Consider the following 56,709-nt stretch of genomic DNA (forward strand, 5'->3'; position numbering starts at 1 on the left):
CGAAGGAGCGTAAAAGCCATGGCAAAGTTCGAACCCATCAAGGGTGGCTACGTCTACCTCACCGTCGAAGACATCGAATACCGGGTCTACTACGAAGAAGCCGGTCAGGGCATCCCGCTGATCGTCGGACACACCGCAGGCTCCGACGGACGCCAGTACCGTCACCTTCTCAACGACGACGAGGTCACCTCACGCTACCGCGTCATCGCCTTCGACCTTCCGTTCCACGGCAAGTCCCTGCCTCCGCACGGTGAGAAGTGGTGGACGAAGGAATACACCATGACAAAGTCCCGGATGATGGCCTTTCCCAACGCCCTCTCAGAAGCACTGGAACTGGACCGTCCCGTGTACTTGGGCAGCTCCATGGGCGGGCACCTGGCCATCGATCTGGCCTCGAACTTCAACGACCGCTACCGTGCCACCATCTCCGTCGAAGGCGCCCTTCGCTCCGCCGCCGAGTACGTCGAGGTCGGCATGGACGGGATCCGCCGTGAGTTCGACAACCCCAACGTCTCACGCACCTCAACGGGCGCGGCGATGCTCCTGAACATCTCCCCCTACTCCCCGGAGGAGAACGTCCGTGAGATCCAGTGGGAGTACCAGTGCGGCGGACCCGGTGTCTTCGCCGGTGACCTCTACTACTACTACTACGACCACAACGTCAGCCCAGAAGAAGCAGCAGCGATCGACACCAGCAAGTGCATGCTCTACTTCCTGACCGGCGAATACGACCCCAACACCTCCCCGGCCGACACCAAGGAAGCAGCAAACCTGGTCAAGGGCTCCAAGTTCTGGGAAATGCCCAAGCTCGGGCACTTCCCGGTCACCGAAAACTACGACGAGTTCCGCAAGTTCCTCCTGCCCATCCTCGAAGAAATCGAAGGTAAGTCCGCCTAGGAACCACCTCACGGCGGGCCGGCACTATCCGGCCCGCCGGACTCCAAACATCCTCACCGAAGCATCAAGAGGCTTACTACGCCGCCAAGTCCTTAGGCCGCCATGCCCAAAGATGCACCCCGTTCCCCACACCATTGAGGCAAACATGTCAACAACAGAGAACACTGCCTGGCGGCCGGCGCACGTTACTACCCGCCAAATCACCTTCGCATCCATCATCGCTTTCCTGGCATGGACATTCGCCGTCTACGATTTCATCCTCTTCGGCACCCTCCTGCCGGAGATCGGCAAAGACCTTGGCCTGAACGAAGCCGAACAGGCATCACTGGTGACCTGGATGTCGGCCGGCGGCGTCGTCGTCGGGCTTCTCGCAGGACCGGTAGTCGATAAGTTCGGGCGCAAAACCGGCATGGCTTTCGCCACAGCAGGTGCAGGCGTCGCGTCCGCCCTGACCGCACTGGCCGCGTTCGTCCCGGCTCCTATCCTCATCGCCATCCGGTCCCTCAGCGGCCTCGGACTCACCGAACAGGGCATCAACGGCGCCTACCTCAGCGAGCTCTACGGCGCTTCGGATGACCCCCGCATCAAAAAGCGTCAGGGCTTCATCTACTCGATCGTCCAGGGCGGTTGGCCCGTCGGGGCACTTCTTGCCGCAGCATTGACGGCCGTCCTGCTGCCTACCCTTGGCTGGGCCGGTTGCTTCATCTTCGCGGCCGTTCCCTCCTTTGTCGTTGCGATCCTGGCCCGCAAACTCCGGGAATCACCACAGTTCGAAACAGTCGCCAAACTCCGCCAGCTCAACGCCGACGGCCACCACGCTGACGCCCTGGAACTGGGATCAATCCTGGGCATGAATGACGAGCGCGAGAAGCCCAGCACCATCGCGGACATCTTCAAGGGCCGTAACCTGCGAACCACGCTCGCGCTGTCCTTTGGCCACGTCCTGAACTACTTCCCCGTTCTCGTCTTCAACATCCTCGGCACTACGGTGCTCACGACGGTTCACAACTTCGCCTTCGCGGACGCCCTCACGCTGCTGCTGATGTCCAACTTCGTCGCTTACCTCGGTTACCTCTTCCACGGCCTCATGGGAGACCGATTCGGCCGCCGCAACATCATCGCCTTCGGCTGGATGGCCAGTGGTGTCGTATTCACCGCCATGATCTTCGGACCCAGCGACTACTGGACCGTGGTCGCCCTCTACAGCCTCGGCCAGTTCTTCCTCAACGGCCCCTACGCAGCGGTACTCTTCTTCGTCGGAGAAAGCTACGACACAAGTATCCGCGGACGAGGCTCTGCCTTTGTCGCAGCAGTCGGCCCCATCGGCGCCATCCTCGCCAGCGCCGCCGCCGCCGTCCTGCTAAGCAACGGCTTCGACTGGACCATGACCGCCTTCCTGTTCGGCTCCATCCCGCTGGTCCTGTCCGGGTTCTCCGTGCTGTTCGCCCGCAAGCACCAGCACGTCATTGATCCCGTCCACGTCCCCTCACCAACTGACGTAGAGGACCCAACCCCGAGGTAATCAGCCCACAGATCCGGACCCGTAAAACCGCTGACTCGCGCCCAAGCCCCCCGGTGCACAGGCCGTGCACCGGGGGAGCGACCCCCTCATCGTGGGGACCTCACTGAACCACACACACTGGAGCAAGATCATGGAGCAAGAACCAACTGCTCAGCTTTCCGCGGACCTGAACTACGGTGCGTCGGCACGCACCATAGAGCCCTACGGCATCGAGCACATCCCCGAAACCGACCGCCACGGAAAGCCCTACACACAATTCACCACCTGGCTGTCCGCGAACCTGACCCTCAGCCTGCTCATCACAGGCTTCTTCCCGGCTTTGCTTGGCCTGTCTGTATGGCAGTCCCTCAGCGCAGTGGTCGTCGGCTCATTGCTTGGCGCCCTCCTGATGGGAGTCCTTTCCACCATGGGGGTCAGGTTGGGCGTGCCCGTCCAGATCCAGGCCCGCGGGCCCCTCGGATTCCTCGGCAACCTCCTGCCCGTTTCCTTCGTCAATGTTTTTGCCTCTGTGGGCTGGGCTGTCGTCAACACCGTTTTCGCAGCCTTGGCACTTCAGCAGATCATCAACATCCCCTTCTGGCTGGGCGCAGGACTGATCTTCGCGGTCGTCGCGATTTTCTCCGTCTGGGGCTACAACCTGCTCCACCTGATCAACAAGATCGGCAGCGTAATCCTCGGGGTCCTTTTCCTCATCATCACCATCCTTGCCCTGCGCCAGGCTGACTGGTCCTTCGGCGTCAATACCGAAGCCCCTGCTTACATCGGCGAAGGCGGCGGATGGATCACCGCCGTCGGATTCTTCCTTGCCTGGTCCCTCGCCTGGGCACCATTTGCCTCGGACTTTGCCCGCTACCTGCCAATCAAGACCTCGGCAACACGAGTTGCGTCCTTCACCGCACTGGGAAATCTTGTGCCCTCGCTCTGGCTCGGCTGCACCGGCGTTCTGGTTTCGAATTTCGCCGGGGGACTGGCCCCGGTCGAAGCAATCGCCGAGCTCACCGGTGACTGGGCACCACTGGCGATGGCAGCCCTGGTTCTGGGTTGCCTTCCAACCAACGGGCTGGTTGTTTACGGCGGCGCCCTTTCGGTACTCACCCTTGGCATCAAGGTGTCCCGGCAAGTCGGTGCCATGCTGATCGTTGTCGTTGCCTACGTCATCGCACTGCTGATCGTTGTCGTTGCCTACGTCATCGCACTGCTGCTGCAGGAAAACATCTACACAACGTTCTACGACTTCCTGCTCCTTTCCGGATACTTCATCGCCCCCTACATGGTTGTTGTGCTCCTCGATTACTTCGTAGGAGGCCGGCGCAGGCTGGACAGGCTCGGCGAACTGTTCGACAAACGCAGAGCCGTTGAATGGGGCTTCTTCGCCTGGCTGATTGGTTGCGCGGCTTCGGCACCCTTCTGGGTCTGGACCCGGTGGACCGGACCGATAGCGGCTGCCAACCCGGAATTGGGGGACCTATCCCATTACGTCGGAGCCCTGGTGGCCGCCGTGGCCTACCTCGCCTTCCTCCGCTTCCGTCCCCTGAGCAGGACGACCCCGGCGTTGAACCGGCCCGAATCCAAGACAGCAGCACCGTCCCCCAGCTACGAGAAGCAGGGCTAAAGCCGCCCATCTACCCAGTAGCCGGGCGTCCTTGGGCGCCCGGCTACAGGCATTCACCCCGGCTACCCACGGCCGGATGATGCCGCCAGACTAGGTCACAGAGGCCACCAGAGAGGATAAGAAAGTGCAAAAAGAAGGTTCAAAGACACTTCGGTTGATGATGCCGCAATGGCAGGGGGGCAACAACGAGCTGTACCCGATCGGGTCCGAGTTGCTTGCTTGGCTGGCACCCGCCAGTGACGCACCAGTGGCGAGGGTACCGGTGGAGCCCTTCCACAGCGATGACACCCCCGAAAACGGCATCTCCCATCGCACCGCGTTGTTGAAGCAACTTAAGGAAGCCCGCGTCCTGATAGATGCTGAACAGCCGGATAAGATCGCCGTCTTTGGCGGTGACTGCCTGGTGGAGCAGGCGCCGTTTTCCTACCTGAACGAAAAGTACAACGGCGAGCTGGGTGTTCTTTGGATCGACTCCCATCCCGACGTCAAGACAACCAAGGACTTCACCAACGCCCACACTATGGTCCTGGGAAATCTGCTCGGTGAAGGTGACCCGGAGTTCGCCGCCGAAGTACGCGTTCCTCTATTGCCACAGAAGGTGATGTACGCCGGGTTGCGCGAAACCGGCCTCACGGAGCAGGAATCCGAGGTCATAAGCCGTCTCGGGTTGAAGGTCGCAAGCCCGGAAGTCCTCCAGCATGACAGCACCCCAGTCCTGGAATGGATCGCAGAAAACAACATCACGCATCTGGCCATCCATCTCGATCTTGACGTGCTTGACCCCGCCACTTTCCGCTCCGTCCTATTCGCCGAGCCAGAACCCGAAATTGATTGGCTCAAGATGTACCCAGCAGGGAAAATGACCTTCACCCAAGTGACACGGCTCATCTGTGACGTAGCAGAACGCACGGATGTCGTCGGCATGGGCATCGCCGAACACCTCCCCTGGGACGCGGCGCACCTGAAGAACGCACTCTCAAAATTCCCTGTCCTCAGCTAAGGTGCCCGGCCTCAGGCCGCTCCGCCAGCTGAACCAGTAACAAGGCCCCGCAACACCGGTGGCACGGACAGAAAGAGGAAAGACCTTGTCGGAATCAATGCGTGGCTACGCAATGCTCAAGATCGGCGAGACCGGATGGATTGAAAAGCCCCTTCCCGTCTGCGGGCCGATGGATGCCATTCTGAAGCCAACCATCCTTGCTCCATGTACCACTGACGTGAAGACAGTCTGGAAAGGCGCCCTTGGCGAACGTCATCACATGATCCTGGGCCACGAGTCCTGCGCCGAAGTTGTTGAGGTCGGTTCTCTGGTCAAGGACTTCAAACCCGGCGACCAAGTCGTGGTTCCGGCCGTCACACCCAACTGGAGTTCCCTCGAAGCCCAGGGCGGAGCCTCCTCACATTCGGGCGGTATGCTCAACGCCTGGAAATACTCCAACACGGAAGACGGCATGTTTTCCGAGTACTTCGCCTGCACCGACGCCGACGGCAACCTCGCACTCATTCCCGAAGGAGTCGCTCCCGAAGAAGCCGTCATGCTCAGCGACATGGTCCCGCCGGGGTTCCAAAGCGTCGAGCTCGCGGACGTCCAGTTCGGGGATACCGTGCTCGTCATCGGAATAGGACCAGTGGGGCTCATGGCAGTCGCAGCCAGTCTGCTTCGTGGAGCCGCCAGGGTCATCGTCGTCGGCTCCCGCCCGGCATCTATCGCAGCAGCAAAAGCTTACGGCGCGACCGAATTCATCAAGTATAAGGACGGAGCCATCGAAGACCAGGTGCTGAAACTCACCGGAGGCAAAGGCGTGGACCGTGTGTGCGTCTGCGGCGGTGACGGTGAAACCTTCACGGCCGCAGTCCGATCAGTAAAGCCCGGAGGCAAAATCGGCAGCGTCATCTCCATGGACCTGCACGACACCGTGCAAGTACCCAGCCCCGAATGGGGATTCGGCATGGGCGACAAACAGATCATCGGAGGCGCCATGATCGGCGGACGCCTCCGTCTGGAGAAGCTCGGGGCGCTTCTATCAGCAGGCCGGCTAGACGTTAAACCCCTCATCACGCACCGTTTTCACGGCTGGGAAGGCCTCGAAGAATCAATCTTTTTGGCACGAAACAAGCCCGCGGACCTGATCAAATCCGTGGTCACGCTCTAGGATTCGGCAGCCAGATTGGTAGGCCGGCCCGGCAATTGTTTACAAGGGTCGGCTATGGCACCTGAGCCTGAGCTTTGAGCAAGCCGTTTAGACCACAAACTTTTGGTCGCACACTACACGCCGTTGTGAACCGCAAAGGTCTAAGAAACCGCGCACAGAATCGAAGGAAGAGGAACGACCATGTCCGCAGAGACGTCGCCTATCGTTGTCAAAGTCGAGGACGCCGCTTCGGTAAACCGCGAACTAGAGCACGCAAGCGCAGTACTGCGCGAGAAGGCCACGAGCTCGGGCCTTCTCGTGACCAGGGTGGACTTCACAACGTACACGGTCGCCCTCAGCCCCGACATCCCGTTCGGCTTCACCCGGGAACTCGATCTGCTCTGAAGGAGGCGACACCTATGCATCCGGCACTGAACACGACCCCATCCCTTTTCCAGGGCTCCCGGCACCAGAGCAGTGTATTAGTCCTTGGCGTCTTGTACCCAAGCGTCCAACCCGCAACGGTGTCTGCGCACTTCGAGGAATTTCGCGTCTCTCCCGCGCAAGGTCTATCCATTGCGCGACAACGGGCAGATGTAATCTTTTTCGACCCAATATCCAGTAATGGAAACAGTTCCGTAGCGCCAAGCACTGGCAGCAGGCGTGCAAGTCGGAACGACGCCATTAAAGCCGTCACCCGTGATCTGGCAGTGCTTTGCCGCGGCCGCTCCCCCCACCAGTAGCCCAACGCCGATAATTATGATTCCGTCAAGCTACGTCGCGTCGGCTATGGCACGGCAGGGCAGCGGCTCACCCCAGCTTGGCGTGGCGCAAGTACTGGTAGACGGTCTCCCTGCTGATCCCATGATCGCGGGCAAGGTCGGCTTTGGGAACCCCGGCGCCGGCACGGTGGACCAACTCGGTGGCCCGTTCGGGGGTGAGGGTCTTTTTCCGCCCTTTGTAAGCGCCGCGCTGCTTGGCCAGAGCAATGCCTTCTCGCTGGCGTTCCCTGATGACGGAGCGTTCGAACTCTGCGAAGGGCACCCATGACGGAGAGCATGAGGTTGGCCATGGGGGATTCCTCTCCAGTGAAGACCAGGCTCTCTTTGACGAACTCCACCCGCACGCCTTTGCGAGTAAGGGCCTGGACCAGCCCCGCAGGTCATCGAGGTTTCGGGCGATCCTGTCCATGCTGTGCATAACCACGGTGTGCGGACATCCAGAGCCTCTCCTTGGCCCGGCTCAAGACTGTCCCGCAGCTCCGCCATAACGATGCTGCCGGCCTCTCCGTTTTGCGGCGCCCTGCCTGCGAGTACATTTTTCGTGCTGTCCATGACCGACCCGGCAGTGGGTTGCAGACTTCGTGCACAGCGCCGGCTTGATCGTGAGAATTGCCCAGTCAGGGGAGCTATTCCTGCTTTTGCGCAGGGTCACCAGAGCGTTAACAAACTGGTAACACATCAATATATCGATATCTATTGACCTATTGAATTGCTGTTCCTAAGGTTGAGGAATCCAAGCCAGCAAGGAGCACGAATCTCATGGATGGTATCCACGATCTTGGGGGGCGAGCAGGGCTGGGCCCGATCGCGCCAGAGGCTGATGAGCCTGTTTTTCATTCGGATTGGGAACGGTCAGTTCTAGTGATGTTTCCCGCCATGGCATTGGCCGGAGCGTTCAACCTTGACCAGTTCCGCGGAGGAATGGAGCAGATTCCGCCGCACGACTATCTGACAGCGCAGTACTACGAGCACTGGATAGATTCGATGCTCCACTATGGGATCGGGGCAGGAATTTTCGATCCGGAGGAGGTCCAACGTCTCACAGAGTTCTATAAGCAACATCCGGATGAGGCCCCGCCGTCCCGCCGCGACCCGGACCTGGTGCAGACGCTCCAAAAGATGATCGCGGCCGGAGACGATTATCGGCGCCAGAGCGAGAAGGAAGCCGCGTTTGCTCTCGGTGACAAGGTCGTCGTTAGGCCTGAGGTCTCAACTACCCATACGCGGCGTGCGGCGTACATCCGCGGACGTACCGGTGAGATCGTAGCGGCCCACGGAGCTTACGTCTTTCCCGATACCAACGCCGTGGGCGCCGGTGAATGTCCGGAGCATCTATACACCGTGAAGTTCAGTGCAGACGAATTGTGGTCCGACAGCGCAGACCCAAAAGCAGTGAATTACTTCGACGTATGGGAACCCTACCTGAAACGCGCTGACCCGACCGGTAATCGCGGCTAGACCAACCTCCGCCTCCCCTTCTGACAGAATCGAGCCTGACCAGTGGCCACACTTAGTCCGCAGCCCAGCACCTTTCCGCGATCCAATGAAGAGATCGCCGCGCGAGTAAAAGCGATGGAAGCCATCCTTGTTGAAAAGGAACTCATTTCCACCGACGCTATTGACTACATGTCCTCTGTCTACGAAAAAGAGGTCGGCCCCCAACTCGGCGCGAAAATCGTTGCGCGAGCTTGGGTCGATCCCGAGTTCAAAAACCGCCTCCTCGCTGACGCCACGAGCGCGTGCCAGGAAATGGGTGTCGGCGGTATGCAGGGCGAGGAGATGATCGCTCTGGAGAACACGGACTCGGTAAACAATCTCGTTGTCTGTACGTTGTGCTCGTGCTATCCCTGGCCCGTCCTGGGTCTACCGCCGAACTGGTACAAGTACCCCGCATACCGAGCCAAAGCTGTGCGTAATCCGCGGGAGGTCATGGCGGAGTTCGGCTACTTCCCCGACCCCAGCATCGAGATTCGGGTATGGGACTCAAGCGCCGAACTCCGCTACTGGGTTTTGCCGCAACGGCCCGAAGGAACCGAGGGCTTCACTGAGGAACAGCTCACTGAACTCGTCACTCGCGACTCCCTGATTGGCGTCTCCGTACCACCCGCAGCCATTGAGGCCTGACATGAACAAGATCAACGTAGAAACGGATACCAAGGAAAGCCTCGATAGCTTGGTGGAAGCCCTGCCATTCAGCGAGCAGATTCCGCGCCGCTCGGGAGAAGTTGCCTTCGACCAGGCCTGGGAGATCCGCGCCTTCAGCATCACGACGGCCTTGCACGCGCAGGGCCGGTTCGAGTGGAAGGACTTCCAGGCCCGTCTCATCAAATTGATCAAGGAGTGGGAGGCCTCGAACACCAGTTCCAGCGATTGGAGCTACTACGAACGATGGATGATGGCGCTTGAAGAACTGATGCAGGAAAAAGGGATGGTTGCGGGCAGCGAGCTCGAGAGCAGGACGCAGGAGGTCTTGGCGGTTCCGCCGAACAATAACCACCACCATGCCGTGCGGGAACCCATTGCCGTCTCCGCTCCCGTCGCTTCTTCCGAACGGGGAGAAGCTCACCGTCGCGACCAGTAGGAAAAGGTCCCGCCTCGGTTGCCTATGCCAATCGCGGGAAAGCGAGCCCTACCGGCCCGACGATCGGATGTAGAGGAACTACCCAATCGCTGACTCCACCAGGAGCCCTTACAGCCACCGCCGACGCCTGCACCCGCCTCAGAGACCACAGCGGGCTGAGAAATGGGCATACCGAGACGCTGCCGGCTTAATCGGTGTCCTCAACCCCGCCCCGGGATCCGACCTGGTCGGACACCTACCAAAGGAACCAGATTGACGACCGCCATCGCCAGACCCCACTTTGACCGCACATGGTCTCGCGCCGAACGTCGACGCCTTGCATTGATCCTCGCCGCCGTTCTCCTGCTGCATGTCTTGGGTGTCGCTCTGCACCTTTTTTTCAGTGGCGACCCGGCAGGGGCAGGTGGACTGGCGGGATCAGCCATGCTTGCCTACATGCTGGGCGTCCGACATGCATTTGATGCCGACCATATCGCCGCTATCGACGACACCACCCGCTTGATGCTCGTCCGAGGCCGCCGTTCCGTAGGCGTGGGCTTCTTCTTTGCCATGGGGCACTCAACGGTCGTGCTCGTCCTGGCGCTCTTTATTGCATTCGGCGCCAGCTCTTTGAAGTCGACGGACCTTGCTGGCGTCCAGGAGGCCGGGGGACTGGTCGCGGCAATCGTGGCCACAGTTTTTCTCCTGCTCGTGGCCGGACTCAATTCATTAGTTCTGCGCAACCTCGTCACGCTCGTGCGCCGGCTTCGCGCGGGTGAAGACGTCTCTGGAGATCTCGAACACAGCATGGCAGAACGCGGTCTATTCAACCGACTACTCGGCGGCCGATTCCGGAGTCTGATTCGTTCCTCCTGGCACATGTACCCCGTTGGTCTGCTCATGGGCCTGGGACTGGAGACCGCCTCCGAAATCGCTTTACTGACCCTCACGGCCTCGGCTGCTACAGGTGGCGCAATGTCACTGCTGGCAGTTCTCAGCTTGCCGTTGCTATTTGCTGCGGGGATGAGCGCCTTTGATACAGCGGACTCGCTCTTCATGGCACGTGCCTATTCCTGGTCCTACCACGATCCTCAACGGCGGTTGTACTTCAACACCGCCACCACAGGAGTGACAGTCGTGATTGGCTTTTTCGTCGCCGCTATTTATTTGTGCGGGCTGTTAACCGAACTTCCGATGTTTGGCTGGCTCGCTCCGGTCGCTGATGTTTCCCAGAACTTCGAACTTTTCGGATTCGCCGTGGTGGGTATGTTCATCGTCGCCTACGTGGCAGCGTGGTTTTTCGCCCGCTCAGGAAACGCGGGCCCTGAAGCCACGGAGAGCCCGTCCATCTTTAATTCAAGGAAATGAGCAGAATTGCGTTCCGGCATAAAGTCCGGGGCGGCCGGCGCTCCAGGCCCGATCAGAGGATCAAAGGCTCGACGCTTCCGGCAATGACCCGCTTGGGAACAGGGCTGCAGCGATGATCAACGAAACAACCGTCAGCTCACCGCTGTGGTCGATTAGTGCACGAATGAGGGGCAAATCGGAAAAGGATGGGCATGACCGGGCAGCTACACGCACTCTTCGGCCCCGTACAGCAGGGGTCCAGCCTGGGGCGGGTCGTCGTGCGGCAGGACGTCGGCTCACCAAGAACGTGAAGAACGCAGTTGCGCCCGTTGGCAACAGTGCGCACTGCAGTCGGCAGTTCCTGCCTCATTGCACGCTATCCGCTCAGGCGGAAGCGCGGAAGCACGGAGGCCGGGACAAATAGAGAGATGTCGTACGTGGAAAAACTCATGAACGCAACCGGCCCCAGTGTGTATTCAACGACAGGACGTTGCTTCGCCTGTACTTTCAGGAACTACCATCCGCGACCGGAGTCCCGGGTTTCGCAGCGGCGATAGCTGGTCAATGGAGCTTCAGGGCGAGCCCAAAGACAGCGCTCAACTTTGGGTCCTGGCCATCAGCAAGATGCATTCTTCTTGTCTTCCCCTGTCTTTAGCCGGCGGGGGACGACGCCGGTTTACCGCGGGTAGGCCGCCTACGAGTGTTAGGTGTTGTGCTGTGGGGCGTCGACCGGCGGAAATAGGATCCCGTATGATTTGCACCAGTGCCTGGCCGCGGATGACCCGCCCGATATGAGCAAAGTGAGGGTGACGCCGGATGGACCTGGAGCGAGTTCAGCGCGCAGGAGTTTCCCTTTTTGCCACAAAGGGGTTTGCGGCAACGGGTATCCGTGAGTTGGGGACTGCTGCCGGCATTAACTCGGCGACGCTGTACCACTATGTGGGCAGCAAAGAGGACCTTCTCGTCAGCATCATGCGGGCGTGCCTGCAGGGTTTTATTGAGGCGGGTGTGGCGGCTTTGCGAGCCAGTTCCGAGCCAGTGGTTCAGCTTGCCGGGCTGGTGTCGTCCCATGTCGGATTCAGCGCGGTCAACCAGCTCACAGCCAGGGTGGCGGAGTATGAGATGCGCGCCCTGTCGGACGCCGCCCGTCCCGAGCTTCAGAACATGAGGGACGAATATGAGTCGCTGTTCGCTCAGGTATTGGAGCGAGGTCAACGCATCGGCGTGTTTACGACGCATGATTTGTCGATGGCCCGACTCGCCATCGTGGAAATGGGTACTGGCGTAGCTCATTGGTATCGGCCGGAGGGTCGATTGGACCTCCCGGACGTCCAAAGATTTTTCGTGGACATGGCTTGTAAAGTGCTTGCCGTAGACCCGGCAGCCCTGGAGGGCATCGACTACGTGCATGCCCCCAAACTACTTCCGAGCGAGCCGCTCCGTGCCGGCGCGGGGGACCAGCGCCGTTGGGGGTAGCCGGCCGTTAGGGCCGGCTACCCCGCGCCGCTCACACATCTGAAATTGCCAGGCTCCGTAGTTCCTTACGCATAATTTTTCCGGTAGCCGTCATTGGCAGCTCATTCAGGTACGAAACTGAGCGGGGGTATTGATAGAACGCAAGCTTGAGTTTTACGTGGTTCTGCAACTGGGCAGTCAGTTCCTCCGACGGGACGACGTCTTGGGCGAGGACTATGAAGGCCTTCACGGCCTCGCCCCGCAACTCATCAGGAACGCCTATAACGGCGGCCATCGAAACTGCGGGATGGGACATCAGGCATTCTTCAATTTCACCGGGGCCAACACGATACCCTGCCGTTGAGATGACGTCATCGGCGCGGCCTTGGTACCAAAGGTCGCCGTTTGCGTCGGCTTTTGCCAGGTCTCCAGTGTGGATCCAGCCGGCGTGTATTTTCTCGGCCGTCTTCTCTGGATCATTCCAGTATCCGATCATTTGGCCGGGGTTACCGGCACCGATGCAGATCTCACCCGTCTGCCCCTCGGGTACAGGAGCACCCGAGGGATCGAGGAGTTCGACCCGGAAGCCGGGAAAGGCCCTTCCCATGCAGCCTGGACCGCTCACTCGCTGCGCCCGCGAAGTGCCGACGGTGAGGTTCATTTCGGTCTGCCCGTAGAACTCGTTGATTGGTGCCTGGAATGTCTCCTCGACCCATCGTTCGAGAACTTCGCCCAGCGCCTCACCGCCGGTTGCCAGAGTAAGGATAGCGGTGCCGGCGGCAGAACTGGCGTCGATACCGGAACTCCTCATCTGCTTCAAGGCGGTTGGCGGAATAAAGGCGCAGGTAATCCGGTGCGACTTCATCAGCTCTAGTGCGCGCGTGGGCTCGAACTTGTCTGGTGTGGCTACGACCGGGCATCCGAGGGAGAGGGCCGTGAACAGGACATCGAACAGGCCACCAATCCAGGCCCAGTCGGCAGGCGTCCAAAAGACATCGTTGGGTTGCGGCGCGTTTCCAAATGCTGTCCGCACCCCGGGCATGTGGGCCAGAAGTATTTGGTGGCCGTGTAGTGCCCCTTTGGGATTGCCGGTGGTCCCCGAGGTGTAGATGATGATCGCCGGTGACTCTGGACCTGTAGCGGCCTGGTCGTACGATTCCGCTTGGGTTTCAAGCTCTGTCGCGTAATCATGGATGGTTGCAGGTCCATTGACTGACGTGAAGTCCTTGCCGACGACAACTACGTGTTGGAGCCCGGCCACGGTGGGAAGCGCTCCCTTGACCCGCTCATAGCATTCCGCGTCGATGATCAGGATTCTGGCTCCGGAATGACGCAGTCGGTAAGCAACCGCTTCAGGTCCGAATTTAACGGACAGCGGAACCGTAACGAATCCACCTCGGAAACTCCCGAGGTGTGCCGTGAGTACCTCGACGCCCTGGGGAATCATGACGCCCACTCGGTCTCCCCGGTTCAGGCCCCAGCGCTGCAGCAGTCCCAAGAACTTCCTGCTCAATGTCCCGAGCTGGCCGAAGGAATATGTTTCGGCAGAGGTGCCGGAATCGACGATGAGCGCGGGATCAGCTGCTGTTTGGAGGTCAGTGCAGGCTTCGGCGACATTGAAACTGCCCGGGATGGCCCACTGAAAATTCGTGGCGTCCAGGTCCTGCCACCAGTCGTGTACGGTACTGAGGCTCACTGTACTGCCTGCGATTCGGTGCTGGGTGCGACCAAAGCCGCTGCGCGCCCAGCTACGAGCAGGGAGAAGTCTCCACTCAAGACGACTACACCGTCTTGGTTGATCAGTCTGGCTGAGCTCGTGACGACGGCGGTCTTGCCGTCCTTGCGGGGGGCAACTGCTGATATTTCGCTGAGTGCGTGTACTGAATCGCCAAAATAGGTCGGGGCTTTGAACCTGACGTTGTCCAGGCTGTAAAAGCACAGGAGGTAACTGGGATGGAGCTCCACAAGTCCAAGGAGGGTCGAGATCATCAGGGCTCCGTGAGCAATCTGCTTACCGAACCGTGTCCCTTCCGCGTATTGCGGGTTCAAATGAAGTGGGTGGCGGTCCCAGGTAAGTTCTGCGAACGAGCGGACATACTCCTCAGTCACTGTCCGGGAACCAGTTGTGGCGAGATCGCCGACTTCGATGTCCTCATATGGCTTTGAGATCATGGTGCTATTCCTTAGAGAGGGGTTGAGGTGAAATTAGGCCGAGGGGTTGGCCTCGTCGAGAGGCCTGTAGACGCCTTGGTCGTCGATGTACATGTCCCGGCTTCCCTTTTCCAGGTCCGATTCGCGGATGAAGTAGACACTGATGAATGAGACAAGTGCAAGGAAGGCTACATAGACGCCCACCGCTTGAGAGCCGCCGGTGGAGGCGACAAGGACCGAAGCGATCATTGGCGCAACAGCCCCGCCCAGGAGCACTCCCATCTGAAAGCTTATGGATGCTGCGCTGAAGCGGACCCTGGCCTCAAACAGCTCGGCGATAAACGTTGCCTGCGGACCGTAAGAGATGCTGAAGATGAAGGCACCTAAAACCAAGGCTGCGGTGGTCAACCAGAAGTTCTTGGAGTCAAGACCGGCAAAGGCAGCGAAAATCCAGATTCCCTGGCCGGCGACACCCCAAAGCATAAGCCTGCGCCGCCCGAGGGCTTCGGAGAGCTGTCCGAAAAGGGGGATAAAGATGACGGCGGTCACCGCCGCAGCCATCACCGCCACCAGCATGAGATTTGCCGGGACAAGATCGAACTGCGCTGCATAGGTAAGGCTGTAGGTGTTCATGATGTAGAAGTAGGCGCCCGTACTGATCATGGATCCGGTAGCGAGGATAATCTGCCGAGGATAGATCTTGAATGCGGTCAGCAGGGGAACCTTCGTCTCCACTTTGGATTCTTTCACCCTCACAAACGCAGGCGTCTCTTCCAGTGAGACCCGGATATACAGACCGACCGCCACCAGGACGATGCTCAGGAGGAAGGGGATCCGCCAACCCCATGCCTGGAACTGGTCACCGGTAACGGCCTGTGTTCCCAGGATCACGCCGGTGGCAAGGAGAAGGCCGGCAGGGACGCCTACTTGAGGCAGGCTGCCGAACAGTCCGCGACGATTTTTGGGGGCATATTCAACCGCAGTCAGCACCGCCCCGCCCCATTCGCCTCCCACTCCGAATCCCTGGATGATCCGCAATAGAACCAGGAGAACCGGGGCCCAAGCCCCAATCTGGGCCGATGTCGGCAGCACGCCGACCAGCGCCGTTGCCACCCCCATCATGACAAGGGCAAAGACCAGAATCTTCTTACGGCCAAGCTTGTCTCCAAAGTGACTGAGGATGACACCGCCGACCGGACGGGCAAAGAAGCCTACTGCGAACGTGCCGAAGGCCAGGATTGTCGCCAACCACGGCTCCACATCCGAGAAAAAGAGCGGGGCGAAGACCAGTGCAGCCGACGCCCCATAGATCTGAAAGTCGTACCACTCGATGGTGGTACCAATAAGAACGGAGCCCGCCACCCGTCTCAGTGCTGGCTTGTTCACGATTGTGGCGCTGGCCGCAGTATGGACAGAATGCCTCATTGACAGTTCTCCTTCGTGCTGAAGCCGCGGCAAACAGAAACGCTGTGCCTGTAGCGACCGTAGTGTGTGATCGCCGCCACGTCAAACAAATTCCGATCGATCGATTGATTGACAATCAACCTTTTAGCCGGTTTTCTTATAGGCATTAACCAATCGATCGATTGGGCGGCGAGTTTGGGAGGGAGTGGCAGTTGGATCTGGAACGAGTCCAGCGTGCAGGTGTATCCCTGTTCTCGGCTAAAGGATTTGCGGCCACAGGCATCCGTGAGCTTGGAGGTGAAGCCGGAATCAATTCGGCGACTATCTACCATTACGTCGGCAGCAAGGAAGATCTCCTTGTCAGAATCATGAAATCCTGCCTCCAGGAGCTTATCGACGCTGGCGCGGCCGCGCTCCGGGCCAGTTCCGAGCCGGTGGTCCAGCTTGCCGGGCTGGTGTCGTCCCATGTTGGCCTCACTGCAGTGAACCAGCTGACCGCGCGGGTAGCCGAATACGAGATGCGGGCCCTGTCAGAGACAAACCGGCCAGTTCTTCAAAAGATGCGCGACGACTACGAAGCCCTGTTCGCCCAGGTCTTGGAGCGGGGCCAACGTGTCGGCGTTTTCCCCACCGAGGATCTCACCATGGCCAGATTGGCGATCATGGAGATGGGTACTGGCGTAGCCCACTGGTACCGGCCAGATGGCCGTCTGCCGTTGCCCCTCGTTCAACAATTCTTCGTCGACACGGCCTGCAGAATCCTCTCGGTTGACCCCGCCGTCCTCGACGGCATCGACTACGTCGCCACACCTACCCGGCTTGACAGTGAGCCACTACCAACCAAGGCCAAAGCCGGACGCAGCCTGGCTTTGCCTTCGTGAGCGGTCTGATCCGCAGACGGGCCCCAACGACAATGGAAAGAGGATACGTGAAGACAGCAATCTGCGGGCTTGACCCGACCAGCCCCGCCTCGACCGCGAACGGTGAAGCCCAGTGGGGGCTTGCCGCAGAGTTGAAGGATCGGCTGGCCAAGGCCGCGTTGGGCGGGCCGGCGAAGTCCCGTGAACGCCACATTGCCCGCGGCAAGCTCCTGCCGCGCGAACGCATTGACCATTTGCTCGACGACGGCAGCCCCTTCCTGGAAATAGCCCCACTGGCCGCAAACGGCATGTACAACGACGAGTCTCCCGGTGCAGGCGTCATTGCCGGTATCGGCCTGGTCCACGGCCGGCAGGTGCTGGTGATCTCCAACGACGCCACCGTCAAGGGCGGCACCTACTATCCGATGACGATCAAGAAGCACCTCCGGGCCCAGGAGATCGCCCTCGAAAACGGGCTGCCTTGCGTCTACTTGGTGGACTCCGGCGGGGCATTCCTGCCAAAACAGGACGAGGTGTTCCCGGACAAAGAGCACTTCGGCCGTATCTTCTACAACCAGGCGAAAATGTCCGCCGCCAAAATACCTCAGATCGCCGCCGTCATGGGCTCCTGCACCGCCGGTGGTGCCTACGTGCCGGCCATGAGCGACGAAACGGTCATCGTCCGCAACCAGGGCACCATCTTCCTGGGCGGCCCGCCTCTGGTGAAAGCAGCCATCGGAGAAATCGTCTCTGCAGAAGAACTGGGGGGCGGTGAGGTCCACTCCAAGATTTCCGGTGTTACGGACCACCTTGCAGAAAACGATGAACATGCCCTGCAGATAGTGCGCGACATTGTCGACACCCTGCCACCGCCACGGGCACACGTCTGGGACGTAGCAGATGCTGTTCTCCCGCCCGTGAAGGACCCTGAAGAACTGTACGACGTCGTTCCTGTCGACGTGAACGCACAGTACGACGTCCGTGAAGTTATTTCACGGGTTGTGGACGGCAGCGAGTTTCACGAGTTCAAGGCCAACTACGGAACCACCCTGGTCACCGGCTTTGCCAGACTGCACGGCCACCCCGTTGGCATAGTTGCGAACAACGGCGTGCTGTTCAGTGAGTCCGCTTTAAAGGGTGCGCACTTTATTGAGCTTTGCGACCAGCGGGGGATCCCGCTGATCTTCTTGCAAAACCTCTCCGGCTTCATGGTCGGTAAAGATTACGAGCACGGTGGAATCGCCAAGAACGGCGCAAAAATGGTGACCGCCGTCGCAACCGCCCGTGTACCCAAACTGACGGTTGTTATCGGAGGCTCGTTCGGCGCAGGCAACTATTCCATGTGCGGGCGGGCCTATTCGCCCCGCTTTCTCTGGATGTGGCCGGCCTCACGGATCTCGGTTATGGGCGGCAACCAGGCATCCAGCGTGCTCGCCACAGTCAAGAGGGACCAGTACGAAGCCGCAGGACAGGATTGGTCCGCCGACGACGAAGACGCTTTCAAGGCCCCAATCAAAGCCCAGTTCGAGAAGCAGGGCAGCCCCTATTACTCCACCGCACGCCTCTGGGACGACGGCATCATTGATCCCGCGGACACCCGGACGGTCCTGGGCCTGGCCCTGGACGTCATCTCGCGGACCCCGTTGCCGGAAACCTCCTTCGGCCTCTTCCGCATGTGACCGCCCCGACAGACCAAGCGCAAGGAAGAACAGACATGACCATCAGAAAATTCGACACGGTGCTGGTCGCCAACCGCGGCGAGATAGCATGCCGGGTAATCCGCACCCTCCGCCGGCTCGGAATCAACTCCGTCGCGGTGTACTCGGAAGCGGACGCCGACGCGCGCCATGTAAAAGAAGCCGACATCGCGGTGTGCATCGGTGCCGCTGCCGCCGCGGACAGCTACCTGAAGATTGACGCGGTGGTCGAAGCCTGCCACCGCACAGGTGCCCAAGCAGTGCACCCCGGCTACGGCTTCCTGTCCGAAAACGTAGACTTCGCACGGGCCCTGCAGGAGGCAGGCATTGCCTTTATCGGACCGGACGTCGATTCCATCAATGTGATGGGCGACAAGATCCGCTCCAAAAACCATGTCGTCGCGCACGGAGTTCCCGTGGTGCCAGGTATCGCAGAACCGGGTCTAAGTAACGAACAGCTCATCACTGCTGCGAAGGACGTCGGGTTTCCGCTTCTCATCAAACCCTCCGCCGGCGGTGGAGGCAAAGGCATGCACGTAGTGGAACGGGCCGAGGACTTGCCAGCCGCCCTGGAGACAGCGCGCCGTGTGGCCAAGAGCTCATTCGGGGATGACACCTTGTTCCTCGAACGGCTGGTACGTTCCCCGCGGCACATCGAAGTCCAGGTCCTTGCTGACCGTCACGGCAACACCATCCACCTAGGCGAACGGGAGTGCTCGCTGCAGCGCCGGCACCAGAAAGTGATCGAGGAGGCCCCCGCTCCGCTGCTCCAGGGCCTGGCCAACGGTGCAGAGATCAGAGCGCGTATTGGCGCGGCGGCCGTGGATGCCGCCCGATCCGTGAACTACGTCGGTGCTGGAACCGTGGAATTTCTGGTGTCCGATGAGGCACCCGATGAATTCTTTTTCATGGAAATGAATACCCGCCTTCAGGTTGAGCATCCCGTCACAGAAGAAGTCGTGCGGGTCAATGGTGAGCGTTTGGACCTGGTTGAATGGCAGGTGCGCATCGCGGCCGGCGAAGTTCTCACTGTCGCCCAGGCCGATGTGGCCCTCGAGGGGCACGCGATCGAGGCGCGCGTTTACGCCGAAGATCCATCCCACAGCTTTCTTCCGTCGATCGGCTGCATGCTGCGCATCAGCGAACCGTCAGGTCCCGGCATCAGGGTAGACAGCTCCCTGACCCCTGGCTTGGAGGTGCCACCTCACTACGACCCCATGATCGCCAAGGTCATCGTCTGGAACACCGACCGCGGGCGCGCGCTCGGAACGCTCGACCGGGCACTGGCCGACACCGTCCTGCTTGGCGTGAAGACCAACGTTGAATATCTGAGGCTGCTTATCGCCGACGAGGACGTCGTAGCAGGGCGACTGGACACAACCCTGATCGACCGCAAAATCATTTCCATGCCGTTCCGGGCCTTCAGCTCCGAAGACCTTGCGCTGGCGACGCATGCCCTATTGGAAGACGAATCTTCAGACCGCCCCGGCCCATGGGGGAGCAGAAGTGGGTGGCGGATCGGTGGTCAGTCACCAACATCGGTCCATCTTGAGGTTGACGGACAAACGTATACAGTCACCGCAACATGGGAGGCCGAAGGGCGGGTCCTCGACATCGACGGCTCGTCGTTTCACGTCCAGTCACTCTCCGACGGCTCAGCCTCCGTCAACGGGATCCGGCGTCAAGTAACCACCGCCGTCGCCGCTGATGGAACCGCTTGGCTCTCCATCGCCGGCTGGGGGGGTGCCGCCCGGAGGCTCAGCCGGCAAGAGCGGCTGCAAGGCCAGCTCGCAACCCTGGAACGCGAGGCCGGAACGGCGTCGCCCGTTGTCCTGTCACCGATGCCTGGGACCGTGATCGCCGTCGCAGTTAACGACCTTGATCTCGTCGAAGAGGGGCAGCCGCTGCTCTCCATCGAGGCAATGAAGATGGAGCACCAGCTCCCGGCACCGGTTGCCGGCGTCGTACGGCTAAGCCTGAAGGTGGGTGACTTGGTGAAGGCCAACCAGATACTGGCGACCATCGAACCACTCTCCCTCGAGGCCGCCGACGGCGGAAGGACCCAGGCCACGGCGGCGTCAGCACAACAACTCCAAGAAGCGAAGGGATAAGTTCAATGGACACCATTGACGTGCAGCGCATCCAGCAACGCGGCCTCTACCTTGATGAACTCAAGGAGGGCGCCCTCTACGTCCACAGGCCCGGCCGCACCCTAACTGAAACAGACAACGTGCTTTTTACGACGCTTACCATGAATAACCAGGGCCTGCACCTGGATGCCGCCTGGAGCGCCACCCAGCCTTTCGGTCAGAGGCTCATGAACTCCCTATTCACCCTCGGCACCATGATCGGCCAGTCAGTGCCCCAAATGACCGAGGGCACGATCATCGCCCAACTCGGACTGACCGATGTCCGGTTTCCGCACCCGATGTTTCATGGCGACACTCTCTACACCGAAACCCAGGTCACAGATGTCCGGATGTCCGCCTCCCGTCCCGGCCAGGGAATAGTGGGAATGAAGCACGCCGGACGCAACCAGGACGGCATTGTGGTCGCCGAAGCGACGCGCAGCTGCCTGATGTGGACCCGGCAGGCGCACGAGGCCAGCCTTTCGGCGGGACAGGAGTAGACGTGGCCGCATTTGAAATGGGACCAGCCATCCTCTTCTGCCCGGCCGATCGCCCCGAACGATTCGGCAAGGCGGTGGCGAGGTCAGACGCAGTCATTCTGGATCTGGAGGACGCTGTTGCCCCAAAGGACCGGGAATCTGCGCGCAAAGCCCTGATGGCCAGCACCCTGGATCCGGAAAAAACCATCATCAGGATCAACCCGGCCGACACCGACGACTTTTCCTTGGACCTGCACGCACTCGAGCAGACTGACTACCGGCACGTCATGCTGGCCAAGACCGAGGACCCGGAATCTTTGGCGCGGCTGGCCAACTTCTCGGTTATCGCCTTGTGTGAGACCGCCAAGGGCATGGTGAACGCAGCGTCGATCGCGGCGGTCCCGCACGTCGTGGCTCTCATGTGGGGCGCAGAAGACATGATCGCCTCGCTGGGCGGAATGTCCAGCCGCCGACGCGACGGCATGTACAGGGACGTTGCACTGCACGCTCGTTCACAGGTGCTCCTGGCAGCAGGCGCGGCAGGGAAAGCGGTGCTGGATTCCGTTTACCTCGACATCGGCGACGTGGCCGGTCTAAAACAGGAAGCGAACGACGCCATCGCCTCCGGATTCACAGCAAAAGCTGCCATCCACCCAACCCAGGTGCCCATCATTCGGGAGGCCTTTATGCCCACGCAGGCGGAAGTCGAGCGGGCGCAACAGATGCTTAGTGCCGCGGAGCAGTGGGGCGGCGTCTTCACTTTCGAAGGCCGCATGGTCGACGAACCCGTCCTTCGGCACGCACGTCGGACCTTGGCACGGGCCGCCGCTTCGGTCCATTCCGGTTGAAATACCCACCCCCCTCCGACGCGGGAACAGAAAGGGCAGAGCGAGCCGGGCTACCGGCCCTACGGGTGCGCGTGGCGGAAGGCAGCCCTGTGACGTTGACAGCAGTGACTATGTCGACAACTATTGACAGATGGACGGACAAGCGGCGGTATCCGAGACGCTCATTTTCGATGCCTTATCTGACGGCGTACGCCGACAGATCCTTGAATACCTGGGCGAAAAGGGTGAGTGTTCAGTCACCGAACTCGCCAACCACATCGACTCGGTGGGCCGAACCACGGTGTCGAGCCACCTGCGGCTTCTGCGCACCTCCGGTGTCGTGCGTGAACGGCGTGAGGGCCGAAACCGGTACTACAGCATCGATCCGGAGGGGTCAGTGAGCGCTGCGGTCCGGTATCTACAGCGGATCCTCTACGACGGCATTGCAGACGTTGCGAAATCATCACCCGCCGGGTCGGAGCAACCAGGCGCAAGGACCGGCCTCAGGCGCTCTGGGTGAACCAGCCGTTGACCTTGGGGGCAGAGGCCGAGGTCGAGCTTTCGGCGCACGACGTGTTTGCGCGCTTTGGCGCCGGTGACACTGCCGGTTGGCTTTTTGACGCCAAATGTGACCGCCTCGCGGTAGGCAGCACTGTTCGGTTGAAAATCCCTCTGCAAGAACGCGGGGGACAGGAACTCGAAATTCTGGGCCGATTCGTCCGGCTCAGACCGCCCTCGATGATCGTTATCGAGCATCATCAGCCGTGGCGGGGGCACCTGAAGCTGTTCTTTGACTCCCTAGGTGCAAGCCGCACCCGGGTGCGGCTTCGCTCAACCATTGATGGGCCAGGGGTCGACTGGCTTGTCCGCAGGAGTGGGCTCCAGTTGCCACTTCCCCCGCCGCAGAACACGTTGCGGATCGGCCTGATTACCAGCAAGTCCGGTTCCGCCGCCGTCTACGCGATGGGAATTGAGTACATGGCTGAACTTGCTGTCGAAGCGGTTAACGCTCTGGGCGGAGTTGGTGGAAGGCCTCTTGAAATACTGGTCGCCGACGACGCCACCGATGCCGGCGTAGCCGGCTTGGAAGCCAGGCGGATGGCGAAGGCCAGATGCCGGGCGATATTTGCCTGCACGACGTCCGCCAGCTTTGCCGCTGTAATGAGCGCCGTCCAGGGCAGCGACATCCTCCTTGTCCAGCCCGTGATGAACGAAGGCGGCGTGGAACCGGCCAACGTGGTACGGCTGGGGGAGAGGCCCGCATCCCAGGTGGACGCGCTTGCCCGCCTCCTGATGAAAACGGCCGGTGGAAGGAGATGGTTTCTTATAGGGCAAAGCTATAACTGGTCCTACGGCGCCCATGAGTCGGCGCGCACCGTGCTCGCCAAGCACGGCGCTGAAGTTGTCGGGGAGTGTTTTGTACCACTGGGCACACGGGACTTTTCCCAAACTATCGAGCGGATCCAGAAAAGCGGCGCCGACCTCGTGATGTCGTCCCTGATAGGGGCGGATGAAGTCGCATTTCACCGTCAACGAGCGACAGCAGGCCTTCCCGGTCAGACGGTGATGCTCTCCCTTGTCCTGGACGAATCCACATACGGGTACATAGGCCCGGATGCGGCGCAAAACGTTTGGACAGCACAGAGTTATTTCGAGGGTGCCGTTGATGCCGGCAACGACCGCTTGGTCGCCACCTACCGCACCCGGTACGGTCGGTTTGCGCCGCCGATCACGTCCTTATCGGAGACGGTTTACGAGGCCATTCTCCAGTACGCACGGCTTCTTGGCCGCGACCCTGACGCGAGTGCTTCCGTACACGCGCAGGCGCTAAGGGAAAGCCGCGGCTCCACCAGGGGCAATACCGTGGGCGAACGCAATCTGACTTCCCAGCGCCTCTGGCTGGCGAAAGCCGACACTGCAGCAATGCGCATCTTTGACGTCTTTGGTTAGAAGGACGAAACGGCGTCTTAACAGCCTTTTACGTGGGTGAAACAAGTGCATGCGTCAATAGCTATTGACACATTTGCGCGGCGGACCTACGCTCGTGTGATATAGACCACAAGGAGTCGAGGGCATGACAAATTATCACCTTCCCACTGATGGGATGGTTGGGCAGGAGCCAGTTGGAAGTCTTCCGGCTGCTGAACAGGGCGCCGTAGGCGTTGTGACCGCCGAGCAGATTGAGGCATCTTCCCGTCTGGTGGATCTGCCGTTGTCAGCCGAGGATTCGGCCAGGATCGCAGAGCTGCTCAGTCAATGGATCCCGGCAGCGATAGCACTCAGCACGCGCATGCAGGCCCCTGAGCTGGATAACACAATTCCGATCACGGTTTTTGGTATGCCGGGTGGAACCTGGGCGACATCATCGGCTAGTGAAGAGGTTGTGGCATGAATCTCCTTGATCTGGATATTGTCACTGCTGCCGAGAAGGTCAGCAGCAAGGAAGTATCCCCCCTCGACCTCGTGGACGCGTGCCTCGAGCGCATTGACGAAATCGCAGACACGAATGCTTTCATCAGTGTCAATGCTGCCGAAGCCCGGGCTGTTGCCGCTGCGTCCGGTGACCTTATTGCGGCCGGGTACCGGATTGGTCCCCTGCACGGTATTCCCATTTCCCTTAAGGACAATATCGGCGTTGCCAATGCGGTGACCACGGCTGGAAGTGCCGTGCTCTCGGATTACCGTCCAACCCATGACTCCACCGTTGTCCAGAGGCTCCGTTCTGCTGGAGCCATCATTCTCGGCAAGACCAACATGCATGAGTTTGCTTGGGGCGGTACGTCCGCAAATCCCCACTACGGTTTCGTGAAAAATCCTTGGGACGTCACTCGGATGCCAGGAGGGTCGAGCGGCGGGTCAGCAGTTGCAGTGGCGGCAGGGGCCTCATTCGGCGCTCTCGGCACCGACACGGGAGGGTCAATCAGGCTTCCGTCATCGCTGAACGGCATCACCGGCCTTAGGCCAACCATCGGGCGGGTCAGCAACGCAGGAGTCATTCCCCTGGCGTGGAGCATGGACACGGTTGGCCCGATGACCCGCTCGGCGCGCGACTGCGCTCTACTGCTGGGAGTACTGGCCGGCCATGATCCAAAAGACGCGGGCACGGCCCCGGCGGCAGTTGAAGACTACTGGGCCGCGACCGCGAAACCGAGTGTGGCCGGGCTGCGGATCGGGTTGATCGACGACTATTCACTGACCCACATACAGCCGGCAGTCGAACGGGCCGTTAATGCCGCGCTGGAATCTTTCAAGGCCCAGGGCGCGGTCCTGCGGGCCGTGCAGGTGGCAGATATTGAAGGTAATATTTCGGCGCAACTGACAGTGGAAGCTGCCGAGCCCAGCGCCTATCACCAGCGCAGTCTGAGGGCCCGCCCTCAGGATTACGGGGAGGATGTGAGGCTGCTGCTTCAGGCCGGCGAAATGCTTCCGGCAGTCCACTACCTTCAAGCCCAGCGGTACAGGGCCCTGCTTCGAGCGCAAATGCTCCAGGCGCTGGAGACGGTGGATGTCATCGCCTGCCCGACTCTTCCCTTTACCGCCACAGCGCTCGGGGAGACCAGCGTGGTCATCCGGAACGACGAGCCAGAAGACATGCTTTCCGCAATCATGCAGTTCACGGGTCTTCCGTCCCTGACGGGCCTGCCCGCCATGAGCCTGCCGTGCGGCATCGACACGGAAGGACTCCCGATCGGGATCCAGCTCATTGGCCGGCCGTTCGGCGAGGCAGCTTTGCTGCGCGCCGCCGCGGCATTCCAAAGCCAAACCACGTTCCACCTTGCGCGCCCAAACATGGCTGAGCGCACGTGGGCGTCCGCCTAGGCCGCATCGGCCGCGGTATCGAGCACCGACAATAAAGCCCCACATCTAACAATCGTTTATTCCGGCATGCCCAAAAACGTCCTGTAACAGGGTGAAGAACCCACCAGGCCGCATTTTCCGGCGGCCAACGCAACAGAGAGACGAGCCATGAACCTTAGAGATGCCCTGCGGGGCCCTGACGCCAACCTTGACGAACAAATAGAGAGCTACGCGACACAACGTGTTCCGGCAGACAAGCGCTGGCCACGCCTGGCGATTCTGCTCGTGCTGACGGGCAATATCACCGCAATGTTCTGGTTCCTCCTTGGAGGGCAACTGGGCTTCCTCGTTGGCTGGCCCATGGTGTTGGTGCCCATCGCCTACATGGTGCTGGGCGCGACAGTCATCGGCGGGCTCATCATGCGCATCGCAAGCAAGGAAGGGCTTTCACTCCCGTTGCTCAGCCGCGGCCTCGGCTTCGGAGTCAAAGGCTCAGCCGTGGCCTCCATCGTGTATGGCGTCAACTATGTCTTCTATTTCATCTTCGAGGGCAGCATCGTCTCCCACGCCTTGAGCGCCTGGGCAGGTATCCCCGTCGACTCGTTTTTGGCTACCATCGTCTTCGCAGGTATCTCCCTGGCGGCGCTGTACTACTCGTGGCGCGGCATGCACTCGATGAACATTCTGCAGCGGTTTGGGCTGCCCATATTTCTTGTCCTCTTCGTCGTGGGCATGGTCATGCTGGGCAACGGATACGTCCTGGTCGGTCCCGGGCAGTGGCAGGCCACGGGAGGCATGGGGGCCGCCGCGATGTGGCAGGCAATGAGCATGGTCAACGGCCAGATCGTCTTCCAAGGGCTGATCGCCACTGACTACGGCCGCTTCGTGAAGAAGTCCGTTGGTTACCGCGGAACGTCTGCGCTGATGTTCATCGAACTGGCGATGTGTGCCGTCGTTGTGCTCTTCGGAACATTTATCGGATTCACGATGCTCAAGACCTTTGAAGGAAGCCCTAACCCGGAGGTTTCTGCAACCGATCCTGGTTTGTACTTTGCGGTGATCATGGGCTTCCTGGGCGTTGTCTTTGCCTTCGTAACGCAGGTTCGCATCAACGTGATGAACCTGTACTCCGGCTCCCTGGCACTCTCCAACGCCGCCGACGCCCTCGTTACCCGCAAGATCGGCAGACAGTGGTGGATGGTGGGCCTGGTCGTTGTGGGCGTCCTCGTTTACCCCCTGAACGTACTCCAGTACACCGACAAGTTCCTTGCTGTCACAGGCATCATGACCAACACCTGGATCTTCATCCTGCTCGCGGACTACTTCATCTGCCGGAAAGCCTTCAAGCTCGCACCGAGCACGAACATCGAATACGAAGAATCTGCCGTACCGAGCTGGAACCCCGCCGGCATCACTGCAATGGTTGCGGGCATAGCCGTGGGTGCGGCAGGCATCTTCGGCGCTTACCCGAGCTACTACGCGTCGTTCATCGCCATGGCTATCGGACCAGTTGTCTATGTACCCATGATGGTTCTGACCCGCGGCCGTTTCTATTCCAAAGCACGCAAGCAGCAACTCGAAAGCGACCAGAAATTGCCGCAAACGACCTGACCCAGCTGTACCTGCCGACAAAACGTGAGAGTCCGGAGTGGTCGTGCCACTCCGGACTCTTGTCGCGCTGCAAAAATAGTTGTGGGCTCGCCTGAAAGGAGCGGGCTGCGCTCGTTAGGGGAGCGCGGCGGCACCGTCGCTGCCGGCGCGAAAAATTTCCGGCGAGGTTGGTGTCCCCACCACAGGGTCACCGACCTCGAACTCCGCAGCTTCTCAATGTCCCGACGAGCTTCACGGGGCCGGGTTCACTGCTCAGAAAGCGGGAGTGACGGGTCAGCCAGGTACCAAGCAAGATGGGTGAGGTGTCGACCGGGTTCATCCGTTGAAGGGAGGCTCGGAACTCGTCAAGGTTGAAGTACGCCGCGTCTGTTGCGCAAGGCAAACGCGGCCCTTTCTGATTCCGCTTGCCAAACCGGCTCGGCTTCATCCGGACGCAATGGTTTGCACATGGTGAGGACCACACGTATGATTCTGTGTCAGCGGCCATTTTCGCCGTCAGGATTGTTACCCGAACGGGGCAAGACCTGAGATGTCACTTATGTGCGTCTCGGGTCTTTTTTTGTGCCCAAAAATTGGACAGAGAGGTCTGGCATGGCAAATGTGGACTACCGGTCGCTGGCCGGCGAAATTTTGCAGGGGGTAGGCGGCGAAAAGAACATCGTTAGCGCGGCTCACTGCGCTACCCGGCTTAGGCTCAAGCTGCGTGACGACGCCAAGGCTGACACTGCGGCGATCGAAAAGCTGCCCGGCGTGATCACTGTGATGCAGGCCGGCGGCCAGTACCAGGTGGTCATTGGCGACAACGTTCCTACTGTTTACGCTGAACTGGGCAAGATCACCAAGCTCACTGGAGACAGCGTGGCGGATGACGATCCGGCGCCGAAGGGCAACCTTTTGAGCCGCTTCATCGACCTGATCTCCTCGATCTTTTCGCCTGTGATCTGGCCGCTGGCAGCTTCCGGCCTGCTCAAAGCGTTCTTGAGCCTTGCCACCCAATTGGGATTGCTCGATCCGGCATCCCAGACCAATGTGGTTTTGGCTGCCACGGCGGATGCACTGTTCTATTTCCTGCCGCTCTTCCTGGCAGTGACGGCAGCCAAGAAGTTCAAAGCCAACCAATTCACCTCGATGGCCATTGCCGGAGCGCTGGTTTACCCGAGCATCGTGGCGCTGGCCGGGCAGGCCGAGCCTGTGAGCTTCGCCGGGATCCCGGTGGTGATGATGAACTACACCAGCTCGGTCATTCCGATCATTGTGGCGGTTTGGCTTCAGGGCCACCTGGAACACTTCCTCACCCCTGTACTTCCGTCAGCGATCCGAAACTTCACCACGCCGCTGCTGACACTGCTGGTGATGGTCCCGTTGGTACTGCTGACGGTCGGCCCGGTCACCACCTACGCGGCACAGGGTCTTTCGACCGGAATTTCCGCGGCATTCACTTTTGCACCCTGGCTCGCTGGTGCCCTCATGGGCGGTTTCTGGCAGGTCTTCGTCCTCTTCGGCCTGCACTGGGGCTTCGTACCGGGCATGCTCAACGAGATCGCCACGCAGGGTCATTCCTTCCTGTTCGGACCCTTGCTGCCCGCAGTGCTCGCGCAGGCCGCAGCCACCCTTGCTGTGGCCCTGCGAACCCGCAACAAAGCCCGCCGCGCCGTGGCCGGTCCCGCCTCATTGTCCGGTTTCCTGGCCGGTGTCACCGAACCAGGCATCTATGGCGTCAACCTTCCATTGAAGAAGCCGTTTTACTTTGGTATTGCTGGCGGTGTCGTCGGCGGCGCCGTCGTTGCTGCCGGTGGGAGCGCTGCAACGTCTTTCGTGTTCCCGTCGCTGCTTGGCCTTCCTGCGTTCACTAGTGTAGGCAACGTCGTTCTCCTCCTGGTAGGCACCGTTACGGCTGTGATGATCGCTTTCTTCCTGACGTTCTTCTTCGGCCCCCGCGAGCAGGAAGTGGCAGCAGCGTCCGACGCCGGCACGGGCCTTCCGGAAACGGCTTCGGAACCGCGGGCGGCAACGGACCCGGCAGCGGGTACCGGTACCGCCGCGTCAGCCGGTACCGTCGAGATTCTTGCCCCCGTCGCCGGACAGGCTGTAGCCCTGAAGGATGTCCAGGACAAGGTGTTCGCCTCGGGTGCCATGGGTAAAGGCCTGGGCATCGTGCCCGCCGGCGGCCACATCTACTCACCGGTCACCGGCACCATCAAGGCCGCCATGAAGACCGGACACGCCTTTGGCATCAAATCTGACGACGGAGTCGAGGTCCTTGTCCACATCGGCATCGACACGGTTCAAATGCAGGGCCGCGGCTTCGAAGCCAAAGTGACACGCGGCGAGCAGGTACGCGCCGGTGACCTGCTCGCCGTCGTCGACCTTGATGCCGTCGCTTCTGCAGGCTACGACACCACCACCCTGGTGATGGTTACCAACACGGCCCAGTTGTCCGACGTCAATCCGGTGACCGAGGGAGCCCTCGCCACAGGGGATGCCGCCATCACGGTCCGTGTCTAAACCCGCCCGTTCTTACTCCCACATTCCAGCTGACAAGGAACGAATACTGTGACCACCACTTTCCCCGAAGGATTCCTCTGGGGCGGCGCCACCGCCGCCAACCAGATTGAAGGTGCCTACAACGAGGGCGGCAAAGGGCTCTCCATCCAGGACGTGATGCCAAAGGGCATCACGGAGACCCCCACCGAAGGTCCCACCCCGGAAAACCTAAAGCAGGTGGCCATCGACTTCTACCACCGGTATGAAGAGGACATCGCGCTTTTCGCGGACATGGGATTCAAGGTGTTCCGCTTCTCCATCGCGTGGAGCCGGATCTTCCCGCTCGGGGACGAGGAAACTCCCAACGCCGAGGGCCTGGCTTTCTACTCGCGGATCCTGGATGAACTGGACAAGCACGGCATCGAGCCCCTTCCTCGATTTCGTCAACACCCGCGCTGAGCAGGCACTGCCTGAAGCGGAAGCGGTGCCGATCGCACTGCACCTGGTGAATGCCGGGTTCGCTACCGGTGACCTGTCTCTCACCTATCAAATGACCGGGGTGTTTACACAGCTTTTCGAAGTCTTGGAGAAGGCTTATGACCGTCCCTTTAACCAGGACACTGTCAACGCCGCCCGCTTCATCACCCACCTGCGCTACTTCTTCGTCCGAGCCCAAACCGGCCGACAGCTGGACGACGGTGCAAGCACGCTCAGCAAAGCAATCCGGGAGTCCTATCCCGAGGCGTACGCTAACGCCCTCAAGCTCCAAGCAGTCCTCGAGCTGCGCCTCGGCGAGCCACTGACCGAAGACGAAGTGACCTACCTGACCCTCCACGTCGCCCGGATGGTAGAAGACCTCCGAGTGCGCTAACCACCCCCACACCCCTATCTACGAACGAAAGCAATCTCATGCCCGAACGCACAGCCATTATCGCCAGCACCTCAGGCCTGCACGCCCGCCCGGCCACAGTATTTGTCGAAGCAGCGGCAGCATACGAAAACCTTGAAATTACCATTGGACGCGAAGATGAATCCGCCAGCGAAGCCATGGATGCCAGCTCAGTTCTCTCCCTCATGAGCCTGGGACTCGAGCACGGCGACCGCGTTGTCCTCCGCAGTGAAAGCGCCGGCTCGGAGAAAGCCTTGGATCACCTGGCCGGGCTGCTCCAAATCAACCACGACGCATAAAACTTCCCGGCATTTGAGCCAAAGCATGAGAATTGGAATCCTTACCAGCGGTGGCGACTGCCCGGACTGAAATGCCAGCGCTCACTTCACCGACGAAAGTTATGATAGTGACGGTCAGGGTCGACATTCTGGACTCGCTAGAGGCTGATCTGCACACCGTAAGTTCCACTGTCGGTTCATATGGCGAAAGGTTGGCGAGGAAGAGGCATAGGACGCTGGTTTGCTGCCGAGGTCATCGACTCGTTAAGTCCAGGGACCGCCTTGCTGCGACGTACCCAGCCCCGATGGACGACTCAGATGGGCTAGTACGAAAGAGGGCCGAGGCCAGACTTAGAAGCGTCTGGAGCGACATTGGCTTCCAAACGCTCAGTGGAGACGTAATGATCCTGGACCTGAATCTGGTGACCTTCGAGGACAGACTCCGAACGATGCGAAAGAAGTTCGGGGTTGATTGAGCCTCACGCTTCAATTCTGCTGTAGACGTCGTCAGGAATTCCAGCTCTTCGCTACCAGTGATCGGCGCCCGCACTGATCGGTTCTAATCCGGCATTTTGGGGCGAAGAAACGACCCGCTCCTCACGACAGAAGCAGGCCTTTTCCGGCCACTCCCCTGCCCATTTTGAAGAGCCGATAGTAAACCTTACGTAAAGCAGGCGCGGAGGAGGGGTCTCCACGCCCCTCCCGGGCCGTTCAGGAGAGGCTGTGGATTGCCCCTGCCCAGCGGGGGCCCGAGACGGCCCGGCGAACCGCCCTGGCGCGGATGTGAAAGTCGATCTTTGGCATGCGCGGGGAATCGTCAGGTTGGCCACCAGGATCACTCCAGGCCGCTGGCTGTGCCTTATTTGTGGATGCTGCGCACTGGTCCGTGATCAGTCCCATGCCGGCGTATTCGCGCACGGCGGAGATGCCGGCAACAGCGTCTTTCTTGGTGTCGAAGGGCTTGGACACTGCCATGATGGTGCCGTCCGGCGCTGTTAGCCGGAACCTAAACGCTGATTCCGCGTCGACAAATAGTTCGAACATTCCTGCCATTGCGATCCTTTCGGTCTGCGGGATCTTGAGGCCGCATCTTTGCCGCCCCGACAGGCCATGAGGCATCGTTGCCTCCGTAATTCCTGCTATCCCGCCATCCAAATTTCCGTCAAATTCAGCACGCGTACCTCGAGTGTTTCGCAGGGACGCTTGCCCGCGCAAGGCTTTGCCCGGTATCCAACCGAAGTGATCCCCCGCTCTCAAGTTCAAACAGGGGCAATAGCGCGTGCGGAAACCACGCGGACGCAGAAGCTACAACACGTTGCGGATGGCCTGCTCGAAACTGGTGACGTGCTCCAGGGCGAGCTTGCCCGCACGGTCCGAATCGCCGTCGGCCACGGCCTCCAGCAGCTCCACGTGCTCGGCAATGTGGGCCGCCACAGACGGTACCTTTTCCAGCACCATGCACCAGATGCGGGTGGCCAAGTTGTCGTAGCGGATCAGGACGTCTTCAAGGTGGGTGTTGGCGGCCGCCCGGTAGATCAGGCGGTGCACCTTGATGTCATAGCGCATGAGGTCATAAGGGTCCTCGCCATCACCCATGGTGGAGATTGCTGCGGCGGTGTCGCGGATTTCCTGGCGCAGCGCCGGGGTGGCCAGCTTGGCAGCGCGGCGCGCTGCCAAAGGTTCCAGGGACTCGCGGAGTTCGGAGACGTCGGCGAGTTCGGTGATGTCGACGACGGTGGCGAACGTTCCGCGGCGGGGGTACGAGACCACGAGGTGGTCGCCTTCCAGGCGCTTGAGTGCTTCCCGCACCGGCGTGCGGCCGATCCCGAGTTCCGCGGCCAGCTTGCCGTCGTTGATGGCCTCGCCCGGCCTGATGTCGAGCATGATGAGGCGGTCCCGGAGGTGCTGGTAGGCCTGCTCTGCGAGCGAGAGGTCGCCTTCTCCGGCCAGCTGGTTTTCTAGCATTACGCTCATCCGGGCTCTCCCAAGGTAGCTATTGACTGCCGCGTGATCTACAACATACTATTACGTCAGTTCTAATATATCAGTTACAGATCAGTTATGGATCAGTAACTCCGAAGGGCTCAAAAGGAGAACAATGCAGGACGTACTGAACGCCTCGCTCGCCACCGTGGACGCCGACGTCGCCGCCGCCGTGGCACAGGAACTGCACCGCCAGCAGTCCACCCTGGAAATGATTGCCTCGGAGAACTTCGCTCCGGCATCCGTGATGGAAGCCCAGGGCTCGGTCCTGACCAACAAGTACGCCGAGGGCTACCCGGGCAAGCGCTACTACGGCGGCTGCGAGCACGTCGACGTGATCGAACAGCTCGCCATCGACCGCGTGAAGGCCCTGTTCGGCGCAGAGTTCGCCAACGTGCAGCCGCACTCCGGCGCGCAGGCCAACGCCGCCGCCATGTTCGCCCTGCTGAACCCGGGCGACACCATCCTTGGACTCTCACTGGCCCACGGCGGCCACCTCACCCACGGCATGAAGATCAACTTCTCCGGCAAGCTCTACAACGTGGTTCCGTACCACGTCCGCGAATCCGACCTCCGGGTGGACATGGCAGAGGTGGAAGCCCTGGCCCTGGAACACAAGCCCAAGCTGATCGTGGCCGGCTGGTCCGCCTACTCCCGGCAACTGGACTTCGCCGAATTCCGCCGGATCGCCGACCTCGTGGGTGCCTACCTCATGGTGGACATGGCCCACTTCGCCGGACTCGTCGCCGCAGGGCTGCACCCCAACCCCGTCCCGTACGCGGACGTTGTCACCACCACCACCCACAAGACCCTGGGCGGTCCACGAGGCGGCGTCATCCTGGCCAAGGAGGAGTACGCCAAGAAGATCAACAGCGCCGTGTTCCCCGGCCAGCAGGGCGGCCCACTGGAGCACGTGGTTGCCGCAAAGGCCGTCGCGTTCAAGCTCGCTGCTGCACCGGAATTCAAGGAGCGCCAGGAGCGCGTGCTGCAGGGAGCCAAGCTGCTGGCGGAGCGCCTCCTCCAGCCGGACGTCCAGGCCGCAGGCATCTCCGTGGTCAACGGTGGCACCGACGTCCACCTGGTCCTGGTGGATCTCCGGAACTCCGAACTCGACGGCCAGCAGGGCGAGGACGCCCTCCACAAGATTGGCATCACCGTCAACCGCAATGCCGTCCCGTTCGACCCCCGCCCGCCGATGGTTTCCTCAGGCCTGCGCATCGGCACCCCCGCACTGGCCGCCCGCGGCTTCGGCGCCGCCGAATTCACCGAAGTGGCAGACATCATCGCCACGGCGCTGATTGCCTCCGCCGGCACCGGCACCCTGCCCGGGGACACCGCCGTCGAACTCCGCAACCGGGTGACGGCCCTGGCCGACAAGTTCCCCCTCTACCCGCACCTCTCCGCCGACGCCGGCCTGGCCGAAGCCGAAGCAGACCTGATTGGAGCCGCCCAGTGAACACCCAGCACCTTCCGGAGCACCCGGACTTCCTCTGGCGGAACCCGGAACCCAAATCCTCCTATGACGCTGTGATCGTGGGCGGCGGCGGCCACGGCCTGGCCACCGCCTACTTCCTGGCCAAGAACCACGGGATGACCAACATCGCCGTCCTGGAAAAGGGCTGGCTGGCCGGCGGCAACATGGCCCGCAACACCACCATCATCCGCTCCAACTATCTCTGGGACGAGAGCGCCGCCATCTACGAGCACGCCCTCAAGCTCTGGGAAATCCTGCCCGAGGAACTCGAATACGACTTCCTCTTCAGCCAGCGCGGCGTGATGAACCTGGCCCACACCCTGGGCGACGTCCGCGAAAGCATCCGCCGGGTGGGCGCCAACAAGCTCAACGGGGTGGACGCCGAATGGCTGGACCCGCAGCAGGTCAAGGAACTCTGCCCCATCCTGAACATCCGCGACAACATCCGCTACCCCGTCATGGGCGCCACCTACCAGCCGCGCGCCGGCATCGCCAAGCACGACCATGTGGCCTGGGCCTTCGCCCGCAAGTGCGACGAAATGGGCGTGGACATCATCCAGAACTGCGAAGTCACCGGCTTCCTCAAGGACGGCGACCGGGTGGTGGGCGTCAAGACCAACCGCGGCACCATCAACACCGAAAAGGTTGGCCTCTGCGCCGCCGGCCACAGCTCAGTCCTGGCAGAGATGGCCGGCTTCCAGCTCCCCATCCAGTCCCACCCGCTGCAGGCACTGGTGTCCGAACTGCATGAGCCCGTCCACCCCACCGTGGTCATGTCCAACCACGTGCACGTCTACGTGTCCCAGGCGCACAAGGGCGAACTGGTGATGGGCGCCGGCGTGGACTCCTACAACGGCTACGGCCAGCGCGGCTCCTTCCACGTGATCGAGCAGCAGATGGCGGCCGCCGTCGAACTCTTCCCCATCTTCGCCCGGGCCCACGTCCTCCGGACCTGGGGCGGCATCGTGGACACCACCCTGGACGCCTCGCCGATCGTTGGCCTGACCCCGGTGGAGAACATGTTCGTGAACTGCGGCTGGGGGACCGGCGGGTTCAAGGGAACCCCCGCCGCCGGCATGACCTTCGCGCACACCATCGCCACCGGCACCCCGCACCGGCTGAACAAGCCGTTCTCGCTGGAACGCTTCGAAACCGGTGCGCTCATCGACGAACACGGCGCCGCCGCCGTGGCCCACTAGCCGCCGCCACCAGAAAAGGACTAACGCACATGCTGCTGATCCCATGCCCCAACTGCGGCCCGCGGGACGAAACCGAATTCCACTACGGGGGACAGGCCCACGTCCCCTACCCGGAAAACCCCAGCGAGCTGACCGACACCGAGTGGTCCCGCTACCTCTTCTACCGCGAGAACCCCAAGGGCATCTTCGCCGAACGCTGGGTCCACAGCACCGGCTGCCGCCAGTGGTTCAACATGCTCCGCGACACCGTGAGCTATGACATCCAGGCCATCTATCCCATGGGTGCCCGCCGGCCGGACCTGGCTGCCGCCCCCGCCGGGGAATCCGGCACGGCCAGCCTCGCCGCTGACAGCACCACCACCGGAACGGCCGCACCCAGCCTCGCTGCAACCAGCCTTGCCGCCGGCACCACGCCCGCCACCACCACCGCCCCGGAAGGAGCCACCAAGTGACCTCGCAGAACGCCCGCCTGGCAACCGGCGGCCGCATCGATCGCACCATCTCCTGGCGCTTCACCGTGGACGGCGAGGAATTCACCGGGCACCCCGGCGACACGCTTGCCTCTGCGCTGCTGGCCAACGGCCGCGTCGCCGCCGGCAACTCGCTCTATGAGGACCGCCCCCGCGGCATCATGTCCGCCGGCGTGGAAGAGGCCAACGCGCTGGTCCGCATCGAGGCCCGCTTCCCCGGCCACGTCGCAGAATCCATGCTTCCCGCCACCACCGTTTCCCTGGTGGACGGGCTCAAGGCCACCCTGCTCAACGGCCTGGGCAAACTGGACCCCGAGGATGACCGCGCCGAATACGACAAGAAGTACGTCCACACCGACGTCCTGGTGGTGGGCGGCGGCCCCGCCGGCCTCGCCGCGGCCCGCGAAGCGGTCCGCACCGGCGCCCGCGTCATGCTGCTGGACGACCAGCCCGAACTGGGCGGCTCACTGCTCTCCGGCTCCACCGCGCCCGGCCTGGCGGAGACCATCGAGGGCAAGCCCGCCCTGGAGTGGGTGGCCGACGTCGAAGCCGAACTGGTCTCCGGTGCGGAATCCACCGTGCTGAACCGCACCACCGCCTTCGGCGCCTACGACGCCAACTACGTCATCGCAGTCCAGAACCGCACCGACCACCTCTCCAGCCCCGCGGCACCCGGCGTCTCCCGCCAGCGGATTTGGCACATCCGTGCCAACCAGGTGGTCCTCGCTCCGGGCGCGCACGAGCGTCCCCTGGTGTTCGAGAACAACGACCGCCCCGGCATCATGCTGGCCTCGGCCGTGCGCAGCTACCTCAACCGGTACGGCGTTGCCGCCGGCAAGCGCGTGGTCATCAGCACCACCAATGACAGCGCCTACGCCGTCGCAGCCGACCTCGCCGCCGCTGGCGTCAAGGTGGCGGCCGTCGTGGACGCCCGTCCCGCCCTGACCGCCGCGGCAACGGCCGCCGTCGAAGCCGGCATCCGGGTGCTGATCGGCAGCGCGGTGGCCAACACCTCCGCCGACGGGTCCGGCCGGCTGGCCGGCGTCACCGTCCGCAGCATCAACGACGACGGCGAACTCACCTCGGGCGTCGAGCAGATCGCCGCAGACCTGCTGGCTGTCTCCGGCGGCTGGAGCCCGCTGGTCCACCTGCACTCCCAGCGCCAGGGCAAGCTGCGCTGGGACGAAGAACTGGCGGCCTTCGTGCCCAGCACCGAGGTTCCCGCCCAGCAGACCATAGGCGCCGGCCGCGGCTCCTTCGCCACCGAAGACTGCGTCGCGGAGGGCATCTCCGCCGGTGCCAAGGCGGCCATCGCTGCGGGCTTCAGCTCCGACGTCGAGCCCTCTCCGCTGGGCGAGCCGAAGGCCTCCGCACCCACCCGCCAGCTCTGGCTGGTGCCGGGCGAGAACGGCACCCCGGACGACTGGCACCACCACTTCGTGGACTTCCAGCGGGACCAGTCCGTGGCGGATGTCCTCCGCTCTACCGGCGCCGGCATGCGCTCCGTTGAGCACATCAAGCGGTACACCTCCATCAGCACCGCCAACGACCAAGGCAAGACCTCCGGCGTCAACGCCATCGGCGTCATTGCCGCGGCGCTGCGGACCGCCGGGGAGGCCTCCCGCGGCATCGGCGACATCGGAACCACCACCTACCGTGCACCGTTCACCCCGGTGGCCTTCGCGGCACTGGCCGGACGCCAGCGCGGCGAACTGTTCGATCCCGCCCGCATCACCTCCATCCACCCCTGGCACGTGGCGAAGGGTGCGCTCTTCGAGGACGTCGGACAGTGGAAGCGGCCCTGGTACTACCCGCAGGACGGGGAGGACATGGACGCCGCCGTGCTGCGCGAATGCGCCGCCGTCCGCGAATCCGTGGGCTTCATGGACGCCACTACCCTGGGCAAGATCGAAATCCGCGGCAAGGACGCGGGGGAGTTCCTGAACCGGGTCTACACCAACGCGTTCAAGAAGCTTGCGCCGGGTTCGGCACGCTACGGCGTCATGTGCACCCCGGACGGCATGATTTTCGACGACGGCGTGACCCTCCGCGTTGACGACGAGACCTACTTCATGACCACCACCACCGGCGGCGCCGCGAAGGTGCTCGACTGGCTGGAGGAATGGCTGCAGACCGAGTGGCCGGAACTGGACGTGAAGTGCACCTCGGTGACGGAGCAGTGGAGCACCATTGCCGTCGTGGGGCCCAAGTCCCGTGAGGTTATCGCCAAGGTTGCACCGGAACTGGCAGCCAACGGCGGCCTGGACGCCGAAGCTTTCCCGTTCATGACCTTCCGCGAAACCACCCTGGCCTCCGGCGTCCGCGCCCGGGTCTGCCGCATCTCGTTCTCCGGCGAACTCGCCTACGAAATCAACATCCCGGCCTGGTATGGACTGAACACCTGGGAAGCCGTGGCCGCTGCCGGCGCCGAATTCAGCATCACCCCGTATGGCACCGAAACCATGCACGTGCTGCGCGCCGAAAAGGGCTATCCGATCGTTGGGCAGGACACGGACGGTACCGTCACTCCGCAGGACGCCGGTATGGAGTGGATCGTTTCCAAGGCCAAGGACTTCATCGGCAAGCGCTCGTACTCCCGGGCGGACTCCAGCCGCGAGGACCGCAAGCACCTGGTCAGCGTGCTCCCGGTCGACGGCACGCTCCGGCTGCCGGAAGGCACCCAGCTCGTGGAGAAGGGCCGCTCCACCAACCCGGCCTACGGTCCTGTACCGATGGAAGGCTTCGTCACCTCCAGCTACCACAGCGCAGCGCTGGGCAGGTCTTTTGGCCTGGCCCTGATCAAGAACGGCCGCAACCGCATCGGCGAAACCCTGGTGGCCGCCGCCGGCGACCAGCTGGTGGACGTGGTTGTTGCAGAAACAGTGCTTTTTGACCCAGAAGGGACCCGTAAAGATGGCTGAGACAGCAGCATCCCCCACCCAGAGCGCCGCGGAACAGAACCGTGCCGCCCGTGTCAGCCCGGCCCGGCAGCTGGCGGAAGACTTCACCGCAGGTTCCCTGGCCGGCACCGTTGAGATCTCGGAAGTACCGTTCCTGACCATGGTGGGCCTCCGGGCTGACGCAGGCTCGGACGAGGCAACGCGCCTGGCCGCCGTCACCGGCGGCCTGCCGGCCGGTTCCGGTGATGTGGTCAAGTCCGGCGACACCTCGGTCCTGTGGCTGGGACCGTCCGAATTCCTGGTAGTGGCTCCCACCGAGGCCCACGAATCCCTGGGCGGCAGCCTGATCCCGGCACTCCGGGAAGCACTGGGCTCCGGAGCAGGCCAGGTGGTGGATCTTTCCGCCAACCGGACCACGTTCGAGCTGGTTGGCCCCCGGGCCCGCGCCGTGCTCGAAAAGGGTTGCTCGCTGGACCTGCACCCCCGGGTGTTCAAGGCAGGCACCGCCTTGTCCACCGAGATCGCGAACATCCCCGCCATGCTGTGGAAGACGGGCGAGGACTCCTTCCGGATCTTCCCCCGGGCGTCGTTCGCCGAATTCCTGGGCCGGTGGCTCCTGGACGCCATGCGGGAGTACGCCTCACCAGAGGTCCCCTGATGGCGCTCAGCGTCCTGGACCTGTTCTCTGTTGGCATCGGGCCCTCGTCGTCACACACGGTGGGCCCGATGCGGGCAGCCAAGCTCTTCGCCGATGGGCTGAAGGGCGACGGCCACCTGGCCTCCACCGTGCGCGTCCAGTCGGAACTTTTCGGCTCCCTGGGCGCCACGGGGCGCGGGCACGGCTCCGACAAGGCAGTGGTCCTGGGCCTGCAGGGCCTGGAGCCCGAAACAGTCAACACCTTCACGGCCGATGACCAGGTTGCGGCCGCCGCCCTGAACGCCGAGCTGCAGATTGCCGGCAGCCACCGCGTGGATTTCAACTGGGAAGAGGACGTGGTGCTGCACCGGCGCAAGTCCCTTCCCGCGCACCCCAACGGCATGACCTTCCGCGCCCTTGACCACACCGGCGCCGTGCTCAGCGAACGGAGCTACTACTCCATTGGCGGCGGTTTCGTGGTGGACGGCGACGCCGAAGGGGCCGACAAGGTGGTGGCGGACGACACCGTGCTGCCCTACCCGTTCTCCACGGCGGACGAGCTGTTGCAGATCTGCAGCCGCGAGGGCATGTCCATTTCCGACGTCATGCTGGCCAACGAACTCACCTGGCACAGCGAAGCGGAGCTCCGGGAGAAGCTGCTGGGGCTCTGGGCCGTGATGCGCGAATGCGTCGAGAACGGCTGCAACGCCGAGGGTATCCTGCCGGGCGGCCTCAAGGTGCCCCGGCGTGCCCCCGCCCTGTTCCGCACCCTGACCGCCTCCGCCGCGGCATCGGCGGAAGCCTCCGCCCAGGCGGCGGCAGCAACGCCGTCGCCCGTCCAGGCTCCTGCCGACCCGCTGCTGGCGATGGAATGGGTCAACCTGTTCGCGCTCGCCGTGAACGAGGAGAATGCCGCAGGAGGGCGGATCGTCACCGCGCCCACCAACGGCGCGGCCGGAATCGTGCCTGCCGTCCTGCACTACTACGTGAAGTTTGTTCCAGGAGCCGACGACGACGGTGTGGTCCGCTTCCTGCTGGCGGCGGCCGCCGTCGGAATCCTGTTCAAGACGAACGCCTCCATCTCAGGCGCCGAAGTGGGCTGCCAGGGAGAGGTGGGCTCTGCCTGTTCGATGGCGGCGGCCGGGCTCTGCGAAGTGCTCGGCGGTACGTCGGCGCAGGTGGAGAACGCCGCCGAGGTGGGAATCGAGCACAACCTGGGCCTGACCTGCGATCCCGTGGGCGGGCTGGTGCAGATCCCGTGCATCGAGCGGAACGCGATCGCCAGCGTGAAGGCGATCAACGCGGCCCGGCTGGCCCTGCACGGGGACGGCAGCCACAAGGTTTCGCTGGACAAGGCCATCAAGACCATGCGCGACACCGGAGCCGACATGAAAACCAAGTACAAGGAAACCTCCCGAGGAGGACTCGCCGTGAATGTAATCGAGTGCTGAGCCATGACCATCACTGAAACCCATATCCCCGCCACCAGCGCCGCCACCACGGTGGAGCACGTCCTCACCCTGGACTGCCCGGAGGGCCCCGGCATTGTGCACGCCGTCTCCGGCTTCCTGTTGGATCACGGCTGCGACATCATCGACAACAAACAGTTCGGCGAACGCTCCGAAGGCCACTTCTTCATGCGTGTGCATTTCGCCTCCGAGGGTGACGAATCCACACTGCAGGTGCTGCGGGACTCGTTTGCCCCGGTAGCGGACAAGTTCGGCATGCGGTGGCAGCTGGAACGCCAGGGATCCAAGCGCAAGGTGCTGATCATGGTGTCCAAGTTTGGGCACTGCCTCAACGACCTCCTCTTCCGGGCGCGGGTCGGTGAACTGCCCATAGACGTGGTGGCGGTGGTGTCCAACCACCGGGACCACCAGGCACTGGTGGAGTGGCACGGCATCCCGTTCCACCACATCCCGGTCACCGCTGACACCAAGCCCGAGGCCGAGGCAAAGCTTCTGGAACTGGTGGACGGGCTGGACGTGGAACTGGTGGTGCTGGCCCGCTACATGCAGGTGCTCAGCGACGACCTGACCCGGCAGTTGGACGGCCGGGCCATCAACATCCACCACTCGTTCCTGCCCAGCTTCAAGGGCGCCAAGCCGTACCACCAGGCCTATGCGCGGGGTGTCAAGACCGTGGGCGCCACGGCGCATTACGTCAACGCCGAACTGGATGAGGGGCCCATCATCGCCCAGCAGGTGGTGGAAGTGGACCACACGTACGGGCCCGAGGACCTGGTGGCCGCCGGCCGCGACACCGAATGCAAGGCCCTCTCCAACGCGGTCAAGTGGCACTGCGAAGGCCGGGTCCTCCTGCAGGGCAACCGCACCGTGGTGCTGCGGTAGCCCGACCTAATTGAACACTGTCAGCGCGGCTGGCTTCCCCTCCCGGGGCGGCCGGCCGCGCTTTTGTCGTGTCCGCTGCGCTGACCGACAACAACTGATCGCTGGTGGACAAGGCGGAAACGGCTGCCGCTGCCAAGCTGGATTCCACAGCAATTTTCCCGAGCTCATGACCGTTAAGAAGGATCCAATGAGTATTTCGAATTCCGAGACCCGGACCGCTGACGCTCCGGCCAAGGAGCATTCCACCGCCCTCCGCGCCGGCAGCATCGGCGTGCTTGGCATCCTGTTCTTCGTCCTGTCCGCCCAAGCGCCCCTGACCGGTATCGTGGGCGCCTCGCCCCTCGCGGCGGCGCTGGGCAACGGTGCCGGCGCCCCGGGCGCCTACCTGATCGTGGGCATCGTCATCGTGATCTTCGCCGTCGGCTTTGTCGCCATGAGCCGCAAGATCCAGGCCAACGGCGCCTTTTACGCCTACGTGACTGCAGCATTCGGCAGAAGGACCGGAGCCGGGGCGGCCTGGCTGGCCCTGTTGGCCTACAGCACTGTCCAGGCCGCCATGTACGGGCTGTACGGTGCGGCCTTCTCCGGGCTCCTGGCCTCGATCGGCCTGGCCATTCCCTGGTGGCTGCTGGCCTTGGCCACCATGGCCGGAGTCCAGGTGCTGGGCTCCCTCAACATCGAACTCGGCGCCCGCGTCCTGGCCGTCCTTGTGGGCCTTGAGGTGGCCATCCTGCTGATGTTCGGGTTCACGGTGCTGTTCCACGGCGGCGGCCCGGAGGGCATCAGCGTTGCGGCGTCCTTTTCCCCGGAAGCCATCGGCGCAGGCGCCCCCGGCGTTGCGATCATGTTCGCGGTGGCGTCCATGTTCGGCTTCGAGTCCACTGCCATCTACTCTGCCGAGGCCAAGGATCCGCACCGCACCGTGGCCAGGGCAACCTACCTGTCAGTCGGGGTGATCTCGGTGTTCTTCGCCTTCATCTCCTGGATGCTGGTCAGCTACTACGGGCCTTCGCAGGTGATGGATGCAGCCGGTGCCGCGCTCGAGTCAGGGGATGCCACCTCCTTCGTGCTGGGTCCGCTGGTGGATTTGTTCGGACCCTGGGCGGGCATCGTGGCCGGCATCCTGCTGGTCACCTCCCTGCTGGCCGGCATCATCGCCTTCCACAACGGCATCAACCGCTACCTGCACTCCCTGGCCCTGCGCGGTTCCATGCCCGCAGTCCTCGCCCGGACCAACAGGCACAGGGCACCCGCGGCGGCCGCCTGGGTCCAGTCCGCCACCGCCGTCGTCCTGGTGGTGCCGTTCGCCATCCTGGCGATGGACCCCGTCCTGACGTTGTTCTCCTGGTTCAGCGGGCTGGCTGTGGCGGCCCTGCTGGTGCTGTACATGCTGTGCTCGGCGGCCGTCGTCGCGTTCTTCCGCCGGGAGCGCGCAGGCGCCCAGCTGTGGCAGACCCGGATCGCCCCGGCCGTGGCGGCGGTCCTGCTGGCGTGGGTCCTGTACCTGGTGGTCAGCAATTTCACGGCCCTCATTGGCGGCAGCGCCGAGACGGCCACGGCCCTGCTCGCGGCGGTCCCGCTGGTCTTCCTGGCCGGCGTGTTGGTGGAGTGGGCCATCCAGCGCCGCCACCACCCCGCTTCCCTGGGCCACGCGCTCACTTAGCAGGCGCAGGATCTCCGGCACTGGCCCGGCGCGGAACTTTCGGTCCGCGCCGGGCCAGTGCGCGTGCCGCGACGAACAGCGTGGCTCCGCCCAGCGCAGCACCCCACGCCGCGGCGGGGGAGACGGGCCAGAACCCCGCCAGGCCAAGGAGCGCCGGAACCGTGGCCGACGCCGGGCTCGCCAGCACCAGGGCCCAGCCCGTCAACCGTTCCAGCCGCACAGCGTCCAGGGCCAGGCAGGCGAACAGCAGGGCCCACAGCACGGACCAGCACACCCACAGCACGGCGAGCAGAGGGTCGGTGCCCAGCCAGGCAACCGCCAGCAGCACGCCGCAGAACGCCACCAGCCCGCAGAACCAGCCCAGGCCGCGCGACCCGAGTGCCAGCAGCACGTCCAATCCCGAGTACAGGTAGGTGGCCCCGAACAGGAACATGCCGGCCGCCGTCAGGAGCGGTGCCGGAGCGTTCCCGGCCGTGGAGACGTAGACGACGCCGAGCACCAGTTGGGTGCCGCCCACCAGCAGGTTGAGGGCAGCGGCGTCGCGGCGGGGAACGTGCCCGAGGGTCGCCAGCCCGTTGGCCAGCAGGGCTGCACCGGAGAGCAGGAGGCAAATGAAAGACATCAGCGGCCCCCGGCCCTATCAACTACCGTCAGGTGAAACTTCTTTGTCACCAGAGGGACGTTAGCCGAAGCGGTGACGGAGCGCCCAGTGGGCCCTGGTCGTAATCGGTGGGAAAGGCCCGGCGCCGGCTAGGAGCTTTTACGCCACTCGCTGGGCGAGACCCCGAAAGCATCCCGGAAGGTGCGGCTGAAGTGGGCGGCGTCAAGGAAACCCCAGCGGGCTGCAACCGCGCCGACGGGCTTTCCCGCGTGCAGCGGGTCCCGAAGTTCGCGGCGGGCCCCCTCGAGCCGCTGGGTCCGGATCCAGCTGCCTACCGTGGTTCCGGACTCGTGAAAGACGTTGTGCAGGTGCCGGGTGGAGATGAAATGCGCCGCCGCAATGCCCGCCGGGGACAACAGCGGGTCAGAGAGGTTCGCCTCGATGTACTCCCGGACCGAGACAGCCAGCATCGCCTGCGGCTTCATCCGGTCCGGCGTGATATCCATTTCGGCATGCAGCATGGTGGACACCAGGTCCAGGGCGTTCGTGGCAAGCCGGGAGCCACTGGGTCCGTTCAGGACGTCCAGGTTTTCCGAGAGCTGGCGGATGAACCGTCCAACGAGCCCGCTCAGGCCTCCGCTGCCCATGCGTACGGCGGCCAGCTGCCCCACATAGTCCACGGGCAGGGACACGGCGTCGCACGGGAACATCAGCACCATGATCCGTGTCTTGTCCTCGAACGCGAGGGTGTATGGCCGGTTGGTGTCGTAGATGGCCAGGTCCCCGGGCTGAAGCACGGCTTCCCGGTTGTCCTGGATCAGCAGGCCGGTGCCTTCCAACTGCAGGTTTAGCTTGAAATAGCGTTCATGGGCCTGCGCGATCAAGGCCGGGGTGCGGTGGACCTCGTGCGACGTGGCGGTCACTTCAACAATGGACATCCGGTCCAGCACCCGGGAGCGCATCCGGCCCTGGAAGCCATCCACGTCAGCTGTTTGGGCGGTGAGGGGCACGAAAGATTCCGCCACCAGGTGCTTCCAATGGTCGAAGGATGCCGCAACGCTCGAGGTGACGTCCTGGCGCTCGGGCCGGGCAGACGTCCCGGTTGTAGTTGCTGCTGGCATTGAAGTTCCTCGCGACGGATGGCCACCTGATGTTCCCCCGGCCTGTGTCCTGCGACACAGTAAGTTCAGGGTAACCCCGGCAGAATCTTTTTTCAACGGCTGGCGAAAAAAGAAGTCTTTCGGGGTGCCTGACAGGCGTTTCCAAGCTTGCCGTGGCATGATCCGCGCATGAATGCCGTTGCCGCGTCCCAGGACCGCCACCACAACTTCAATTCCCCCGCACACCACTCCCGGCTGCGGATGGTGGTGATGCTCGCCGTCGGCGTGGCGGTGGCGCTGGCTGTCGGAGCACTTGGCCACTGGACCTATGCGCCCGCCCTTGGCTGGGCGGCCGCTTCCGCAACGTACCTGATCTGGGTGTGGAGTGTTATCCGGCACCTTGGCCCGGGCGCTACTGCGGCCCATGCCCGGCGGGAGGATCCTGGCCGGCTCTTTTCGGACACGTTGGTCCTCAGTGCAACGGTGGCCAGCTTTGCCGGGGTGGCCCTGATCCTGCTGGATGCCTCCAATTCGCAGGGCATGAGCAAGGACGCCACGGTGGCCATGGCACTGGGAAGTATCGCGTTGTCCTGGTTCCTGGTCCACACGCTGTTCACGCTCCGCTATGCGGCCATCTATTACCGAGACGGGACCGGGGTCGATTTCAATGAGGAAACCCAGCCCCGCTATGCGGACTTCGCGTACCTGGCCTTCACTGTCGGCATGACCTTCCAGGTATCGGATACCGACCTGAAGACCAACGCCATCCGCTCCACGGTCCTGCGGCAGGCCCTGCTGTCCTACCTGCTGGGGGCCATCGTCCTGGCAACCACCATTAACCTGGTGTCGGGCCTCATCCACTAAGCCCTCAGGTGGGTGCGGATTGGCTCCGTTAACGCCAACGGGTGCAGCTCCGGTTGGAGCTGCACCCGTTTTGTGAGGCGTCAATTAATCCTTCTTGAAGGCATCCTTAACGTGCTCGCCGGCCTGCTTCAGGTCGGATTTTGCCTGGTCGGTCTGGCCTTCAGCCTTCAGGCTTTCATCGCCCGTGGCGTTGCCGGCAGCTTCTTTGCCCTTGCCGCCAAGCTTCTCTGCAGCGTTGCCGATCTTGTCGTCCAAACCCATGGAGATGCTCCTTACAGTTCGTGCTCGCTCCGGTCTGCACCAGAACCTGACCACACAATAGTAAGCATACTTTCGAGTTTGAGGCTCATTTGCCACCCGGAATTTTGCCCAGCAGGGCGAGGTAGCCCTCCAGTTGCGCGGCGTGGCCGAACTCCAGGCGGCCCTCCGGGGCAAGGGCTGCCTCAATCTGGGCCCCCAGCAGCATGTTCAGCAGCTGGCCGGCGAGGACGGAATCGGCGACGCCGGCACTGACGTCGCCGCTGTTCCTTGCCTCTGCCAGGTAGCGGCCGATGGCGGCCAGCCATTCCGCCATGGATTCCCGGTGGATTTCCGCCTTCCGGGGATCGTTGGCCGCCTTCTGCCAGAACGGGATGACCACCCGGGCTTCGTTGATGCGCTCCTCGTCGAGGGGGAGTACTTCGAGGCAGAAAGCCCGCAGTGCATCCAGGCCGGTCTTGCCTGCCGTCACCTCCGCGATGCGCCGGTTGCTCCGGTTGAAGACATGGCTGAAGGCGAACTCGAGCAGTGTGTCCTTCGTGGGGAAGTATGGCTTCAAGGCGCCATTGGCGAAGCCTGCCTCCATGGCAATCTCGCGCATGGTGGCGCTTTCGAGGCCTTGGCGGGCGATGATCCGCCAGGTGGCATCCACGAGTTCCAGGCGGCGCTCGTCATGGTCAACTATCTTCGGCACGCGGCCACTCCCCGGAAATTTCTTTGCCCAACCTCTTGTGAGCCATGTTACGGACGTTTATTATCTACAACTATAGAAAATAAATCCAATGGCCGGCGACGGCCCGGACAAAGGTTCCCCCAATGACGCTTGCACCCACCCAAACTGCATCAGCCTTCCGCCTGGCCACGGCGCCGGAAATCCAGGACGTGCGCGCCATCCTGCAGGCGGAAGGCCTCCTGGGTCCGCAGCACAGGATCGCCTACCTGGGCCTGCTGGATCCGGCGCGCGGCGCTGATCCCGCGGCGGCGGAGCGCCGCTTCCGCGTCTTCATCCACGACGTCTCCGGGGCCGCCCCGCGGGACGTCATCGTCTCCACAACGCAGGGAAAGGTGCTCTCCGCCGTCGAACTGGACACCGCGGTGACCGGCGAACTGCCGGTCCTCGAGGAGGAGTTCGAGGTGGTGGAAACGCTGCTGGCCACCGATGAGCGGTGGCTGAGGGCGCTCGCTGACCGCGGACTCGCCGTCGAAAACGTCCGGGTAGCCCCGCTGTCCGCCGGTGTCTTCGAGTACCAGGAGGAGAAGGGCCGCCGGATCCTGCGGGGGCTGGCTTTCGTCCAGGAGTTCCCGGAGGACAGCGCCTGGGCGCACCCGGTGGACGGCCTGGTGGCCTATGTGGACGTGGTCAGCAAGGAGGTCACCCAGGTCATCGACCTCGGCGTGATGCCCATCCCGGCCGAACACGGCAACTACACGGACCCTGAACTGACCGGGCCGCTCCGCACCACCCAGAAGCCGATCAGCATCACCCAGCCCGAGGGCCCCAGCTTCACCGTCACCGGCGGCAACCACGTGGAGTGGGAAAAATGGAGCGTGGACGTGGGCTTCGACGTCCGCGAAGGCGTGGTCCTGCACAACTTGGCGTTCCAGGACGGCGGCCGGAAGCGGCCCATCATCAACCGGGCCTCCATTGCCGAGATGGTGGTTCCCTACGGTGACCCGTCACCCATCCGCTCCTGGCAGAACTACTTCGACACGGGCGAATACCTGGTGGGCCAGTACGCCAACTCCCTGGAACTCGGCTGCGACTGCCTGGGCGAGATCACGTACCTGAGCCCGGTGATCAGCGACGCGTTCGGCAACCCGCGGGAGATCCGCAACGGCATCTGCATGCACGAGGAGGACTGGAGCATCCTCGCCAAGCACTCGGACCTCTGGAGCGGCGTCACCTACACCCGCCGCAACCGCCGCCTGGTGATCTCCTTCTTCACCACCATCGGCAATTACGACTACGGCTTCTACTGGTACCTCTACCTGGACGGCACCATCGAATTCGAGGCCAAGGCCACCGGCATCGTCTTCACCTCGGCGTTCCCGGAGGGCGGCTCGGACAACATCTCCCAGCTGGCCCCGGGCCTGGGCGCCCCCTTCCACCAGCACCTCTTCAGCGCCCGGCTGGACATGGCGATTGACGGATTCACCAACCGGGTGGAGGAGGAGGACGTGGTCCGGCAGGCCATGGGCCCGGGTAATGAGCGCGGCAACGCCTTCTCCCGCAAGCGCACCGTGCTGGCGCGTGAATCCGAGGCCGTCCGCGAGGCCGACGCCCGTTCCGGCCGCACCTGGATCATTTCCAACCCGGACTCACGCAACCGGCTGGGTGAGCCGGTGGGCTATAAGCTCCACTCCCACAACCAGCCCACGCTGCTCGCGGACCCGGACTCATCAATCGCCCGCCGCGCAGCGTTCGCCACCAAGGACCTGTGGGTCACCCGGTACGCCGAGGACGAGAAGTACCCCACGGGCGACTTCGTGAACCAGCATGCCGGGGGAGCCGGGCTGCCCGCCTACGTGGCACAGGACCGCGACCTCGACGGCCAGGACATCGTCGTGTGGCACACGTTCGGCCTCACCCACTTCCCCCGCGTGGAGGACTGGCCCATCATGCCCGTGGACACCGTGGGCTTCAAGCTGCGGCCCGAGGGCTTCTTCGACCGCAGTCCCGTCCTGGACGTCCCCGCCAACCCAAACAAGCAGGCCGCCTCCTGCCACACCGAGGGCGGTGCCGGTGGCTGCCACTAGCCTCACCCCGGCGCCGGCAGCAAACAGGGCAGCAGCAGGAAGGACGACGACGGCGGTCCGGGCCCGTGCCGGCGGTCCCGGTTTTCATTCCCGGCTCGCTGCCGTGGTCACCGCCGTTTCCTGCGCAGCACACCTGTGGCTCGCCGCCACGGGCAACCATGGTGCCTGGCTCAGTGCCCTCATGCTGGCGCTCGCCGCGGTTTGCGTTCCCTGTGCTGTCCACATCTGGCGGCACACCGGGGTGGCCGCACTCCACCAGGTCACCGCAGCCGCCGTGGCAATGGCAGCCGTCCATGCGGCCCTCCTGCTCGGCGGCGGCGGCGCCGGCCACGCCCACACCGGAGGGCCGCCGGCACCGTCCGCTGCCCATGCGGACGGTGCCGGCGGGCTGCTGCTGGTCATTGCACTGGAACTGGCGACGGCGCTCCTGGCCGCCACGCTGGTGGCGCGGCTGAGGCGGCGGTGTGCGTAGCAGGCCTTAGTCCTTGGAGACCTCCAAGGGGCGCGCGACGTGCAGCCGGCCGTGGTCAACAAGCCATTTTACGGATTCGAAGATGGCCTGCTCAGGTTGGTATCGCGGTGCATAGCCCAGCACGGCCGCGGCCTTGTCGATGCTGAAGCACTGGCTGCGGTAGAGGTGGCCCCAGCTCGACTCCGCATAGTCCCGTGAGGTGTCTTCGCGGAACCGCTCCCAGCTGACCGTTTCCAGCACGGCGGCATGCCCGAACCAGGCAGCCGCGATGTCCGCGTAGCCGCGCACGGTCAGCGCCGTGGGAGCGACGATGTTGAAGTCCTCTCCGGCGGCCGCTTCGCGCTGCGCGAGGGCTTTTTCGAAAGCCTGGGCAACATCGTCGGCATGCACGTGGTGCATCAGTTCTGCGCCGCTGCCGGGAACCCGGAGGGGCTGGCCTGCGGAGATGGTCTGCCAGACGGCGGGGTCCAGGTTTCCCAGCGGACCGATGGGATGCCAACCCGGTCCGACGATATGGCCCGGGTGCAGGGACGTGGTCGCCAGGCCGCCCCGGGCCGTCTCTTCCCGCAGCATCACGGCGATCCGGTTCTTTTCGACGCCGTACTCGCCAAAGGGCTCAGCGGCAGAATCCGAGCCTTCCCTGATCGGCAGCTTCAGGCTTTGGCCATAACGCCACACTGAACCGCAATGCAGCAGATGCCCCACCTCACCGCGCAACCGGTCCACCAGCGACGCAGCCGATTCGAGGGTGAAGCAGACCAGGTCCACCACCGCTTCCGCCTTCAGCCCGGCCACCCGGTCCCCGAACGTCCCGTCCCGGTCCTCCCGCTGACGGTCCGCGGCGACCTGGTGTACATGCTCCCATTCCGGTGAGGCGGTGTAGGGCTTGCTCGTGCCGCGGCTGATGTTGGTGACCTCGTGGCCGGCGCGGACCAGCCGGGGGACCAGGAATGAACCGATGTGGCCGCTGCCGCCGATGACGGTGACTCTCATTGCTCTCCGATCGTTGTATTCCCCTCAACGGTAGGGCCCGGGCAACAGTAAAGGGAGGACCCCGCGGGCCTCCCTTTCCTGGTTCACTGCCGCGGTGTCACGCGGGCTTGGCGTACTCTGCTGCGCTCATGACCTCGTAGCCCACCCATGTTTCGTTATTTTCAACCCAGGCGTCATGGCCTGCGGGGATGGCGTACGCGTCTCCGGCTTTGATGCTGATGCGGGATCCGTCGTCCAGCTGGACGGTGAGGGTCCCGGCGGCACAAAATCCCAGGTGGTTGTTCTGGCAGCTGTCCGTGTGAACCACGGTTTTGACCGTCTCGGACCAGCGCCAGCCGGGCTCGAAGGTGAACCGGCCCAGGGTGGCGCCGCCAATGTTGACCACGTCCACCTGGGTCTTGGGCGGGCGGCGCTTCTCGTCGGCGTCGTTGAAGGACTTGGTTTCAAGGTCCTTGACCGTTACTGCAGGCATTTCTGGCTCCTCGAAAGGGAGTGGTTATGAAATTCACCCACGGGCGCTGAGCCGCTCAGGGAAAGACGGTCCGGCGGGGCGGGAAGTGCCCGTCCAGAACCCGCCGGACCTTTGCGTCGCAACGCTTTCAATGTGCTCCCCGACGCAGGCGATGTCAATGCCGGCGGTCCTCCTCGAACCACTCCCTGCCGGGGTTGGTCACGGCAGGGGCCGAGCGGTCCAGCCCAGGCTGCGCCGCCCACTTCACTCCGTTGGCCAGAACCCGCTGGACCTGCGGATGGTGGTACACCGGGTACTCCTGGTCGCCGGGGCTGAAGTAGAAGATCCTGCCCTTGCCCCGGGTGAACGTGACGCCGGAACGGAACACTTCGCCGCCGGCGAAGGAACTGATGAAGATCAGGTCGTCGGGGTCCGGGATGTCGAACAGCTCTCCGTACATCTCCTGCTCGGGGATGACGATGGGGCTCTCCACGCCCTCCGCGATGGGATGTGACGGTTTGACCGTCCACACCAGTTCACGCTGGCCGTCGTTCCGCCAGGCCAGGGAGCAGCTGGTGCCCAGCAGCCTGGTGAAGATCTTGGCGAAGTGCCCCGAGTGGAGCACGATCAGTCCCATCCCACCGAGCACGTGCCGGTGGACGCGTTCGACGACGGCGTCACTCACCTCGTGGTGGGCGATGTGGCCCCACCAGAGCAGGACGTCAGTCTCAGCGAGCACCTCCTCGTCCAGGCCGTGTTCGTCGTTGCTGGCGAGCACCGCCGTCGTAATGTCCGCGTCCGGATAGTGGGACCGGAGCCCTGCGGCGATCGCGCCGTGGATGCCATCCGGGTAGATGTCGCCGATGTGGGACGGCTCGTTGTTGGCCTCGTGGACGCCCTCGTTCCACACCCGGATCCTCAATTTGCCGTTCATTAGAGGCGAACCTCCCTCTGCTCAAGTGCTGACTGGTAGCACGCGTCGATGATCTGTGCCCGGTAGAGCGCCAGGGAGCCGTCATGCTCGGCCCAGGCCGCCCCGCCGCGGACTGCGGTGACGAAATCTTCCACCACGGCGTCGTGGGCGCGGCCGGGCAGGACCGGCGGTACGTAATCGGCGGACTCGCCGTCCTTGTCAGTGAACACCCGGAGCTGGCCCACGGGCGGGAATGGGGCGCCGTGCACCTTCAATTCGGCGCCGCCGTCCGTGCCGTAGACCGTGAAGTCGAGGAGATCGTCCGTTTCCCGGTACGTTGCCCAGCCCGCCTCGATCAGCAGCGTTCCACCGCCCTCAAGCCGAAGGAACGCTGACGCGAAGTCTTCCACCTCGAAGGCGTGGCTCGTGGCCTGGGCCGAATACCGGCTTCCGCCGCCGCGTCCCTGCGGGCCGAGTTCCGAATGGGTGGCGGCGGAGACGGCCACCACCTTGGGTTCACCGAGCAGGTGCAGGGCGTAATCCAGCGCGTGGACGCCGATGTCCGCCAGCGGTCCGCCACCGGCGAGCTCGGGGTTGGTGAACCAGCTGCCCAGCGTGGGAATGCCGGAGCGACGGAGCCAGGAAGCCTTCGCGTAGTAGGGGCGGCCCAGGCCGCCGGTGTCGATGACGTCCTTGAGGGCCTTGATGTCGCCGCGGCGGCGGTGGTTGAAGGCCACGTCCAGGACCCGTCCGGCCGTGCGTGCCGCGTCCACCATGGCCTGGCCCTCCACGGCGTTGCGGGCGATGGGCTTTTCGCTGAGCACATGGATGCCCCGTTCCAGGGCCGCGATGGCAATGGGGGCGTGCAGGAAGGTGGGTACCGCCACGCTGACGGCATCCAGGCCGCCATGATCCAGCATGTCCTGCCAATCGGCGAAGCCGTTGGGAATGGCGTATTCGGCTTGCAGGTCCTCGCGGAGTTCCTGCTCCATTCCTGCCAGCGAGACGATGCGGACACCGTCCAGTTCGCTGTAGGCCTTCAGGTGCTGCTGGCCGGCCCAGCCGATGCCAACGACGCCGACGCGGAGCTCCGTGGCTTGGGCTTTTCCGGGTGCCTGGGGCTGCTGGCCGGGGGACTTCTGGTTGTTCAAGGGGTGATTCCTTTTCGGTGCGGGACTGGTGTGGGGCGGCCTGTGGAATCGATTCCAAATCACTCGCCATGAGGGCGAGCTAGTGTTTGGAATCGATTCCAAAATCTTGTCAGGAACAGCGCGGGGACGTCAACCCCCTGTCAGTTCTTCGTGGAGTCCCGGATGACGAGCTCGTGCGGGAGGAACATCCGGCCGCGGCGGTGCGGCCCCGGCTCCGTCATCCGTTCCAGGAGTGCCCCGAACGCAACGCGGCCCATCTCGTAGGCGGGCTGCCTGATGGTGGTCAGTTCCGGGACGCACATCTCGGCCTGGATGGAATCGTCGAAGCCGGCAACGGCCAGGTCCTCCGGAACCCGGAGGCCGGCGTCGGTGATCTCCCGGACGCACCCGGCCGCCACGGTATCGCTGCCGCAGAAAACGGCATCCGGCAGCGCGTCCAGCTGGAGAAGATCCTTGGCGAGGCGGCGCCCGGCATGGAAGTCGAACTCACCGTCCGCCAGGAGAAGATGCTGCGGCGCCAAACCAGCGTCGGCGGCCGCCGCCCGGAAACCTTCCTCGCGTAGCCGGCCGGAGCGGGCCAGCCTGTTGCCGATCATCGCCAGGCGCCGGCTCCCTGTTTCGATGAGGTGCCGGGTGATGTCGAAGGCGGCCTGCCGGTCGTCGATGGAAACGCCAAACGCCGCTTCGGAATCAACGATTTCGCAGACCTGGACAACGCTTAGCTGCTCCGCCAGGGCTTCAACATCCGTGTCCGGCATGGTGGGTGAAAACATGATCAGGCCATCCACCGAACCGTTGCGGAGCATGTCCACCAGCTGCTGTTCGCGTTCGAGGTCTCCGGACGTGGGGGCAATGAGGCTGACATAGCCGGATAATGCCGCCGCGTCTCCGAATCCCCGGAAGGCCTCGCTGATCACGGGGGAGTTGAGGTTCTTCGCGAGGGCCAGGATGCGCATGGTCCGGTCGCGGCGCAGGTCCCGGGCGGAGGCGAGGGGCCGGTAGTTGAGCTTGCGGATGGCTCCGGTGACCTTTTCCTTGCTCGCTGCGCTGACGGCCGGGCTGCCGTTGAGGACCCGGGAGACGGTGCCCACGGACACTCCTGCCGTTTTGGCGACGTCCTGGACTGTCGCTCGCGCCATCCTGTCTTTCCTTCCGCGGCCAGTCCCAGGGCCCTCCAGTGGGTCAGCCGGACTCGCTGATTTTTCCCAGCTTAGCTGTCGGCCCGTTTGCCGCCCCATTCTCCCGTACCCGGCCACCTATGATTGCTGCTATGACGGAACATGCCCGGGAAGAGGTTGCCGGAAAGCTCGAACAGGTGATCGCTGCCCAGCTGCGGCACTACCGCACCTCCCAGAGCCTGTCCTCTGCCGAGCTTGCTGCCCGCACCGGGATGTCCAAGGCGATGATCTCCAAGATCGAAACAGCCAGTACGTCCTGTTCCCTGACCACACTTCAGCGTCTCGCTGACGGGCTCAAGATCCCGGTGACGGCGCTGTTCCGCGGTGCGGACACCGACCGGGATGCCACGTTCACCAAGAGCGGCGAGGGCAGCCTCACCGTGCGCAGCGGCACCCAGCACGGGCACGAATACCGCGTGCTGGGCACCTTGAAGGGCCGCACGGATGCGCTGGAGCCCACCCTGGTGACGCTGACTGACGCCTCGGACGTTTTCCCGCTCTTCCAGCACCCGGGCACGGAATTCATCTACATGCTCGCCGGCAAAATGGTCTACGGCCACGGCCAATACGAATACACCATGGAGCCCGGTGACTCACTCCTGCTCGACGGAGAAGGGCCCCACGGTCCGCTCGAGCTGCTGGAGCTTCCCATCCGGTTCCTCGCTGTGGCAGCGAAGTAGGACGGGCCACGCCCCGCGCACCATGACCTGCGGAGGCCGGGCCGTTTCCGACCTCCGCTCGCCGTTCAGTTCACCTTTACCCACGGACGGTGCTCCTGGGCCGCGTGCTGCTCTTTGAGGGCTTGCTGCCGCACGGCCAGCTTTGTGCAATTTCGCTGCCGTCGAACATTCACCTTTTCCCTCACCCGGCTAGATAGCCTCGACTCCACGTTCTCCAGTGCGTACGCGAATAACGTTGGAGATGTCCTGTGTCCAGATTTTCCCGTCGCCCAGGCTTCCAGTTCGCGCTGCCATGACAATAGTTTCAATTACGCCTTCTGCGTCTTCGTCCGAAACAATGAGGTCGATCCGAACCTTGGGACGGAAGTCCACTTGATACTCCGTACCGCGGTAGACCTCGGTGTGTCCTTTTTGCACGCCGTAGCCTTTTACGTCGCTGACTGTGAGGCCCGTGTGCAGGGTGTCGGCCAGAGCTTGCTTGACTTGCTCTAACCGGTGGGGCTGGATGACGGCTGTGACAATCTTCATGGTGCTCCTTGGATGATCCTTGGTGTTTTGAGCTGCGCTGGTCAGTCCGCCTCGGCGTAGGCAGCTTCCGCATGGAGGGTAAGGTCCAGGCCACGGTGTTCCGCTTCTTCATCAACCCGGATGTTCATTACCTTGTTCAAAATCCAGGCGATGGCGTACGTGGCGACAAAGGCATAGAGGCAAGTTGCGACGATAGCAATCAGTTCCCTCCACAGGATGCTCCAGTCTCCTCCGAAAAGTAGCCCTGACACGCCCGCCGGTGCCGATGCTGCTCCGATCAGCACTACACACAGTGTGCCGACTATGCCGCCGATGCCGTGGACCGCGAAGGCGTCGAGGGTGTCATCGACTCCCCACTTCTTCTTCCAGGTAATGGCCCAACACACAACCGCGCCAGATGCTGCACCAACAGCGAGTGCGCCCAGAGGATTTACGGCATCGGCTGATGGGGTGATCCCGACCAGGCCGGCAATTGCACCGGTGGCGAGTCCGAGCGCAGACGCGCGTCCATCCCGAAGTCTCTCGATCGCAAGGTATCCGATGATGCCGGCGCAGCCGGCCAGGAGTGTGGTCATGACGACGTACTGGGACAGGAAGTTGGCCCCTGCGGCAGACCCGCCGTTAAATCCGAACCATCCGAACCATAGGATGCCTGCTCCCAGGATGGCGAGGGGAAGGTTGTGGGGTTTTGCCTGCGGGGCTTTGCTTTTCCCCAGGACGAGGGCAAGTGCGAGGGCGCCTACACCTGCTGTCATGTGCACCGCCGTGCCTCCGGCGAAATCGTGGAGGTGAACCACGTTGCGTAACCATCCGCCGACGTAGCCAGTCTCTTCATCGGAGTGGGTGAACACCCAGTGGGCGATGGGAAAGTAGACCACTGTTAGCCAAATGGCACTGAAGATTATCCACGCTCCGAATTTCATACGGCCCGCGGCTCCACTGGCGACGATTGCTATGGTTATTGCCGCGAACAAGACGAAGAAGGCTGCCCAATAGATTGACTGCGGCCCGCCGCTTTCATCATCAATCTCAAAGCCGGTCATACCAAGAAATTCGAATGGGTTGCCGACAAGGCCCAGGCCGGCAACGGAATTTCCTGAAACCATGCCGTACCCGTAAACGACGTATAGGACCGCGGTGACAGCAAGGGTGCTCAGCACCATCATGAACAT

The 56,709-nt window shown here is 62.9% G+C and carries 54 protein-coding genes and 1 pseudogene (1 of these 55 only partly in view); 38 read left to right on the forward strand and 17 right to left on the reverse strand.

Annotation, left to right across the window (positions count from 1 at the left end; all coding sequences use genetic code 11):
• The first annotated feature begins 18 nt into the window (after positions 1-18).
• The 6 genes from AB4Y79_RS12605 (at position 19) to AB4Y79_RS12630 (ending at position 6,568) form a co-directional block, all read left to right on the forward strand.
• Positions 19-897, forward strand: a complete 879-nt coding sequence (locus AB4Y79_RS12605) for an alpha/beta fold hydrolase (RefSeq protein ID WP_441862190.1) — start codon at positions 19-21, stop codon at positions 895-897.
• 145 nt (positions 898-1,042) lie between these two features.
• On the forward strand, positions 1,043-2,419 hold the full coding sequence (locus AB4Y79_RS12610) for an MFS transporter (protein WP_441862192.1): 1,377 nt from the start codon (positions 1,043-1,045) through the stop codon (positions 2,417-2,419).
• Between the two features lie 130 nt (positions 2,420-2,549).
• Positions 2,550-4,031 (forward strand): purine-cytosine permease family protein, encoded by a 1,482-nt coding sequence (locus AB4Y79_RS12615; protein WP_441862194.1) that lies wholly within the window; start codon positions 2,550-2,552, stop codon positions 4,029-4,031.
• A gap of 157 nt (positions 4,032-4,188) precedes the next feature.
• A complete protein-coding gene (locus AB4Y79_RS12620; RefSeq protein ID WP_441862196.1) occupies positions 4,189-5,031 on the forward strand; it encodes an arginase family protein in 843 nt (280 codons plus the stop codon).
• 85 nt (positions 5,032-5,116) lie between these two features.
• Positions 5,117-6,184 carry an NAD(P)-dependent alcohol dehydrogenase gene (locus AB4Y79_RS12625; protein ID WP_441862199.1) on the forward strand — a complete coding sequence of 356 codons (1,068 nt, stop codon included), beginning with the start codon at positions 5,117-5,119 and terminating at the stop codon, positions 6,182-6,184.
• Between the two features lie 180 nt (positions 6,185-6,364).
• Positions 6,365-6,568 carry a hypothetical protein gene (locus AB4Y79_RS12630; RefSeq protein ID WP_441862202.1) on the forward strand — a complete coding sequence of 68 codons (204 nt, stop codon included), beginning with the start codon at positions 6,365-6,367 and terminating at the stop codon, positions 6,566-6,568.
• Positions 6,569-6,973: 405 nt separating this feature from the next.
• Here the strand turns inward: AB4Y79_RS12630 and AB4Y79_RS12635 are convergent, their stop codons facing one another.
• Positions 6,974-7,363: a recombinase family protein gene (locus tag AB4Y79_RS12635; RefSeq protein WP_441862205.1), complete on the reverse strand. Its 390-nt coding sequence runs from the start codon at positions 7,361-7,363 to the stop codon at positions 6,974-6,976.
• Positions 7,364-7,704: 341 nt separating this feature from the next.
• Between AB4Y79_RS12635 and nthB the strand changes: the two genes are divergently transcribed.
• The 5 genes from nthB to AB4Y79_RS12660 all read left to right on the forward strand — a co-directional run bounded on the left by nthB (position 7,705) and on the right by AB4Y79_RS12660 (position 12,328).
• Entirely contained in the window at positions 7,705-8,403 is a 699-nt protein-coding gene (gene nthB, locus AB4Y79_RS12640; protein WP_441862207.1) for a nitrile hydratase subunit beta, read from the forward strand.
• 42 nt (positions 8,404-8,445) lie between these two features.
• On the forward strand, positions 8,446-9,069 hold the full coding sequence (nthA, locus tag AB4Y79_RS12645; RefSeq protein WP_441862210.1) for a nitrile hydratase subunit alpha: 624 nt from the start codon (positions 8,446-8,448) through the stop codon (positions 9,067-9,069).
• 1 nt (position 9,070) lies between these two features.
• A complete protein-coding gene (locus tag AB4Y79_RS12650) occupies positions 9,071-9,526 on the forward strand; it encodes a nitrile hydratase accessory protein (RefSeq protein ID WP_441862212.1) in 456 nt (151 codons plus the stop codon).
• Between the two features lie 252 nt (positions 9,527-9,778).
• Positions 9,779-10,873, forward strand: coding sequence for a HoxN/HupN/NixA family nickel/cobalt transporter (locus AB4Y79_RS12655; protein WP_441862215.1), 1,095 nt, complete (start codon positions 9,779-9,781; stop codon positions 10,871-10,873).
• 795 nt (positions 10,874-11,668) lie between these two features.
• Entirely contained in the window at positions 11,669-12,328 is a 660-nt protein-coding gene (locus AB4Y79_RS12660; protein WP_441862218.1) for a TetR/AcrR family transcriptional regulator, read from the forward strand.
• Between the two features lie 31 nt (positions 12,329-12,359).
• Here the strand turns inward: AB4Y79_RS12660 and AB4Y79_RS12665 are convergent, their stop codons facing one another.
• From AB4Y79_RS12665 to AB4Y79_RS12675, 3 genes are read right to left on the reverse strand one after another with little or no spacing between them, the layout of a single operon-like run.
• Positions 12,360-14,003, reverse strand: coding sequence for an AMP-binding protein (locus AB4Y79_RS12665; RefSeq protein WP_441862221.1), 1,644 nt, complete (start codon positions 14,001-14,003; stop codon positions 12,360-12,362).
• The gene (locus tag AB4Y79_RS12670; RefSeq protein ID WP_441862224.1) at positions 14,000-14,479 is read right to left on the reverse strand and encodes a MaoC/PaaZ C-terminal domain-containing protein; all 480 of its coding nucleotides are present in this window, start codon (positions 14,477-14,479) and stop codon (positions 14,000-14,002) included. Before AB4Y79_RS12670 ends, AB4Y79_RS12665 begins: the two co-directional genes overlap by 4 nt.
• Before the next feature lie 33 nt (positions 14,480-14,512).
• Positions 14,513-15,916, reverse strand: coding sequence for an MFS transporter (locus tag AB4Y79_RS12675; protein ID WP_441862227.1), 1,404 nt, complete (start codon positions 15,914-15,916; stop codon positions 14,513-14,515).
• A 158-nt stretch (positions 15,917-16,074) separates the two neighbouring features.
• Here AB4Y79_RS12675 and AB4Y79_RS12680 point away from each other — a divergent pair, with 158 nt between their 5' ends.
• The 15 genes and pseudogenes from AB4Y79_RS12680 (at position 16,075) to AB4Y79_RS12750 (ending at position 31,390) form a co-directional block, all read left to right on the forward strand.
• Positions 16,075-16,743: a TetR/AcrR family transcriptional regulator gene (locus tag AB4Y79_RS12680; RefSeq protein WP_441862229.1), complete on the forward strand. Its 669-nt coding sequence runs from the start codon at positions 16,075-16,077 to the stop codon at positions 16,741-16,743.
• Between the two features lie 32 nt (positions 16,744-16,775).
• Positions 16,776-18,401: a carboxyl transferase domain-containing protein gene (locus AB4Y79_RS12685; protein WP_441862231.1), complete on the forward strand. Its 1,626-nt coding sequence runs from the start codon at positions 16,776-16,778 to the stop codon at positions 18,399-18,401.
• A gap of 35 nt (positions 18,402-18,436) precedes the next feature.
• Positions 18,437-20,530 carry an ATP-binding protein gene (locus tag AB4Y79_RS12690; RefSeq protein WP_441862234.1) on the forward strand — a complete coding sequence of 698 codons (2,094 nt, stop codon included), beginning with the start codon at positions 18,437-18,439 and terminating at the stop codon, positions 20,528-20,530.
• Between the two features lie 5 nt (positions 20,531-20,535).
• Entirely contained in the window at positions 20,536-21,048 is a 513-nt protein-coding gene (locus AB4Y79_RS12695; protein WP_441862237.1) for a MaoC family dehydratase, read from the forward strand.
• A gap of 2 nt (positions 21,049-21,050) precedes the next feature.
• On the forward strand, positions 21,051-21,875 hold the full coding sequence (locus AB4Y79_RS12700; protein ID WP_441862240.1) for an HpcH/HpaI aldolase/citrate lyase family protein: 825 nt from the start codon (positions 21,051-21,053) through the stop codon (positions 21,873-21,875).
• Between the two features lie 130 nt (positions 21,876-22,005).
• A complete protein-coding gene (locus AB4Y79_RS12705) occupies positions 22,006-22,374 on the forward strand; it encodes an ArsR/SmtB family transcription factor (protein WP_441862243.1) in 369 nt (122 codons plus the stop codon).
• The gene (locus AB4Y79_RS12710) at positions 22,371-23,804 is read left to right on the forward strand and encodes an ABC transporter substrate-binding protein (RefSeq protein WP_441862245.1); all 1,434 of its coding nucleotides are present in this window, start codon (positions 22,371-22,373) and stop codon (positions 23,802-23,804) included. The genes AB4Y79_RS12705 and AB4Y79_RS12710 overlap by 4 nt, the downstream gene beginning before the upstream one ends.
• Before the next feature lie 124 nt (positions 23,805-23,928).
• The gene (locus tag AB4Y79_RS12715) at positions 23,929-24,246 is read left to right on the forward strand and encodes a hypothetical protein (protein WP_441862248.1); all 318 of its coding nucleotides are present in this window, start codon (positions 23,929-23,931) and stop codon (positions 24,244-24,246) included.
• Positions 24,243-25,673: an amidase gene (locus AB4Y79_RS12720; protein ID WP_441862251.1), complete on the forward strand. Its 1,431-nt coding sequence runs from the start codon at positions 24,243-24,245 to the stop codon at positions 25,671-25,673. Before AB4Y79_RS12715 ends, AB4Y79_RS12720 begins: the two co-directional genes overlap by 4 nt.
• 147 nt (positions 25,674-25,820) lie before the next feature.
• Complete coding sequence (locus AB4Y79_RS12725) at positions 25,821-27,263, forward strand: purine-cytosine permease family protein (protein WP_441862253.1); 1,443 nt, start codon at positions 25,821-25,823, stop codon at positions 27,261-27,263.
• Between the two features lie 591 nt (positions 27,264-27,854).
• Positions 27,855-29,768: a beta-glucoside-specific PTS transporter subunit IIABC gene (locus AB4Y79_RS12730; protein WP_441862256.1), complete on the forward strand. Its 1,914-nt coding sequence runs from the start codon at positions 27,855-27,857 to the stop codon at positions 29,766-29,768.
• Between the two features lie 48 nt (positions 29,769-29,816).
• A pseudogene (locus tag AB4Y79_RS12735) lies at positions 29,817-30,179 on the forward strand (family 1 glycosylhydrolase); the annotation flags it as partial.
• Positions 30,180-30,297: 118 nt separating this feature from the next.
• A complete protein-coding gene (locus AB4Y79_RS12740) occupies positions 30,298-30,618 on the forward strand; it encodes a PRD domain-containing protein (RefSeq protein ID WP_441862494.1) in 321 nt (106 codons plus the stop codon).
• Between the two features lie 38 nt (positions 30,619-30,656).
• Positions 30,657-30,935 carry an HPr family phosphocarrier protein gene (locus tag AB4Y79_RS12745; protein WP_441862259.1) on the forward strand — a complete coding sequence of 93 codons (279 nt, stop codon included), beginning with the start codon at positions 30,657-30,659 and terminating at the stop codon, positions 30,933-30,935.
• Positions 30,936-31,219: 284 nt separating this feature from the next.
• The gene (locus tag AB4Y79_RS12750) at positions 31,220-31,390 is read left to right on the forward strand and encodes a hypothetical protein (RefSeq protein ID WP_441862262.1); all 171 of its coding nucleotides are present in this window, start codon (positions 31,220-31,222) and stop codon (positions 31,388-31,390) included.
• Between the two features lie 235 nt (positions 31,391-31,625).
• On the opposite strand, the gene AB4Y79_RS12755 is transcribed toward AB4Y79_RS12750, so the two are convergent.
• Positions 31,626-31,967 carry a YegP family protein gene (locus AB4Y79_RS12755; RefSeq protein WP_441862265.1) on the reverse strand — a complete coding sequence of 114 codons (342 nt, stop codon included), beginning with the start codon at positions 31,965-31,967 and terminating at the stop codon, positions 31,626-31,628.
• Positions 31,968-32,219: 252 nt separating this feature from the next.
• The gene (locus AB4Y79_RS12760; protein ID WP_441862268.1) at positions 32,220-32,888 is read right to left on the reverse strand and encodes a GntR family transcriptional regulator; all 669 of its coding nucleotides are present in this window, start codon (positions 32,886-32,888) and stop codon (positions 32,220-32,222) included.
• Positions 32,889-33,012: 124 nt separating this feature from the next.
• Here AB4Y79_RS12760 and glyA point away from each other — a divergent pair, with 124 nt between their 5' ends.
• The 8 genes from glyA to AB4Y79_RS12800 all read left to right on the forward strand — a co-directional run bounded on the left by glyA (position 33,013) and on the right by AB4Y79_RS12800 (position 43,591).
• Positions 33,013-34,353: a serine hydroxymethyltransferase gene (gene glyA, locus AB4Y79_RS12765; RefSeq protein ID WP_441862271.1), complete on the forward strand. Its 1,341-nt coding sequence runs from the start codon at positions 33,013-33,015 to the stop codon at positions 34,351-34,353.
• On the forward strand, positions 34,350-35,570 hold the full coding sequence (locus tag AB4Y79_RS12770; protein WP_441862274.1) for a sarcosine oxidase subunit beta family protein: 1,221 nt from the start codon (positions 34,350-34,352) through the stop codon (positions 35,568-35,570). Before glyA ends, AB4Y79_RS12770 begins: the two co-directional genes overlap by 4 nt.
• A 29-nt stretch (positions 35,571-35,599) precedes the next feature.
• Entirely contained in the window at positions 35,600-36,022 is a 423-nt protein-coding gene (locus AB4Y79_RS12775) for a sarcosine oxidase subunit delta (RefSeq protein WP_441862276.1), read from the forward strand.
• Complete coding sequence (locus AB4Y79_RS12780) at positions 36,019-38,961, forward strand: sarcosine oxidase subunit alpha family protein (protein ID WP_441862278.1); 2,943 nt, start codon at positions 36,019-36,021, stop codon at positions 38,959-38,961. The genes AB4Y79_RS12775 and AB4Y79_RS12780 overlap by 4 nt, the downstream gene beginning before the upstream one ends.
• Positions 38,954-39,598, forward strand: coding sequence for a sarcosine oxidase subunit gamma (locus AB4Y79_RS12785; RefSeq protein ID WP_441862281.1), 645 nt, complete (start codon positions 38,954-38,956; stop codon positions 39,596-39,598). The genes AB4Y79_RS12780 and AB4Y79_RS12785 overlap by 8 nt, the downstream gene beginning before the upstream one ends.
• Positions 39,598-41,028 (forward strand): L-serine ammonia-lyase, encoded by a 1,431-nt coding sequence (locus AB4Y79_RS12790; protein WP_441862283.1) that lies wholly within the window; start codon positions 39,598-39,600, stop codon positions 41,026-41,028. Before AB4Y79_RS12785 ends, AB4Y79_RS12790 begins: the two co-directional genes overlap by 1 nt.
• 3 nt (positions 41,029-41,031) lie before the next feature.
• Complete coding sequence (gene purU / locus AB4Y79_RS12795) at positions 41,032-41,928, forward strand: formyltetrahydrofolate deformylase (RefSeq protein ID WP_441862285.1); 897 nt, start codon at positions 41,032-41,034, stop codon at positions 41,926-41,928.
• A 187-nt stretch (positions 41,929-42,115) separates the two neighbouring features.
• Positions 42,116-43,591, forward strand: a complete 1,476-nt coding sequence (locus AB4Y79_RS12800; RefSeq protein WP_441862287.1) for an APC family permease — start codon at positions 42,116-42,118, stop codon at positions 43,589-43,591.
• Here the strand turns inward: AB4Y79_RS12800 and AB4Y79_RS12805 are convergent.
• Both AB4Y79_RS12805 and AB4Y79_RS12810 read right to left on the reverse strand, forming a co-directional pair.
• Positions 43,584-44,213, reverse strand: a complete 630-nt coding sequence (locus tag AB4Y79_RS12805; RefSeq protein WP_441862289.1) for an AmiS/UreI family transporter — start codon at positions 44,211-44,213, stop codon at positions 43,584-43,586. The two genes, AB4Y79_RS12800 and AB4Y79_RS12805, sit on opposite strands and share 8 nt — an antisense overlap.
• 128 nt (positions 44,214-44,341) lie before the next feature.
• On the reverse strand, positions 44,342-45,313 hold the full coding sequence (locus AB4Y79_RS12810; RefSeq protein ID WP_441862292.1) for a helix-turn-helix domain-containing protein: 972 nt from the start codon (positions 45,311-45,313) through the stop codon (positions 44,342-44,344).
• Between the two features lie 168 nt (positions 45,314-45,481).
• Between AB4Y79_RS12810 and AB4Y79_RS12815 the strand changes: the two genes are divergently transcribed.
• Positions 45,482-46,156 carry a DUF1345 domain-containing protein gene (locus tag AB4Y79_RS12815; protein WP_441862295.1) on the forward strand — a complete coding sequence of 225 codons (675 nt, stop codon included), beginning with the start codon at positions 45,482-45,484 and terminating at the stop codon, positions 46,154-46,156.
• 84 nt (positions 46,157-46,240) lie between these two features.
• On the opposite strand, the gene AB4Y79_RS12820 is transcribed toward AB4Y79_RS12815, so the two are convergent.
• The gene (locus AB4Y79_RS12820) at positions 46,241-46,417 is read right to left on the reverse strand and encodes a CsbD family protein (RefSeq protein WP_018770044.1); all 177 of its coding nucleotides are present in this window, start codon (positions 46,415-46,417) and stop codon (positions 46,241-46,243) included.
• Positions 46,418-46,502: 85 nt separating this feature from the next.
• Positions 46,503-47,108, reverse strand: a complete 606-nt coding sequence (locus AB4Y79_RS12825) for a TetR/AcrR family transcriptional regulator (protein WP_441862299.1) — start codon at positions 47,106-47,108, stop codon at positions 46,503-46,505.
• 122 nt (positions 47,109-47,230) lie between these two features.
• On the opposite strand from AB4Y79_RS12825, the gene AB4Y79_RS12830 reads away from it, so the two are divergent.
• On the forward strand, positions 47,231-49,171 hold the full coding sequence (locus tag AB4Y79_RS12830; RefSeq protein WP_441862301.1) for a primary-amine oxidase: 1,941 nt from the start codon (positions 47,231-47,233) through the stop codon (positions 49,169-49,171).
• Complete coding sequence (locus AB4Y79_RS12835) at positions 49,158-49,643, forward strand: hypothetical protein (protein ID WP_441862303.1); 486 nt, start codon at positions 49,158-49,160, stop codon at positions 49,641-49,643. The genes AB4Y79_RS12830 and AB4Y79_RS12835 overlap by 14 nt, the downstream gene beginning before the upstream one ends.
• Positions 49,644-49,649: 6 nt before the next feature.
• On the opposite strand, the gene AB4Y79_RS12840 is transcribed toward AB4Y79_RS12835, so the two are convergent.
• The 5 genes from AB4Y79_RS12840 to AB4Y79_RS12860 all read right to left on the reverse strand — a co-directional run bounded on the left by AB4Y79_RS12840 (position 49,650) and on the right by AB4Y79_RS12860 (position 54,290).
• Positions 49,650-50,636, reverse strand: coding sequence for an NAD-dependent epimerase/dehydratase family protein (locus tag AB4Y79_RS12840; protein ID WP_441862305.1), 987 nt, complete (start codon positions 50,634-50,636; stop codon positions 49,650-49,652).
• A 97-nt stretch (positions 50,637-50,733) separates the two neighbouring features.
• The gene (locus tag AB4Y79_RS12845) at positions 50,734-51,108 is read right to left on the reverse strand and encodes a cupin domain-containing protein (RefSeq protein WP_441862308.1); all 375 of its coding nucleotides are present in this window, start codon (positions 51,106-51,108) and stop codon (positions 50,734-50,736) included.
• Positions 51,109-51,262: 154 nt separating this feature from the next.
• On the reverse strand, positions 51,263-52,021 hold the full coding sequence (locus AB4Y79_RS12850; protein WP_441862310.1) for a ThuA domain-containing protein: 759 nt from the start codon (positions 52,019-52,021) through the stop codon (positions 51,263-51,265).
• Entirely contained in the window at positions 52,021-53,151 is a 1,131-nt protein-coding gene (locus AB4Y79_RS12855) for a Gfo/Idh/MocA family protein (protein ID WP_441862312.1), read from the reverse strand. The genes AB4Y79_RS12850 and AB4Y79_RS12855 overlap by 1 nt, the downstream gene beginning before the upstream one ends.
• A 140-nt stretch (positions 53,152-53,291) precedes the next feature.
• Positions 53,292-54,290, reverse strand: a complete 999-nt coding sequence (locus tag AB4Y79_RS12860; protein WP_441862314.1) for a LacI family DNA-binding transcriptional regulator — start codon at positions 54,288-54,290, stop codon at positions 53,292-53,294.
• A gap of 131 nt (positions 54,291-54,421) precedes the next feature.
• Between AB4Y79_RS12860 and AB4Y79_RS12865 the strand changes: the two genes are divergently transcribed.
• On the forward strand, positions 54,422-55,009 hold the full coding sequence (locus AB4Y79_RS12865; RefSeq protein ID WP_441862316.1) for a helix-turn-helix domain-containing protein: 588 nt from the start codon (positions 54,422-54,424) through the stop codon (positions 55,007-55,009).
• A 189-nt stretch (positions 55,010-55,198) separates the two neighbouring features.
• Here the strand turns inward: AB4Y79_RS12865 and AB4Y79_RS12870 are convergent, their stop codons facing one another.
• A complete protein-coding gene (locus tag AB4Y79_RS12870; protein ID WP_275725950.1) occupies positions 55,199-55,537 on the reverse strand; it encodes a P-II family nitrogen regulator in 339 nt (112 codons plus the stop codon).
• Between the two features lie 41 nt (positions 55,538-55,578).
• Positions 55,579-56,709, reverse strand: partial view of an ammonium transporter gene (locus AB4Y79_RS12875; RefSeq protein ID WP_441862319.1) — the 3' portion only. It continues 114 nt past the right edge of the window; only the last 1,131 of its 1,245 coding nucleotides appear in the window; its start codon lies beyond the right edge, outside the window — the gene reads right to left on this strand; the stop codon is at positions 55,579-55,581.

The sequence above is a fragment of the Pseudarthrobacter sp. YAF2 genome, from assembly GCF_052113345.1.
In the GTDB taxonomy this organism is placed as follows: Bacteria; Actinomycetota; Actinomycetes; order Actinomycetales; family Micrococcaceae; genus Arthrobacter.

Excerpts from the sequence above, each read along its gene's own strand:
- AB4Y79_RS12605 (WP_441862190.1), top strand. The coding sequence starts at position 19 with ATGGCAAAGTTCGAACCCATCAAGGGTGGCTACGTCTACCTCACCGTC.
- AB4Y79_RS12610 (WP_441862192.1), top strand. The coding sequence starts at position 1,043 with ATGTCAACAACAGAGAACACTGCCTGGCGGCCGGCGCACGTTACTACC.
- AB4Y79_RS12615 (WP_441862194.1), top strand. The coding sequence starts at position 2,550 with ATGGAGCAAGAACCAACTGCTCAGCTTTCCGCGGACCTGAACTACGGT.
- AB4Y79_RS12620 (WP_441862196.1), top strand. The coding sequence starts at position 4,189 with ATGATGCCGCAATGGCAGGGGGGCAACAACGAGCTGTACCCGATCGGG.
- AB4Y79_RS12630 (WP_441862202.1), top strand. The coding sequence starts at position 6,365 with ATGTCCGCAGAGACGTCGCCTATCGTTGTCAAAGTCGAGGACGCCGCT.
- AB4Y79_RS12635 (WP_441862205.1), bottom strand. The coding sequence starts at position 7,363 with ATGCACAGCATGGACAGGATCGCCCGAAACCTCGATGACCTGCGGGGC.
- nthB (WP_441862207.1), top strand. The coding sequence starts at position 7,705 with ATGGATGGTATCCACGATCTTGGGGGGCGAGCAGGGCTGGGCCCGATC.
- AB4Y79_RS12650 (WP_441862212.1), top strand. The coding sequence starts at position 9,071 with ATGAACAAGATCAACGTAGAAACGGATACCAAGGAAAGCCTCGATAGC.
- AB4Y79_RS12660 (WP_441862218.1), top strand. The coding sequence starts at position 11,669 with ATGGACCTGGAGCGAGTTCAGCGCGCAGGAGTTTCCCTTTTTGCCACA.
- AB4Y79_RS12670 (WP_441862224.1), bottom strand. The coding sequence starts at position 14,479 with ATGATCTCAAAGCCATATGAGGACATCGAAGTCGGCGATCTCGCCACA.
- AB4Y79_RS12685 (WP_441862231.1), top strand. The coding sequence starts at position 16,776 with ATGGAAAGAGGATACGTGAAGACAGCAATCTGCGGGCTTGACCCGACC.
- AB4Y79_RS12690 (WP_441862234.1), top strand. The coding sequence starts at position 18,437 with ATGACCATCAGAAAATTCGACACGGTGCTGGTCGCCAACCGCGGCGAG.
- AB4Y79_RS12695 (WP_441862237.1), top strand. The coding sequence starts at position 20,536 with ATGGACACCATTGACGTGCAGCGCATCCAGCAACGCGGCCTCTACCTT.
- AB4Y79_RS12705 (WP_441862243.1), top strand. The coding sequence starts at position 22,006 with ATGGACGGACAAGCGGCGGTATCCGAGACGCTCATTTTCGATGCCTTA.
- AB4Y79_RS12715 (WP_441862248.1), top strand. The coding sequence starts at position 23,929 with ATGACAAATTATCACCTTCCCACTGATGGGATGGTTGGGCAGGAGCCA.
- AB4Y79_RS12720 (WP_441862251.1), top strand. The coding sequence starts at position 24,243 with ATGAATCTCCTTGATCTGGATATTGTCACTGCTGCCGAGAAGGTCAGC.
- AB4Y79_RS12725 (WP_441862253.1), top strand. The coding sequence starts at position 25,821 with ATGAACCTTAGAGATGCCCTGCGGGGCCCTGACGCCAACCTTGACGAA.
- AB4Y79_RS12730 (WP_441862256.1), top strand. The coding sequence starts at position 27,855 with ATGGCAAATGTGGACTACCGGTCGCTGGCCGGCGAAATTTTGCAGGGG.
- AB4Y79_RS12740 (WP_441862494.1), top strand. The coding sequence starts at position 30,298 with ATGACCGGGGTGTTTACACAGCTTTTCGAAGTCTTGGAGAAGGCTTAT.
- AB4Y79_RS12745 (WP_441862259.1), top strand. The coding sequence starts at position 30,657 with ATGCCCGAACGCACAGCCATTATCGCCAGCACCTCAGGCCTGCACGCC.
- AB4Y79_RS12750 (WP_441862262.1), top strand. The coding sequence starts at position 31,220 with ATGGACGACTCAGATGGGCTAGTACGAAAGAGGGCCGAGGCCAGACTT.
- AB4Y79_RS12755 (WP_441862265.1), bottom strand. The coding sequence starts at position 31,967 with ATGGCAGGAATGTTCGAACTATTTGTCGACGCGGAATCAGCGTTTAGG.
- AB4Y79_RS12760 (WP_441862268.1), bottom strand. The coding sequence starts at position 32,888 with ATGAGCGTAATGCTAGAAAACCAGCTGGCCGGAGAAGGCGACCTCTCG.
- glyA (WP_441862271.1), top strand. The coding sequence starts at position 33,013 with ATGCAGGACGTACTGAACGCCTCGCTCGCCACCGTGGACGCCGACGTC.
- AB4Y79_RS12775 (WP_441862276.1), top strand. The coding sequence starts at position 35,600 with ATGCTGCTGATCCCATGCCCCAACTGCGGCCCGCGGGACGAAACCGAA.
- AB4Y79_RS12785 (WP_441862281.1), top strand. The coding sequence starts at position 38,954 with ATGGCTGAGACAGCAGCATCCCCCACCCAGAGCGCCGCGGAACAGAAC.
- AB4Y79_RS12790 (WP_441862283.1), top strand. The coding sequence starts at position 39,598 with ATGGCGCTCAGCGTCCTGGACCTGTTCTCTGTTGGCATCGGGCCCTCG.
- purU (WP_441862285.1), top strand. The coding sequence starts at position 41,032 with ATGACCATCACTGAAACCCATATCCCCGCCACCAGCGCCGCCACCACG.
- AB4Y79_RS12800 (WP_441862287.1), top strand. The coding sequence starts at position 42,116 with ATGAGTATTTCGAATTCCGAGACCCGGACCGCTGACGCTCCGGCCAAG.
- AB4Y79_RS12805 (WP_441862289.1), bottom strand. The coding sequence starts at position 44,213 with ATGTCTTTCATTTGCCTCCTGCTCTCCGGTGCAGCCCTGCTGGCCAAC.
- AB4Y79_RS12810 (WP_441862292.1), bottom strand. The coding sequence starts at position 45,313 with ATGCCAGCAGCAACTACAACCGGGACGTCTGCCCGGCCCGAGCGCCAG.
- AB4Y79_RS12815 (WP_441862295.1), top strand. The coding sequence starts at position 45,482 with ATGAATGCCGTTGCCGCGTCCCAGGACCGCCACCACAACTTCAATTCC.
- AB4Y79_RS12820 (WP_018770044.1), bottom strand. The coding sequence starts at position 46,417 with ATGGGTTTGGACGACAAGATCGGCAACGCTGCAGAGAAGCTTGGCGGC.
- AB4Y79_RS12830 (WP_441862301.1), top strand. The coding sequence starts at position 47,231 with ATGACGCTTGCACCCACCCAAACTGCATCAGCCTTCCGCCTGGCCACG.
- AB4Y79_RS12840 (WP_441862305.1), bottom strand. The coding sequence starts at position 50,636 with ATGAGAGTCACCGTCATCGGCGGCAGCGGCCACATCGGTTCATTCCTG.
- AB4Y79_RS12845 (WP_441862308.1), bottom strand. The coding sequence starts at position 51,108 with ATGCCTGCAGTAACGGTCAAGGACCTTGAAACCAAGTCCTTCAACGAC.
- AB4Y79_RS12850 (WP_441862310.1), bottom strand. The coding sequence starts at position 52,021 with ATGAACGGCAAATTGAGGATCCGGGTGTGGAACGAGGGCGTCCACGAG.
- AB4Y79_RS12860 (WP_441862314.1), bottom strand. The coding sequence starts at position 54,290 with ATGGCGCGAGCGACAGTCCAGGACGTCGCCAAAACGGCAGGAGTGTCC.
- AB4Y79_RS12865 (WP_441862316.1), top strand. The coding sequence starts at position 54,422 with ATGACGGAACATGCCCGGGAAGAGGTTGCCGGAAAGCTCGAACAGGTG.
- AB4Y79_RS12870 (WP_275725950.1), bottom strand. The coding sequence starts at position 55,537 with ATGAAGATTGTCACAGCCGTCATCCAGCCCCACCGGTTAGAGCAAGTC.